9 protein-coding genes and 2 pseudogenes are annotated in these 54,654 nt (G+C 72.5%); 10 read left to right on the top strand and 1 reads right to left on the bottom strand.

All coding sequences use genetic code 11. From position 1 onward, the window contains the following. The 9 genes and pseudogenes from GWI24_RS03740 to GWI24_RS03700 all read left to right on the top strand — a co-directional run. On the top strand, nt 1–16,267 hold a 16,267-nt coding region (locus GWI24_RS03740), incomplete at its 5' end, for a type I polyketide synthase (RefSeq protein WP_210944461.1). 45 nt (nt 16,268–16,312) lie between these two features. Next, nucleotides 16,313–25,930 carry a type I polyketide synthase gene (locus tag GWI24_RS03735; protein ID WP_210944460.1) on the top strand — a complete coding sequence of 3,206 codons (9,618 nt, stop codon included), beginning with the start codon at nt 16,313–16,315 and terminating at the stop codon, nt 25,928–25,930. Nucleotides 25,931–25,987: 57 nt separating this feature from the next. Next, nucleotides 25,988–36,343: a type I polyketide synthase gene (locus GWI24_RS03730; RefSeq protein ID WP_210944459.1), complete on the top strand. Its 10,356-nt coding sequence runs from the start codon at nt 25,988–25,990 to the stop codon at nt 36,341–36,343. Nucleotides 36,344–36,401: 58 nt separating this feature from the next. Then, nucleotides 36,402–42,749 (top strand): annotated as a pseudogene (locus tag GWI24_RS03725) (type I polyketide synthase); the annotation flags it as partial. Between the two features lie 114 nt (nt 42,750–42,863). Then, complete coding sequence (locus GWI24_RS03720) at nt 42,864–49,763, top strand: SDR family NAD(P)-dependent oxidoreductase (protein ID WP_374103271.1); 6,900 nt, start codon at nt 42,864–42,866, stop codon at nt 49,761–49,763. A gap of 130 nt (nt 49,764–49,893) precedes the next feature. Next, entirely contained in the window at nt 49,894–51,330 is a 1,437-nt protein-coding gene (locus GWI24_RS03715; protein WP_210944457.1) for a class I adenylate-forming enzyme family protein, read from the top strand. Then, nucleotides 51,327–52,361: an ACP S-malonyltransferase gene (locus GWI24_RS03710; RefSeq protein ID WP_210944456.1), complete on the top strand. Its 1,035-nt coding sequence runs from the start codon at nt 51,327–51,329 to the stop codon at nt 52,359–52,361. The genes GWI24_RS03715 and GWI24_RS03710 overlap by 4 nt, the downstream gene beginning before the upstream one ends. Nucleotides 52,362–52,415: 54 nt before the next feature. Next, a pseudogene (locus GWI24_RS03705) lies at nt 52,416–52,712 on the top strand (alpha/beta fold hydrolase); the annotation flags it as partial. 4 nt (nt 52,713–52,716) lie between these two features. Then, nucleotides 52,717–53,097, top strand: a complete 381-nt coding sequence (locus tag GWI24_RS03700) for a helix-turn-helix domain-containing protein (RefSeq protein ID WP_164424830.1) — start codon at nt 52,717–52,719, stop codon at nt 53,095–53,097. A gap of 67 nt (nt 53,098–53,164) precedes the next feature. Here GWI24_RS03700 and GWI24_RS03695 read toward each other — a convergent pair whose 3' ends face one another. Continuing rightward, nucleotides 53,165–53,572: a RidA family protein gene (locus GWI24_RS03695; protein ID WP_210944455.1), complete on the bottom strand. Its 408-nt coding sequence runs from the start codon at nt 53,570–53,572 to the stop codon at nt 53,165–53,167. A gap of 296 nt (nt 53,573–53,868) precedes the next feature. Between GWI24_RS03695 and GWI24_RS03690 the strand changes: the two genes are divergently transcribed. Beyond that, nucleotides 53,869–54,654 (top strand): hydrolase (locus GWI24_RS03690; RefSeq protein ID WP_210944454.1); only part of this gene is annotated, 786 nt, incomplete at its 3' end.

Raw genomic sequence — 54,654 nt, 5'->3', positions numbered from 1 at the left:
GCCGGAGGAGCTTCCGCTGACGGCGGTGGTCCACGCGGCGGGCGCCAACGCGGCCGGGCCGCTGGCCGAGACCGGGCTGGCCGACGCCGCCGCCGTGGTCTCCGGCAAGGTGGCGGGCGCCGTCAACCTGGATGAGCTGCTCGGCGACCGTGAGCTGGACGCGTTCGTGGTGTTCTCCTCGATCGCGGGTGTGTGGGGCAGTGGTGGCCAGGCGGCCTACGGTGCGGCCAACGCCTACCTGGACGCGCTGGTGGAGGACCGCCGTGCGCGGGGTCTCGCCGGTACCGCCGTGGCCTGGGGCCCCTGGGCCGAGGGCGGCATGGCGGCAGGAGAGGAGGGCGACCAGCTGGCGCGCCGCGGTCTGCCCACGATGGCGCCGGGCCTGGCGATCGCCGCTCTGCAGGGGGCGGTCGCGGGTGACGAGGGTGTGGTGACGGTCGCCGATGTGGACTGGGAGCGTTTCGCCCCCGCGTTCACCATCGGGCGGCCCAGCCCGCTGCTCGGCGATCTGCCCGAGGTCCAGCGAGCGCTGGCGAACGCCGGAAGCGCCGAAGGCACTTCGGCCGGCTCGGCACTGCGGGAGCGCCTCACGGGGCTCACCGAGGCCGAGATCGACCGGACCCTCCTCGACCTGGTGCGCGCCCACGCCGCCGCGGTCCTCGGCTTCGCGGGCGCGGAGGCGGTGGAGCCCGCGCGTGCGTTCAAGGAGCTGGGTTTCGACTCGCTCACGGCCGTGGAGTTCCGTAACCGGCTGAACGCGGAGACCGGGCTGGTGCTTCCGGCCACGCTGGTCTTCGACTACCCGAGTGCCACGGTGCTGGCCGACCATCTGCGTGCCGAGGTGCTCGGGACGCAAGGAGCGGTGGCCGTGCCGTCGGCGGTGCCGGCCCCGGTCGACGACGACCCGATCGCGATCGTCGGGATGAGCTGCCGCTTCCCCGGCGGTGTGCGCAGCCCCGAGGAGCTGTGGAACCTCGTGGCGGCCGGTACGGACGCCATCACGGACTTCCCCTCCGATCGCGGATGGGACGTCGAGGGGATGTACGACCCCGACCCGGAGCGCCTGGGCACCTTCTACGCCCGCGAGGGTGGGTTCCTCGACGGGGCGAGCGAGTTCGACGCCGCGTTCTTCGGGATCTCGCCGCGTGAGGCGCTCGCCATGGATCCGCAGCAGCGACTGCTGCTGGAGACGTCCTGGGAGGCGTTCGAGCGGGCCGGTATCGACCCGGCGTCCGTGCGCGGCAACCAGATCGGCGTCTACGTCGGCGCCGCGACCTCCGGCTACGGCACCGGGCTGCACGAGATCCCCGAGGGGCTCGAAGGGCAGCTGCTGACCGGCAGCGCCACCTCCGTCGTGTCGGGCCGCATCTCCTACACGCTGGGTTTGGAAGGGCCCGCGCTGACGGTGGACACGGCGTGCTCGTCGTCGCTGGTCGCCCTGCACCAGGCCGCGCAGGCGCTGCGCCAGGGCGAGTGCTCCATGGCGCTCGCCGGTGGCGTCACCGTGATGACCAACCCCGCCGCCTTCGTGGAGTTCAGCCGGCAGCGCGGGCTCGCCCCCGACGGCCGGTGCAAGCCGTTCGCGGACGCGGCGGACGGCACGGGCTGGTCGGAGGGTGTGGGCATGCTGCTCGTCGAGCGGCTGTCCGACGCCCGGCGCAACGGTCACCAGGTGCTGGCGATCGTGCGGGGCTCTGCGGTCAACCAGGACGGTGCGTCCAACGGTCTGACGGCCCCCAACGGCCCATCACAGCAGCGGGTCATCCGCCAGGCCCTCGCCAACGCCCGGCTCTCCGCCGCCGACATCCAGGTGATCGAGGCCCACGGCACCGGAACGACGCTGGGTGACCCGATCGAGGCCCAGGCACTGCTGGCCACCTACGGCCAGGAGCGTCCGGAGAACCTGCCGCTCTGGCTCGGATCGATCAAGTCGAACATCGGCCACACCCAGGCCGCCGCCGGTGTCGCGGGCGTCATCAAGATGGTGATGGCGATGCGGCACGGCGTACTGCCGCAGACCCTGCACGTGGATGAGCCGTCGCGCGAGGTGGACTGGTCGGCGGGCGAGGTGCGGCTGCTGACCGAGGCCGCCGCGTGGCCCGAGACCGGGCAGCCGCGCCGGGCCGGTGTCTCCGCGTTCGGTGTGAGCGGGACCAACGCGCACACCATCATCGAGCAGGCCCCCGTACCGGACGAGGCGGAGCCCGCCCCGGCGGCCCCCGCCGACGACCACGGCATGGCCCCCTGGGTGCTCTCCGCCCGGAGCCCGGAAGCCCTGCGCGACCAGGCCGAGCGGTTGCGCGCCCACCTGTCCGAAGGGGCCGAGTCCGGCGTTCTGGACATCGCCGAATCGCTGGTCGCCACGCGATCGGTGTTCGAGCACCGCGCGGTGCTGCTGGGCACCGACCGCGAGGCGTTGCTGCGCGGCCTGGAGACCGTCGCCGCGGGCGACGACGCCCCAGGCGTCGTCCAGGGGCAGGCGGCCACGGCCGGCAAGACCGCGTTCCTGTTCACCGGTCAGGGCGCCCAGCGTCTCGGCATGGGCCGGGAGTTGTACGACGCCTTCCCGGTGTTCGCCCGCGCCCTGGACGAGGTGTGCGCACGGCTGGACATGGTGCTCGACCGGCCGCTGCGCGAGGTGATGTTCGCGGCCGAGGGCAGTGCGGACGCCGAGCTGCTCGACCAGACGGCCTTCACCCAGCCCGCCCTCTTCGCCGTCGAGGTGGCGCTGTTCCGGCTGCTCGAGCACTGGGGCATCACCCCGGATGTGCTGATCGGCCACTCCATCGGTGAGATCGCCGCCGCCCATGTGGCCGGGGTGTTCTCGCTCGAGGACGCCTGCACGCTGGTGGCCGCGCGTGGCCGGCTGATGCAGGCCCTGCCGGCCGGTGGGGCGATGGTCGCCATCGAGGCGTCCGAGGAGGAGATCGCGGCGTCGCTGGCCGGTCGTGAGGCCGAGCTGAGCATCGCCGCCGTCAACGGCCCGACCGCGGTGGTCATCGCGGGCGACGAGGCCGCGGCGGTGGAGATCGCCGGACAGTGGACGGAGCGGGGCCGCAGGACCCGCCGGCTGCGGGTCAGCCACGCCTTCCACTCGCCGCACATGGACGTGATGCTGGACGGCTTCCGCGGCGTCGTCTCCGGCCTGTCCTTCCAGACGCCGTCCATCGCCTTCATCTCGAATGTCACGGGTGAGCAGGCCGGTGCCGAAGAGGTGTGCTCGCCGGAGTACTGGGTGCGCCATGTGCGGGAGACCGTCCGGTTCCTCAACGGGGTGCGGGCGCTCGAAGCGCAGGGCGTCACCGCGTACATCGAGGTGGGCCCCGACGGCGTGCTGTCCGCGATGGCCCAGGACTGCCTGACCGAACCGGTCGACGACATCGCGGCCGACGACACACCGGCCCCCCTGCTGGTTCCGGTGCTGCGCAAGGACCGCCCCGAGACGCAGGCGCTCGTCGCGGCCCTCGCCGAGACGCACGTCCACGGCGAAACCGTCGACTGGCGGGCCTTCTTCGCCGGACGCGGCGCCCGCCGCGTGGACCTGCCGACCTACGCGTTCCAGCACCAGCGCTACTGGCTGGAGCCCGGCGCCTCCGCGGGAGACGCCGCCGCCTTCGGCCTCGACCCGGCCGACCACCCGCTGCTGGGCGGAGCCGTCCCCCTCGCGGGCGCCGACGGCCTGGTGTTCACCGGAACGCTCTCGCTGCACACCCAGCCCTGGCTGGCGGACCACGTCCTGCGCGGCGAGGCGGTCCTGGCCACCACGGCCCTCGTCGAACTGGCCATCCGCGCCGGTGACGAGGTCGGCCTCGGCCAGGTGGAAGAGCTGGTCATCCAGGCGCCACTGGTCCTCCCCCGAGGGGGCGGCGTCCAGATCCAGCTCGTCCTCGGCGAGGAGGACGAGTCCGGCACCCGCTCGCTGGAGATGTACTCGCGGGCGGCCGAGCCGGAGGGCGAGGACGAGTGGATCTGCCACGCAAGCGGTGTGCTCGCCCCGGAGCCGGACGATGCCGCGACCGCCGAAGGGGCGGCGCGCTTCGACTCCACCGCATGGCCCCCGCCCGGCGCCGAGCGCGTCGATGTGGACGGCCTGTATGAGCTGCTCGCGGGCAACGGCCTCGTCTACGGACCCTCGTTCCGTGGCCTCCGAGCCGTCTGGCAGCGCGATGACGAGGTGTTCGCCGAGGTCAGCCTGGCTGAGGAGTCCGTCGTGGAGGCCCAGCGGTTCGGGCTGCACCCCGCCCTGCTGGACGCGGCGCTGCAACCGCTCGGCCTCGGAGTGCTGGACGGCGTGGGGCGCGGCCGCATCCTGTTCAGCCTGGCCGGGGTGTCGCTGTACGCCGCCGGTGCCTCCGCGCTGCGCGTCCGGCTCGCCCGCACCGGTCCGGAGACCCTCTCCCTGGCCGCGGTCGACGGGGCCGGCGAAGCCGTGCTCTCCGCGGACACGCTGACGCTGCGCCAGGTCGTCACGGAGCAGGTGGAGATCCCGGCGTCGGATGAGGCCGGGACCGCCACCTCAGCAGAGGTGGCCACCGACACCCCGGCCGAGGTGGTCACAGACACCCCAGCCGAGGAAACCCCCGCCAAGCCCGCCCGTCGGCGCAAGACCGCACGGCGCGCCGCCAAGCGGGGTGCCGGATCGGACTCCGGACCGCTCGCCGCGCTGCGGGAGCGGCTGACCGGGCTCTCCGAGCCCGAGCAGGACCGGGTGATGCTCGATGTGATCCGCACCCATGTCGCGGCGGTGCTCGGACATGCCTCCGCCGACGCGGTGCAGGGATCGCAGGCGTTCAAGGACATCGGCTTCAGCTCGCTGACCGCCGTCGAGTTCCGTAACCGGGTGAGCAAGGCCACGGGCCTGCGCCTCCCGGCGACCGCGGTGTTCGACTACCCGACCCCCGCCGAACTGGCCAAGTTCGCCCGTGCCGAGGTGCTCGGCGCGCAGACCGGAGCGCTGCAGCCGGTGCCGGTCGCGGTGGCGGGCAACGACGAGCCGATCGTGATCGTGGGGATGAGCTGCCGCTACCCCGGAGAGGTGGCCACCCCCGAGGACCTGTGGAACCTGGTGGCCGAGGGCCGGGACGGCATCTCCCCCTTCCCGACCGACCGCGGCTGGGACGTGGAGAACCTCTACGACCCGGACCCGGACGAGCCGGGCAAGTGCTACACGCAGGAAGGTGGCTTCCTGCACGGCGCCAGCCAGTTCGACCCGGCGTTCTTCGGGATCTCGCCGCGTGAGGCGCTGTCGATGGACCCGCAGCACCGACTGCTGCTGGAGACCTCATGGGAGGCGCTGGAGCGGGCCGGTATCGACCCGGTCTCCGCGAAGGGCAGTCAGACCGGCGTCTTCGCGGGTGTGACCTACCAGGACTACGGCGGCGTCCTCGCCGGATCCCAGGAGAGCGTCGAGGGCTACATCGGCACCGGTGTCTCGCCCAGCGTGCTCTCCGGCCGCATCTCCTACACCCTGGGCCTCGAGGGCCCGGCCGTGACGGTGGACACCGCGTGCTCGTCGTCGCTGGTCGCCCTGCACCTGGCGTGGCAGGCGCTGCGCCAGGGCGAGTGCTCGCTGGCCCTCGCCGGTGGTGTCACGGTGATGTCCACCCCGATGTCGCTGGTCGAGTTCAGCCGCCAGCGCGCGCTCGCCTCCGACGGCCGCAGCAAGCCGTTCTCGGCCGCCGCGGACGGCGCCAGCTGGGCCGAGGGCGTCGGCATGCTCGTCCTCGAGCGGCTGTCGGACGCCCGCCGCAACGGACACCCGATCCTCGCCGTGGTGCGGGGCAGCGCGGTGAACCAGGACGGTGCGTCCAACGGCCTGACGGCGCCCAACGGCCCCTCGCAGCAGCGGGTCATCCGGCAGGCGCTGGCGAACGCCCGCCTGTCGGCCGCCGAGGTCGACGCGGTGGAGGCGCACGGCACGGGCACCTCGCTGGGGGACCCGATCGAGGCCCAGGCGCTGCTGGCCACCTACGGTCAGGAGCGCCCCGAGGGCCAGCCGCTGTGGCTGGGCGCCATCAAGTCCAACATCGGCCATTCGCAGGCGGCCGCCGGCGTGGGTGGCGTCATCAAGATGGTGATGGCCATGCGGCACGGCGTTCTGCCGAAGACCCTGCACCTCGACGAGCCCTCGCCGCACGTCGACTGGACGGAGGGCGACGTCGAGCTGCTGGCCGAGGCCAGGCCGTGGCCGGAGACCGGGCATCCGCGACGCGCGGGTGTGTCGGCGTTCGGCATGAGCGGCACCAATGTGCACACCATCCTGGAGCAGGCTCCTGAGGTCGAGGCGGCCGAGACCGCCGAGGCCGAGGTGGCCGACGGTCCGGTGGCGTGGATCGTGGCGGGCAAGAGCAACGACGCGGTGCGGGCCCAGGCGGACCGGCTGCGGGAGTTCGTGGCCGAGCGCCCGGAGCTGCGTGCCGCCGATGTGGCCCACTCCCTGGCGACGACCAGGTCCGCGTTCCAGTACCGGGCCGCGGTGACCGGAACCGGCCGAGAGGAACTCCTCGAGCGCCTGGAGGCGGTGGCCGAGGGTGCGAAGGCACCGGGTGTGGTCCGCGCGAGCGCCGTCGAGGAGCCGGGCCGTTCGGTGTTCGTCTTCCCCGGTCAGGGTGCGCAGTGGATGGGCATGGCGGTGGGCTTGCTCGAAAGCTCGCCGGTCTTCGCTGAGGCGATGGCCGAGTGCGAGACGGCCCTGTCGGCTTACGTGGACTGGTCGCTGACCGAGGTGCTGCGTGGCGCCGACGGCGCTCCCGGATTCGACCGGGTGGACGTCGTCCAGCCGGTGCTGTTCGCGGTGATGGTGTCGCTGGCGAAGCTGTGGCGTTCGATGGGTGTCGAGCCCGACGCCGTGATGGGCCACAGCCAGGGCGAGATCGCCGCGGCCTGCGTGGCCGGTGCGCTCTCGCTGCAGGACGCCGCGAAGGTGGTGACCCTGCGGTCGCAGGCCATCGCGGCCGGTCTCGCGGGTCGTGGCGGCATGGTGTCGGTCGGACTGCCGGTCGACCAGGTCAAGGACCGTATCGCCGCCTGGGACGGTGGAATATCCGTCGCGGCGGTCAACGGCCCCGGCTCGGTCGTGGTCTCGGGTGACCCGGGCGCGTTGGACGAGATGGTGGCCCAGCTGGAGGGTGAGGAGATCCGTGTTCGCCGGGTTCCGGTGGACTACGCCTCGCACTCCGCGCACGTGGAGGCGATCCGGGAGGAGCTGCTGGAGGTCCTGGCGGACCTGGAGCCGCGCGTGCCGGAGGTGCCGTTCTACTCGACGGTGTCCGGTGAGCTGGTGGACACCGCCGGTCTGGACGCCGAGTACTGGTACCGCAACCTGCGGCAGACCGTCGAGCTGGAGACCACCACCCGCACCCTCCTCGACAACGGCCACGGCGTGTTCATCGAGGTGAGCCCGCACCCCGTGCTGACCCTTCCCGTCCAGCAGACCGTGGAGGCCGCTGAGGCCCAGGCCGTGGTCATCGGCACACTGCGCCGCGACGAGGGTGACCTGGAGCGGTTCCTGACCTCGATCGCCGAACTGCATGTCAATGGGGCCGACGTCGACTGGCGGAAGGTGTTCGCCGGAAACGGGGCCCGCCAGGTGGACCTGCCGACGTACGCCTTCCAGCGGCAGCGGTACTGGCCGCAGGCGGCCGAGGACGGTGGGCTCGGCAACGGCCCCGTATCCGAGGCCGACGCGGTGGACGCCCGGTTCTGGGAGGCCGTCGAGCGCGAGGACCTGGAGGGACTGGCACGGACGCTGGAGCTCGACGGGGAGGCGCCGCTGAGCGCGGTGCTGCCCGCCCTGTCGTCCTACCGGCGGGGCAGGCGTGACCGCTCGACGGTCGACAACTGGCGCTACCGGATCAACTGGAAGCCCGTCATCGACCAGCCGTCGTCCGGCTCCGAGCAGGAGCGGGGCGCCCCGATCACCGGTACGTGGATGGTCGTCGTCCCGCCGGTAGACGCCGCTCGTGAACTGGCCGAGCGCATCGCGCGGGACGTGGAGCGCCACGGTGCCCGCATGGTGCGGGTCGACCTGGACGAGGCGGAGCCGGAGCGGTCGTCGCTGGTCGAACTCCTGCGGGCCGCTGCCCCCGGCACTCCGTCCGCGGACGGAGACGAGCAGGAAGGGACGCTCGCGATCGACGGAGTGCTCTCCCTGCTCGCGCTGGACGAGGAGGCGCCGGCCGAACACCCGGGCATTCCACGCGGCTTCGCCGGCACCGTGGCCCTGGTCCAGGCGCTGAGCGACATCGACATCGATGTGCCGCTGTGGCTCGCCACCACCGGAGCCGTGTCCGTGGGCCGCTCCGACCGGGTCGGCAGCGTCAAGCAGTCCCTCGTGTGGGGTCTGGGCCGAGTGGTCGGCCTGGAGTACGCACAGCGCTGGGGCGGTCTGGTCGACCTCCCCGAGTCGCCGGACGCGCTCGACGAGCGGGCGCTGAACCGCCTGGTCGGCCTGATCGGGCGCTCGGGCGACGAGGACCAGGTGGCGGTGCGCGCCTCCGGTGTCTTCGCCCGACGGCTCGTCCGGGCCCCCTTGGGCGACGCCCGGCCGGCCCGCACCTGGGAGCCTCGCGGCAGCGTCCTGATCACCGGTGGTACCGGTGCACTCGGTGGCCGTCTCGCCCGCTGGCTCGCCCGTGGCGGCGCCGAGCACCTGGTGCTGACCAGCCGTCGCGGCCTGGAGGCCCCCGGCGCGGCCGAGTTGAGGGACGAGCTGACCGCGCTCGGCGCGCGGGTCACCGTCGCGGCCTGTGACGTCGCCGACCGTGGCGCGCTGCGGGAGCTCCTCGACGGGCTGCCCGCCGAGTACCCGCTGACCGCGGTGGTGCACGCGGCCGGTGTCCTGGACGACGGCCTCATCGACACCCTCACCGTCCCCAGGACGCAGGGGGTCTTCCGGCCCAAGGTGGACGCCGTGGTGAACCTCCACGAGCTCACCCAGGACCTGGACCTGTCCGCGTTCATCCTCTTCTCCTCCTACGCCGGAACGGTCGGTGGTGCCGGTCAGGGCAGCTACGCCGCCGCGAACGCCTTCCTCGACGCCCTGGCGCAGCAGCGCCGGGCGCAGGGGCTGACGGCCACCTCGGTGGCGTGGGGCGCCTGGGGCGGCGGTGGTCTGGTGGACGACGCCACCGCGGCCCAGCTGAAGCGGCGCGGTATGCCGCCGCTGGTGCCCGAACTCGCCGTCGACGCCCTTCAGCAGGCGCTCGACCACGATGAGGTGGACATCACCGTCGCCGATGTGGACTGGGAGCGCTACGCGCCCGGCTTCGCCTCGGCCCGGCCGCGTCCGCTGCTGAATGAACTGCCGGAGGTGCGGGAGGCCCTGGAGGCGGCCGAGGCCGAGCTGGGCGCGGCGCTCACCGGGCTGGCCGTGCGCCTCGAAGGGCTGTCGGCCGTCGAACGCGAGGCGGAGGTGCTCGACCTCGTCAGGTCCCACGCCGCCGAGGTGATCGGATACCCGAGCGCCGACGCGGTGGAGCCCGAGCGGGCCTTCCGGGACATCGGGTTCGACTCGCTGACCGCCGTGGAACTGCGCAACGGCCTCAGCGCGGCGGCGGGTGTGAACCTGCCGGTCACGATGGCCTTCGACTACCCGACGCCCACCGTGCTCGCCCGGTTCATCCTCGGCGAGGTGCTGGGCACCGCGCCCGCGCCGGCCGATGACCTGCCGGTGGTGACGGGCACGGTCGTGGACGACGACCCGATCGCGATCGTGTCGATGAGCTGCCGCTTCCCCGGCGGGGTGCGCACTCCGGAGGACCTGTGGCGACTGGTCTCCGAGGGCAGCGATGTGATCAGCGCCTACCCGACCAACCGCGGCTGGGACCTGGACGACCTCTACAACCCGGACCCGGAGAACACGGGCACCAGCTATGCGAGCGGCGGCGGCTTCGTCTATGACGCCGACGAGTTCGACCCGGCGTTCTTCGGGATCGCCCCGCGCGAGGCGCTGACCATCGACCCGCAGCAGCGGCTGCTGCTGGAGACCTCCTGGGAGGCGTTCGAGCGGGCGGGCATCGACCCCACGTCGCTCAAGGGAAGCCGGACCGGTGTCTTCGCGGGAAGCAACGGCCAGGACTACATCGGCCTGCTGCTGACCGCCCCGGGCGGACCCGACGGCTACCTCGGCACCGGCAACGCGGGCAGCGTCGTCTCGGGTCGTGTCTCCTACACCTTCGGCCTCGAAGGACCGGCCGTCACGGTGGACACGGCATGCTCCTCGTCGCTGGTGGCGCTGCACATGGCCGTGCAGTCGCTGCGCCAGGGCGAATGCTCGCTGGCGCTGGCCGGCGGTGTCACGATCATGTCCACCCCGGGCTCGTTCGTGGACTTCAGCCGCCAGAAGGGGCTGTCGTCGGACGGTCGGTGCAAGGCGTTCGCGGCCTCGGCCGACGGAACGGGCTGGGCCGAGGGCGTCGGTGTGCTGCTGCTCGAGCGGCTGTCCGACGCGCGGCGCAACGGCCACCCGGTGATGGCGATCGTGCGCGGCTCCGCCGTCAACCAGGACGGCGCGTCCAACGGTCTGACGGCGCCCAACGGCCCGTCGCAGCAGCGGGTGATCCGCCAGGCGCTGGCCAGCGCCGACCTCGCCGCCCACCAGGTGCAGGCGGTCGAGGCACACGGCACCGGCACCAGGCTCGGTGACCCGATCGAGGCGCAGGCGCTGCTGGCCACCTACGGCCAGGGGCGGCAGGACGGCCAGCCGCTGTGGCTGGGCTCCATCAAGTCCAACATCGGGCACACACAGGCGGCAGCCGGTGTGGCCGGTGTCATCAAGATGGTGATGGCCATGCGTGAGGGCGTGCTGCCGCGGACGCTCCACGTCAATGAGCCCACGCCGCATGTGGACTGGACGGCGGGCCAGGTCCGGCTGCTGACCGCGCCGACCGCGTGGCCGGAGGACGGCGAGCCGCGCCGGGCGGGTATCTCCTCGTTCGGCATCAGCGGCACCAACGCCCACACCATCATCGAGCAGGCCCCGGAGCCGGAGGCGGTGGAGCGGGTCCGTACGGACGAGACTCCCTCGACCGGTTCGGAAACGCTCCCCTGGACGATCGCCGGCAAGGGTGCCGAGGCGCTGCGCGCCCAGGCCAGGAGCCTGTACGACTACGTGGCGGCCCACCCCGACCTCGATCTGAACGACGTGGGCCACTCGCTGGCGGCCACCCGGTCCGTCTTCGACCACCGCGCCGTACTCATGAGCGGCGACCGGGACGGGCTGCTGAGCGGTCTGGAGGCCATCGCCTCCGGTGCCACGGCCCCCGGAGTCATCCAGGGATCCGTGGGCACGGCCGGCAAGACGGCGTTCCTCTTCTCGGGCCAGGGCGCGCAGCGTCCGGGCATGGGACGGGAGCTGTACGACGGCTTCCCGGTGTTCGCCCGCGCTCTGGACGAGGTGTGCGCGTACCTGGATGTGCTGCTGGACCGGCCGCTGCGGGATGTGATGTTCGCGGCCGAGGGCAGTGCGGACGCCGAGCTGCTGAACCAGACGGCGTTCACCCAGCCCGCCCTGTTCGCCATCGAGGTGGCGCTGTTCCGGCTGCTGGAGCACTGGGGTGTCACCCCGGACGTGCTCATCGGCCACTCCGTGGGCGAGGTGGCCGCGGCCCATGTGGCCGGGGTGCTCTCGCTGGAGGACGCGTGCACGCTCATCGCGGCGCGTGGCCGGTTGATGCAGGCGCTGCCGGAAGGCGGCGCGATGGTCGCGGTGCAGGCATCCGAGGAGGAAATGGCTCTGTCGCTTGCCGGGCGGGAGGCCGAGGTGAGCATCGCGGCGGTCAACGGCCCCACGGCCGTGGTCATCGCGGGCGATGAGGCGGCGGCGCTGGAGATCGCCGAGGACTGGGCCGAGCAAGGCCGCAAGACCCGCCGCCTGCGGGTCAGCCACGCCTTCCACTCGCCCCGCATGGACGCGATGCTGGACGACTTCCGTGACGTCGTCTCCGGCCTGTCCTTCAAGGCACCGTCGATCTCGCTGGTCTCCAACCTCACGGGTGCGTCGGCGGGCGCGGCCGAGATGTGCTCTCCGGAGTACTGGGTGCGGCATGTGCGGGAGGCGGTCCGGTTCGCCGACGGCGTACGGGCCCTGGAGAAGCTCGGGGTGACCTCGTTCCTCGAGGTCGGTCCCGACGGTGTGCTCACCGCGATGGCCCAGGACTGCGTGACGGCCGACGAGGCCGGAGACGCCTTCACCCTCGTCCCCGCGCTGCGCAAGAACCGCCCCGAGGCCCAGGCGCTGACCACGGCGCTGGCCGAACTCCACGTCCACGGCACCACCGTGAACTGGTCGACGGCGTTCGCCGGGCTCGACGTCCGGCGGGTGGAGCTGCCCACCTACGCCTTCCAGCGGCAGCGCTACTGGCCGAAGGCCGGCGGCCCCATGACCGGGGACATCTCCTCCGTCGGGCTCAGCTCTCCCAACCACCCGCTGCTGGGTGCCGGAGTCGAGCTCGCGGGCCGCGACGGATTCCTGTTCACCAGCAGGCTGTCGGTGCAGAGCCAGCCGTGGCTGGCCGACCACGCGATCGCCGGCGCGGCCCTGTTCCCCGGGACCGGATTCCTCGAGCTGGCCATCCGCGCCGCCGACCAGGTCGGCTGCGGCCGGGTCGAGGAGGTCACCCTGGCCACCCCGATGGTCCTGCCCGAACACGAACCGGTCCAGGTGCAGCTCTGGGTGGGTGACACGGACGAGACGGGCCACCGCTCGCTCAGCCTGTACTCCCGCCCGGCCGACGCGTCCTCGGACGAGCCGTGGACACAGCACGCGGCCGGTGCGCTGGCCCCGACCGGCCCCGAGCCGTCGTTCGACCTGGCCGCATGGCCCCCGGCGGACGCGGAAGCCCTGGACATCAGCGACTTCTACGAGCGCTTCGCCGCCTCCGGCTTCGCCTACGGCCCGGTGTTCCAGGGCCTGCGGGCCGCCTGGCGCTCCGGCGACGACGTCTACGTCGAGGTCGGGCTCGGTGAGGAGCACGCGTCGGACGCGGCCGACTTCGGCCTCCACCCGGCGCTGCTGGACGCCGCCGTGCAGGCGGTGACCTTCGTCGCCCTGGAGGACGTCGGCCTCTCCCGGCTCCCGTTCTCCTGGAGCGGGGTGTCGCTCCACGCCGGTGGCGCGTCCACGCTGCGGGTGCGGCTCACCCAGCTGGGACCGGACTCCATCGCCCTCGCGGTGGCCGATGGAACCGGCCGCCCGGTGGCGTCGATCGAATCCCTCGTGCTGCGCCCGGTGTCGGTGGATCACATCGACACGGCCAGGACATCGGCGTTCCGCGACTCGCTGTTCACGCTGGACTGGACCCCCGTACCGGCCATCGCCGCGGCCGAGGCGGCCACGGCGCGCTGGGCCGTGGTGGGCACCGACCACTACGGACTGGCCGCCGGCGCGATCGCCGGAGCCGAGGTGACCGCCTACGCCGATCTCGACGCCCTGAGTGCCGCGATCGACGGTGGCGCCGCCGCCCCGGAGGCCGTACTGGTGTCCTACGCACCGGGCCTCGACGACGAGGCGGCCCAGGGCAAGCCCAAGAGCAAGGCGAAGAGCAAGGCCAAGGGCAAGGCCAAGCGGGGCCTGGAGCCGGCGGGCGCCATCCACGCGGTGACGCACCACACGCTCGGCATGATCCAGGGCTGGCTCGGCGACCGCAGGTTCGCCTCCTCCCGGCTGGTCTTCGTGACCTCGGGCGCCATGGCGCCCGAGGAGCGCGACGAGACCCCGGACCTGATCCACGCACCCCTGTGGGGCATGGTGCGGTCCGCGCAGTCGGAGAACCCGAACTGCTTCGTCCTGGTCGACCTGGACGAGGACGAGGCGTCCAAGGCGATGCTGCCCTCGGTGCTCGCCACCGACGAGCCGCAGGCCGTGGTCCGCGAGGGCACGGTGCTCGGCCAGCGCATGGCCCGGGTCTCCTCGGGCACCGCGCTGCTGCCGCCCGCCGGGGTGCGCGAATGGCGGCTGGACATGCACGCCAAGGGGACTTTGGAGAACCTGGCGCTGCTGCCCTGCCCCGACGCCACGGAGGAACTGGGCGCGACCGAGATCAGGGTGGCGCTGCGCGCCGCGGGCCTGAACTTCCGCGATGTGCTCAACGCCCTGGGGATGTACCCCGGGGAGGCCGGGCCGCTCGGTGGCGAAGGTGCCGGTGTGGTGACCGAGGTCGGCTCCGCGGTCAGGGACCTCGTGCCCGGCGACAAGGTGATGGGCATCTTCAGCGGGTCGTTCGGCCCGGTCGCCATCACCGACTCGCGCGTCGTCGCCCGGGTCCCGCAGGACTGGACGTTCGAGCAGGCCGCCTCCACCCCCATCGTGTTCCTGACCGCCTACTACGCCATGAGGGACCTGGCGGACCTGAAGAAGGGCCAGTCGGTGCTGGTGCACTCGGCGGCCGGCGGTGTGGGCATGGCCACGCTCCAGCTGGCGCGGCACTTCGGCGCCGAGGTGTTCGGCACGGCGAGCGAGGGCAAGTGGGACACCCTGCGGTCGCTGGGCCTGGACGACGACCACATCGCGTCGTCTCGGACCCTGGACTTCGAGAAGCGCTTCCTCGATGTGACCGGCGGGCGCGGCATGGACGTGGTGCTCGACTCGCTGGCGCGGGAGTTCGTGGACGCGGGTCTGCGACTGCTGCCGCGCGGCGGCTGGTTCCTGGAGATGGGCAAGACCGACATCAGGAACCCGGAAGAGGTGGCCGCCGAGTACACCGGCGTCTCCTACCAGGCGTTCGACCTCATCGAGGCGGGCCCCGACCGCATCCACGAGATGTGGAACGACCTGATCTCGCTGTTCGAGCGCGGGGTGCTGCGGCCGCTGCCGGTGCGCACCTGGGATGTCCGCAGGGCGCCCGACGCCTTCCGCTTCATCAGCCAGGCCCGCCACACCGGCAAGGTGGCGCTGACCATGCCGAGGACGCTGGACGGCCCGGGCACGGTGTTGATCACGGGTGGTACGGGTGGTCTGGGTGCGCTCTTGGCCCGTCATCTGGTGGTGGAGCACGGTGTCGAGCGGTTGGTGCTGACGAGTCGTCGTGGTGCGGAGGCGCCGGGTGCGGCGGAGTTGGTGGCGGAGCTGGCGGGGCTGGGTGCCGAGGCGGAGGCGGTGGCGTGTGATGTCGCCGATCGTGCCTCGGTGGAGAGTCTGTTGAAGGGGATCGGTTCGGGGCGTCCGCTGTCGGCCGTGGTGCACGCGGCGGGTGTGCTGGATGACGGTGTGGTGGAGTCGCTGACGCCGGAGCGGGTGGACAAGGTGCTGCGTCCGAAGGTGGACGCCGCGCTGCACCTCCACGAACTCACACGCGATCTCGACCTCTCCGCCTTCATCCTGTTCTCCTCCGTCTCCGGTACCTTCGGCGGCGCAGGACAGGCCAACTACGCGGCGGGCAACGCGTTCATGGACGCCCTGGCCCAGCACCGCAGGGCCGAGGGGCTTCCCGCGGCCTCGCTCGTCTGGGGTCCGTGGACACAGGACGGCGGCATGACCACCGAGCTGGCCGACGCCGACGTCACCCGCATGACCAGGACCGGCATGGTCGCCCTCACCCCCGAGGCCGGGCTCGCGCTGTTCGACGCGACCCGCGATCTCGACGGGGCCGTCCTGGTGCCCATGACGATGGACATGGCGTCGGTGGGCGAGCCGGTACCCGCGCTGCTGCGCGGACTGGTGCGGGCACCCGCCCGCAGGACCGCCGAGTCGGGCGCCGCGAGCACCACGGCCGACCCGGCCACCGCGCTCAAGCAGCACCTGGCCGGGAAGTCCGAGACGGAGCGCGAGCGCATCCTGGTGGACCTGGTGTGCGACCAGGTGGCCGTCGTCCTCGGCTACGCGTCGGGGCAGGCGATCGAACCCGGACACGCCTTCAAGGACCTGGGCTTCGACTCCCTGTCGGCCGTCGAGCTGCGCAACCGGCTCAACGCGATCACCGGAACGCGGCTGCCGGCGACCCTGGTGTTCGACTACCCGACCCCGGCGTCGCTCGGACGATTCCTGCGGGAAGAGGTCACTCCCGCGGACGGGCCCGCGACCGAGCCCGTCTTCGGAGAGCTCGACCGGCTGGAATCCACCCTGTCGGCGCTCGACTCCGACATCGAGACGCACGCCCAGATCATGGCGCGGCTCCAGGGTCTGGTGGCCAAGTGGTCCGCGGGCGGCACCGGGCAGGTGTCCGGCACCGCTACGGCGCCGGACGACGACATGGACGACGACAGCGAGATCGAATCGGCCACCGCCGACGAGATTTTCAAACTCATCGACGACGAATTCGGAATGTCCTGACGTGGTGAGCTGGAACTCACAGAGTGTTTCAAGGGGCTGGGGATAGTGGCGGAAGACGAAAAACTCCTTGACTACCTCAAGAAGGTGACCGCTGACCTGCGTCAGGCTCGTCGGCGACTTCGACAGGTGGAGGAGCGGGACCGGGAGCCCATCGCCATCGTGGCGATGAGCTGCCGGTACCCGGGGGGTGTGAGGACTCCGGAGGAGCTGTGGCGGCTCGTCGCCGAGGGCGGCGACGCCATCACCGAGTTCCCGCCCGACCGGGGCTGGGACGTGGATGGCTTCTTCGACCCGGACTCGGACCGGTCCGGCACCTTCTCCGTCCGTGAGGGCGGATTCCTGGACGCGCCCGGCGACTTCGACCCCGGCTTCTTCTCCATGAGCCCGCGGGAGGCGCTCGCCACCGACCCCCAGCAGCGGCTGCTGCTGGAGACCGCCTGGGAGGCGTTCGAGCGCGCCGGAATCGACCCGGCGTCGGTGCGGGGCAGCCAGGCCGGTGTGTTCGTCGGCGCCTCGCCCTCCGGCTACGGCGCCGGAGTGAGCGAGATGCCCGAAGGCGTGGAGGGGCTGCTGCTCGCGGGCAACGCCACCTCCGTGGTCTCCGGGCGGGTGGCCTACACCCTGGGCCTCGAGGGGCCCGCCGTGACGGTGGACACCGCGTGCTCGTCGTCGCTGGTCGCGCTGCACTGGGCCTGCCAGGCGCTCCGCCAGGAGGAGTGCTCGCTGGCCCTGGCGGGCGGTGTCGCCGTCATGTTCACCCCCAGCATGTTCGTGGAGTTCAGCCGGCAGGGCGGGCTCGCTCCCGACGGCCGGTGCAAGGCGTTCGGCGCGGGCGCCGACGGCACCGGCTGGGCGGAGGGCGTGGGCCTGCTCCTCCTGGAGCGGCTCTCCGACGCCCGGCGCAACGGTCACCCGGTGCTGGCCGTCGTCCGTGGCTCGGCGATCAACCAGGACGGCGCGTCCAACGGTCTGACGGCCCCCAACGGCCCCTCGCAGCGCCGTGTGATCCGCCAGGCGCTCAAGAACGCGGGCCTGACGCCCGCCGAGGTGGACGCGGTGGAGGCGCACGGCACGGGTACGTCGCTGGGCGACCCGATCGAGGCGCAGGCGCTGCTCGCCACCTACGGCAAGGAGCGGCCGGAGGACAAGCCGCTGTGGCTGGGCTCGCTGAAGTCCAACATCGGCCACTCCCAGGCCGCCGCCGGTGTCGGTGGGGTCATCAAGATGGTGATGGCCATGCGGAACGGCGTGCTGCCCAAGACGCTCCACGCGGACGAGCCGTCATCCCAGGTGGACTGGTCGGAGGGCGACATCCGGCTGCTCAACGAGTCGACCCCCTGGCCCGAGACCGAGCAGCCTCGCCGGGCCGGTGTGTCCTCGTTCGGCATCAGCGGCACGAACGCCCACGCGATCCTGGAGCAGGCTCCGGAGCCCGAGGCGGTCGAGGAGGTTGAGGCCGAGGTCACCGACGGTCCGGTGGCCTGGGTGGTGTCCGGCCGCAGCGCGGCCGGCCTGCGGGCACAGGCGGGCACGCTGCGGGACTTCCTGGCCGAGCGTCCGGAGCTGAGCGCCGCCGATGTGGCGTACTCGCTGGTGGCGACCCGGTCGGTGTTCGAGCACCGCGGGGTGGTGACGGGAGCCGATCGCGAGGAACTCCTCGAGCGGCTGGGCGCGTTGGCCGGGGACGAGGTTGCCTCGGGTGTGACGCGTGGCGTGGCGGATGTCCGTGGCCGTTCGGTGTTCGTCTTCCCCGGTCAGGGTGCGCAGTGGATGGGCATGGCGGTGGACTTGCTGGAGTCCTCGCCGGTGTTCGCTGAGGCGATGGCCGAGTGTGAGACGGCCCTGTCGGCGTATGTGGACTGGTCGCTGACGGACGTACTGCGCGGCGTTGAGGGCACTCCGGGCTTCGACCGGGTGGATGTGGTCCAGCCGGTGCTGTTCGCGGTGATGGTGTCGCTGGCGAAGTTGTGGCGTTCGGTGGGTGTCGAGCCGGATGCCGTGATGGGCCACAGCCAGGGCGAGATCGCCGCGGCGTGTGTCGCGGGTGCGCTCTCGCTGCAGGACGCCGCGAAGGTGGTGGCGTTGCGCTCGCAGGCCATCGCGGCCGGTCTCGCGGGCCGTGGTGGCATGGTGTCCGTCGGCCTGCCGGCGGATCAGGCCAAGGAGCGCATCGCCGCCTGGGATGGCGCGATCTCGGTCGCCGCGGTCAACGGTCCCGGTTCCGTGGTGGTCTCCGGCGACCCGAAGGCGCTGGATGAGATGGTGGCCCAGCTTGAGAGCGAGGAGATCCGTGTTCGCCGGGTGCCGGTGGACTACGCCTCGCACTCCGCGCACGTGGAGGCCATCCGCGAGGAGCTGCTGAAGGTCCTGGCGGACATCACGCCCCGTTCGTCGGAGGTGCCGTTCTACTCGACGGTGTCCGGCGAGCTGGTGGACACGGCCGGTCTCGACGCCGAGTACTGGTACCGCAACCTGCGCCAGACCGTCGAGCTGGAAGCCACCACCCGCACCCTCCTCGGCACTGGCCACGCCACATTCATCGAGGTGAGCCCGCACCCGGTGCTCACCCTTCCCGTTCAGCAGACGGTTGAAGCCGCTGAGGCCCAGGCCGTGGTCGTCGGCACGCTGCGGCGCGACGAGGGCGGTCTGGAGCGGTTCCTGACCTCCGCCGCCGAGGTGTTCGCGCGCGGCACCAAGGTCGAGTGGATGACCACACTGGAGGGCCGCGGCGGCCGCCAGGTCGAGCTGCCGACCTACGCCTTCCAGCGCGACCGCTACTGGCTCGATGGCTTCGGCCTGCCGCCCAGCGGAGGCGCGGCCGACGCCATCGGCTCCGTCGACGAGCGGTTCTGGGACGTGGTGGAGCGCCAGGACCTGGAGTCGCTGGCCGGAGCGCTGGCGGTCGACAGCGAGGCGCCGCTGAGCGCGGTGCTGCCCGCCCTGTCGGCGTACCACCGTAACAATCGCGACCAGTCCACGATCGACGGCTGGCGCTACCGGGTGTCGTGGAAGCCGCTCTCCGACGTCGCCGACGGCTCGCTGTCGGGGACGTGGCTGGTGGTGGTTCCGGCGTCCCGTGCCGGGGACGAACTCGTCTCGGACGTTGTCACCGGGCTCGAGCGGCACGGCGCGGGTGTGGTCTCGGTCGCGGTGGACGAGCGGGACCTGGACGCGGACGCGCTGGCGGAGCGGCTGCGCGAGGTGGCCGCCGAGACGCCCGAGCTGGGCGGTGTGCTGTCGCTGCTCGCGCTGGACGAGGACCCCTGCCCGGGCTACCCGGCGCTGGCGGGCGGCTATGCGCTGACCCTGGTGCTGGTGCAGGCCATGGTGCGGGCCGACATTCCCGCCCGGTTGTGGTGCGGTACGCGCGGCGCCGTGTCGGTGGGCCGTTCGGACCGGCTCACCAGCCCGACGCAGGCGATGGTCTGGGCGCTGGGCCGGGTGGCCGGGCTGGAGCTGCCGCCGCTGTGGGGCGGTCTGGTCGATCTGCCCGAGTCGCTGGACGGGCGCGGTGCGGCGCGGCTGGCCGGTGTGCTGTCCGTCGAGGGCGGCGAGGACCAGGTCGCGGTGCGCGGCTCCGGTGTCTTCGTACGCCGTCTGGTGCGGTCCGCCCCGGCCGTCGGTGAGGAGACGTCGTGGCGGGCGCGCGGCACGGTGCTGGTCACCGGTGGCACGGGCGGGCTCGGCGGCCAGGTGGCCCGCTGGCTGGTCCGGAGCGGTGCCGAGCACCTGGTGCTGACCAGCCGCCGCGGTCTCGAGGCCGAAGGCGCCGCCGAGTTGAAGGCGGAGCTGGAGGGCATGGGCGCCGAGGTGACGGTGGCCGCGTGCGACGCGGCGGACCGCGACGCGCTCGCCGCCGTCCTGGATGCCGTGCCGGAGCACCGGCCGCTCACCGGAGTGGTGCACGCGGCGGGTGTCACGATCGCGGCCTCCCTGCTGGAGACCGAGCTCGCGGACGCGGCCCGGGTGGTGTCGGGCAAGGTCGCGGGCGCCGTCAATCTGGACGAGCTGCTCGGCGACCGTGAGCTCGACGCGTTCGTGGTCTTCTCGTCCATCTCCGGTGTGTGGGGCGGCGGCAGCCAGGGCGTCTACGGCTCCGGCAACGCCTTCCTGGACGCGCTGGTGGAGCAGCGCCGTGCGCGGGGTCTCGCGGGCACCGCCGTCTCCTGGGGCCCATGGGCCGAGGGCGGCATGGCGACCCGGGACGACGCGGGGGAGCAGCTGGCCAGGCGCGGACTGCCCGCGATGGCACCCCAGTTGGCGATCGCCGCTCTGGAGCGCGCGGTGGCCGGTGACGACGGTGTGGTGACGGTCGTGGACGTGGACTGGGAGCGGTTCGCCCCCTCGTTCACCGCGGTCCGCCCCAGCCCGTTGCTGAGCGACCTCGACGAGGTCCGGGCGCTGGAGACGAAGGGCGACGGTGGTGAGAGCGCCGACGCCGCCGGGGCGCAGCTGCGCGAGCGGCTGAAGCCCCTCACCGAGGGGGAGCGGGACCGGGCGCTGCTCGATCTGGTGCGCAAACACGCCGCCTCCGTGCTCGGCTACGCCGCCGCGGAGATGGTCGAGCCGAACCGGGCCTTCCGCGATCTGGGCTTCGATTCGCTGACCGCGGTGGATCTGCGCAACCGGCTGGCCGCCGAGACCGGTCTCGGCCTGCCCGCCACGCTGGTCTTCGACTACCCCAGCGCCGGCACGCTCGCGGCGCATCTGCGCACCGAGGTGCTGGGCACCTCGTCCCCGGCGCTCGCCACCGGGTCCGGGGCCGTGGCCGGGTCCGGCGCGGACGACGATCCCATCGCGATCGTCTCCATGAGCTGCCGCTTCCCCGGTGGGGTGCGGAGCCCGGAGGACCTGTGGCAGCTGGTCGATGGCGGCGGTGACGCCATCTCGTCCTTCCCGTCGGACCGCGGCTGGGACCTGTCGGGCATGTACGACCCGGACCCGGACCGGCCGGGCACGTTCTACGCCCGTGAAGGCGGATTCCTCTACGACGCGGGCGAGTTCGACCCCGGTTTCTTCGGGATCTCGCCCCGTGAGGCGCTGGCCACCGACCCCCAGCAGCGGCTGCTGCTGGAGACCTCGTGGGAGGCGTTCGAGCGGGCGGGTATCAACCCCGCGTCGGTGCGGGGCAGCCAGATCGGTGTGTTCGTGGGCTTCTCGGGCTCCGGATACGGCACCAACCTGGAGACGGTCCCCGAGGACGTCGAGGGTCATCTGCTGACCGGCAACGCGGGCAGTGTCGTCTCCGGCCGTCTCGCCTACACCTACGGCCTGGAGGGCCCCGCCGTCACGGTGGACACGGCCTGCTCGTCGTCGCTGGTGGCCCTGCATCTGGCCTGCCAGTCGCTGCGTCAGGGCGAATGCTCCATGGCGCTGGTCGGCGGTGTGGCGGTGATGGCCACTCCGATGGCGTTCGTCGAGTTCAGCCGGCAGGGCGGGCTCGCGCCCGACGGCCGCTGCAAGCCGTTCTCGGCCGCGGCGGACGGTACGGGCTGGAGCGAAGGCGCCGATGTGCTGCTGGTGGAGCGGCTGTCGGACGCCCGGCGCAACGGCCACCAGGTGCTGGGCATCGTGCGCGGCTCCGCGGTCAACCAGGACGGTGCGTCCAACGGTCTGACGGCCCCCAACGGCCCCTCGCAGCAGCGGGTGATCCGCCAGGCGCTGGCCAGCGCCGGGGTGTCGGCCGCCGAGGTGGACGCGGTGGAGGCGCACGGCACGGGCACCTCGCTGGGTGACCCGATCGAGGCGCAGGCGCTGCTGGCCACCTACGGCAAGGAGCGGCCGGAGGGCCGCCCGCTGTGGCTGGGCGCGCTGAAGTCGAACATCGGGCATACCCAGGCCGCGTCCGGACTCGCCGGCGTCATCAAGATGGTCATGGCGATGCGGCACGGCGTGCTGCCGAAGATGCTGCACGTGGACGAGCCGTCGCCGCAGGTGGACTGGTCGGCGGGCGAGGTGCGGCTGCTGACCGAGGCCACCGCGTGGCCGGAGACGGGGCAGCCGCGCCGGGCGGGTGTCTCCGCGTTCGGCGTCAGCGGCACCAACGCGCACACCATCATCGAGCAGGCCCCGTCGGACGATCAGGACACACGACCGGCCGAGGTGATGGCTCCCGACGACCGTGGCGCGGCTCCCTGGACGCTCTCCGCCCGGAGCGCGGACGGGCTGCGCGCCCAGGCGCGGCGGCTGCGGGCCCAGCTGAGCGCACAGCCGGAGCTGAGCCTGAAGGACGTGGGCTACTCCCTGGTCGCCACCCGGTCGGTGTTCGAACACCGCGCCGTGCTGACGGGCGTGGACCGTGCGGAGCTGCTGCGCGGGCTCGAGGCCGTCGCCACCGGTGAGGAAGCCCCCGGGGTCGTGCGCTCGGTCGCCACTCCGACCGGAGTCACCGCCTTCCTGTTCTCCGGTCAGGGCGCCCAGCGCCTCGGCATGGGGCGGGAGTTGTACGACGCCTTCCCGGTGTTCGCCCAGGCGCTGGACGAGGTGTGCGCACATCTGGACGTAACTCTGGACCGTCCGCTGAAGGATGTGATGTTCGCGGCGGAGGGCAGCGCCGATGCCGAGTTGCTGGACCAGACGGCGTTCACCCAGCCCGCGCTGTTCGCGGTCGAGGTGGCGCTGTTCCGGCTGCTGTCCGCGTGGGGTGTGGCACCGGATGTGGTGATCGGCCACTCCATCGGTGAGATCGCCGCCGCGCATGTGGCCGGAGTGTTCTCGCTGGAGGACGCCTGCACGCTGGTGGCCGCCCGCGGCCGTCTGATGCAGGCGCTGCCCGAGGGCGGCGCGATGGTCGCCATCGAGGCGTCGGAGGAGGAGATCGCTCCGTCGCTCACCGGTCGTGCGGCCGAGGTGAGCATCGCCGCCGTCAACAGCCACACCTCCGTGGTCATCGCCGGTGACGAGGCCGCGGCGCTGGAGATCGCCGGGCAGTGGGCGGAACAGGGGCGCAAGACCCGCCGGCTGCGGGTCAGCCACGCCTTCCACTCGCCCCGCATGGACGCGATGCTGGACGACTTCCGCAAGGTTGTCGAAGGGCTCTCGTTCGCCCCGCCGGCCATCGCCCTGGTGTCCAACGTGACGGGCAAGTCGGCGGGCGCCGATGAGGTGTGCTCGCCGGAGTACTGGGTGCGCCACGTCCGCGAGGCGGTGCGCTTCGCGGACGGGATGCGCTCCCTGGAGAACGCGGGAGTGACCAGGTTCTTCGAGGTGGGCCCCGACGGTGTCCTCTCGGCGATGGCGCGCGAGTGCCTGACGGTGGGGGAGACTTCGGCCCCCGTCGTGGTGCCCGCGCTGCGCAAGGACCGCCCGGAGGCCCAGGCGCTGACGACGGCCCTGGCCGAACTCCACGTCCACGGCGTCACCGTGGCCTGGGAGGCCCTGTTCGCGGGCCAGGACGTCCGGCGGGTCGAGCTGCCGACGTACGCGTTCCAGCGGCAGCGCTACTGGCTGGACGCCCCCGAGAGCGACGCCTCCGCCGCCCCCGCCTCCGCGGACGAAGGTGACGCCCGGTTCTGGGACGCGGTCGAGCGTGAGGACCTGGAGGCGCTGACCACCGCGCTGCACGTGGACGGAAACGCCTCGCTGACCGAGGTGCTCCCCGCCCTGTCGTCCTACCGCAAGGGCCACCGTGAGCGGTCCACGGTGGACGGCTGGCGCTACCAGATCGCCTGGACCCCGGTGTCAGAGCTCTCGGAGCGGGCACTGACCGGGACCTGGATGGTCATGGTTCCGCGGTCGTACGCCGACGACGAGCTGGTCACCTCCGCGGTGGCCATGCTGGAGCGGCAGGGCGCGGAGGTGGCGCGGATCGAGCTCGACGGCGCGGCGGACATCGACCGCGAGGCGGTCGCCGAGCGGCTGCGCACGGCGGCCGAGGGCGCGCCGGACGGGGCCGTCAGCGGGGTGCTCTCCCTGCTGGCCCTGGACGAGGACCCCTGCGCCGGGCACACGGTGGTGCCGCGCGGGCTCGCGCTCAACCTCGTCGCCCTGCAGGCGCTCGTGGACGCCGGTGTCGAGGCCCCGCTGTGGGTGGCGACACGAGGCGCCGTCTCGGTGACCGGATCCGACACCCTGCGCAGCGCCGCCCAGGCGCAGATGTGGGGCCTCGGCCGGGTCGCCGGTCTGGAGCACCCCCGACTCTGGGGCGGTCTGGTCGACCTTCCGGAGACGTTCGACGAGCGGGCCGCGGCCCGGCTGTCCGGTGTGCTGAGCGGCGGCGCGGGCGAGTTCGAGGACCAGGTGGCGGTGCGCACGTCCGGCGTGTTCACCCGGCGCCTGGTGCGGGCCACCGCGCCGCGGACCACGGCCCGGCCGTGGAGCGCGCGGGGCTCGGTGCTGGTGACCGGCGGCACCGGGGGAGTGGGCAGCCAGGTGGCCCGGTGGCTGGCAAGCGCCGGCGCCGAGCACCTGGTGCTGACCAGCCGACGTGGCCTGGAGGCCGACGGTGCGGCCGAACTGCGCGACGAGCTCACCGCGTTGGGCGCGGACGTGACCATCGCGGCATGTGACACCGCCGACCGCGAGGCCCTGGCCGCCGTCCTGGCCGCCATCCCGGAGCGGTATCCGCTGAGCGCCGTCGTGCACGCGGCGGGTGTCCTGGACGACGGTGTCCTGGACGCGATGTCGGTGGAGCGGGTCGCGGGCGTGCTGCGTCCCAAGGTGGACGGCGCCCGCAACCTGCACGAGCTGACCGAGGGCCTCGACCTCTCCGCGTTCGTGCTGTTCTCCTCGCTCGCCGGAGCCATCGGCGGCGCCGGGCAGGGCAGTTACGCGGCGGCCAACGCCTACCTCGACGCCCTGGCGCAGCAGCGCCGGGCCCAGGGCCTGGCGGCCACCTCGGTGGCCTGGGGCCCGTGGGCCGAGGGCGGCATGGCGGTGGACGGGGCGCTGGAGGACCGGCTGCGGCGCGGCGGCATGGCCGCGATGACCCCGGAGCTGGCGGTCAAGGCCCTCCAGCAGGCCCTCGACCTCCAGGAGACCCACCTGGCCATCGCCGACCTCGACTGGGAGCGATTCGTCCCCTCCTACACCGCCGTACGGGCCAGCCGGCTGCTGGACGAGGTGCCCGAGGCGCGGCGGATCCTGGAGGCCGCGACCAGTGGCGGCACCGCCACGCAGTTCGAGACCGGTGGCTCGGAGCTGCGCGAGCGGCTCGCCGGAATGTCCGAGACGGAGCAGGAACGAGCGCTGCTCGACCTGGTCACCACGCAGGTGGCAATGGTGCTGGGCTTCCCGTCGGTGGAGTCGGTCGAGTCCCAGCGGGCCTTCCGCGAACTCGGCTTCGACTCGCTGACCGCCGTCGAACTGCGCAACCGGCTCGACGCGGCGACGGGCCTGCGCCTGCCCGCGACGATCGTCTTCGACCACCCGACGCCCGTGGCGCTCGCCCGCCGACTGCGTACCGACGTCGTGCAGGACGGGGTCTCGGCGGCCGCACCGATCCTCGGCGAGCTGGACCGGATCGAAGCGGCGATGGCCACGATCTCCGCCGACGACGTGGACCGGCCGAGGATCACCACGCGCCTGCAGACGCTCCTTCTGAAGTGGGGAGAGGCGGAACAGGAATCGCCCACCTCGGGCAAGAAGGCGGTTTCGGACAAGATTCAGTCGGCGACGTCGGACGAGATCTTCGACTTCATCGACAAGGAGCTCGGGATCTCCTGAGCTGGCGCGGTCGGTTCCCGAGGGTCGTTCCTTACTACTTCCATGGGTGACATAACAATGAACGAAGAGAAGCTTCTCGACTATCTCAAGCGGGTGACCGCGGATCTCCAGCAGACTCGCCAGCGCCTGCTCGAGGCCGAGTCAGCGGACCAGGAACCGATCGCGATCGTCGCCATGAGCTGCCGGTTCCCCGGAGGGGTGAACTCTCCCGAAGACCTGTGGCGCCTGGTGGCGGACGGCACCGACGCGATCTCGGAATTCCCCATGGACCGGGGCTGGGACATCGACGCCCTCTACGACGAGGACCCGGACCGTCCCGGCACCAGCTATACGACCGAGGGCGGTTTCCTGGAGAACGCCGACCAGTTCGACCCGGCGTTCTTCGGGATCTCGCCGCGTGAGGCGCTGTCGATGGACCCGCAGCAGCGACTGCTGCTGGAGACCTCGTGGGAGGCGATCGAGCGCGCGGGCATCGACCCGATGTCCCTGCGCGGCAGCAGGACCGGCGTGTTCGTCGGCACCAACGGCCAGGACTACTCCATGCTCATGCTCGGCGCGGCCGAGAGCCTGGAGGATGTCGAGGGCCACTCGGGCACCGGCAACGCGGCGAGCATCGTCTCCGGCCGGATCTCCTACACCATGGGTCTCGAGGGCCCCGCGCTCTCCGTGGACACGGCGTGCTCGTCGTCCCTCGTGGCCCTGCACCTCGCCGTTCAGGCGCTGCGCCAGCGCGAGTGCACGCTCGCGCTGGCCGGTGGCGTCACGGTGATGTCCACCCCGTCGGCGTTCGTCCAGTTCAGCAGGCAGCGCGGGCTGGCCGCGGACGGCCGGTGCAAGCCGTTCGGCGCCGCGGCCGACGGCACCGGCTGGGGCGAGGGCGTCGGCATGCTGCTCGTGGAGCGGCTGTCCGACGCCGAGCGCAACGGCCACAAGGTGCTGGCCATCGTCCGGGGTTCGGCGATCAACCAGGACGGCGCGTCCAACGGTCTGACGGCGCCCAACGGCATCTCGCAGCAGCGGGTCATCCGCCAGGCGCTGACCAGCGCCCGGCTGTCGGCCGCCGAGGTGGACGCGGTCGAGGCGCACGGGACGGGCACCACATTGGGTGACCCGATCGAGGCCCAGGCGCTGATGGCCACGTACGGGCAGGACCGGCCCACCGACCAGCCGCTGTGGCTGGGCGGCATCAAGTCGAACATCGGGCACACGCAGGCCGCCGCCGGTGTCGCCGGGGTCATCAAGATGGTGATGGCCATGCGCGAGGGCGTGCTGCCGAAGACGCTCCACGCGGAGGAGCCGTCGCCGCACATCGACTGGACCGGCGGCGCCGTCTCCCTGCTGCACGAGACGGCCCCGTGGCCGGACCGGGACCACCCGCGCCGCGCCGCCGTGTCCTCGTTCGGCATGAGCGGCACCAACGCCCACACCATCCTGGAGCAGGCCCCGGAGTCCGAGGTGGCCGAGGCCACTGAGGCCGAGGTCGCCGACGGTCCGGTGGCGTGGGTGGTCTCGGGCCGTGGCGCCGAGGGGCTGCGGGCGCAGGCCGGGCAGCTCCACACATTCCTCACGGAGCGCCCGGAGTTGAACGCGGCGGACGTGGCGCTCTCGCTGGCCACGACCAGGTCCGCCTTCGAGCACCGGGCCGTGGTGACCGGGGCCGGCCGTGAGGAGCTCCTCCAGCGGCTGGAGGCGGTCGCCGAGGACACCTCCACGTCGAACGGAGTGGTGCGCGGGAGGACCGGCGACGCCGGCCGCTCGGTGTTCGTGTTCCCTGGTCAGGGTGCGCAGTGGATGGGCATGGCGGTGGACTTGCTGGAGTCCTCGCCGGTGTTCGCTGAGGCGATGGCCGAGTGCGAGACGGCCCTGTCGGCGTATGTGGACTGGTCGTTGACGGATGTCCTGCGTGGCGCGGAGGGCGCTCCCGGTTTCGACCGGGTGGATGTGGTCCAGCCGGTGCTGTTCGCGGTGATGGTGTCGCTGGCGAAGCTGTGGCGTTCGGTGGGTGTCGAGCCGGATGCCGTGATGGGTCACAGCCAGGGCGAGATCGCCGCGGCGTGTGTGGCCGGTGCGCTCTCGCTCCAGGACGCGGCCAAGGTGGTGGCCCTGCGCTCGCAGGCCATCGCGGTGGGCCTTGCCGGTCGTGGTGGCATGGTCTCGGTCGGCCTGCCGGTCGAGCAGGTCAAGGAGCGTATCGCCGCCTGGGATGGCGCGATCTCGGTCGCCGCGGTCAACGGTCCCGGCTCCGTGGTGGTGTCCGGTGACCCGGGCGCGCTGGACGAGATGGTGGCCCAGCTCGAGGGTGAGGAGATCCGGGTCCGCCGGGTGCCGGTGGACTACGCCTCGCACTCCGCGCACGTGGAGGCCATCCGCGAGGAACTGCTGAAGGTCCTCGCCGGTATCGAGCCGCGCGCGTCGCAGGTGCCGTTCTACTCGACGGTGTCCGGCGAGCTGGTGGACACGACCGGTCTGGACGCCGAGTACTGGTACCGCAACCTGCGGCAGACCGTCGAGCTGGAGGCCACCACTCGGAGGCTGCTGGACGACGGCCACTCCGTGTTCATCGAGACGAGCCCGCACCCGGTCCTCACCCTTCCCGTACAGCAGACGGTTGAAGCCGCTGAGGCCCAGGCCGTGGTCGTCGGCACGCTGCGGCGCGACGAGGGCGGCCTGGACCGGGTCCTGACCTCCGCCGCCGAGGTGTTCGTCCGCGGCGTCACGGTGGACTGGACCGCCCTGCTCGAGGGCCGTGGCGCCCGCCGGGTGGAGCTGCCGACCTACGCCTTCCGGCGTCAGCGCTACTGGCTGGACGTGTCGGCCGCCGAGACGTCCGCCACCGCCGACGGCCCGGCCGCGGACGCGGTGGACGCGCGCTTCTGGGAGGCCGTGGAGCGCGAGGACCTGGAGGCGCTGGTCCGCACGCTGGAGGTGGAGGACGAGGAGCAGCAGTCGTCGCTGACGGCGTTGCTTCCCGCGCTGTCGTCCTGGCGCCGTCAGCGCCGTGAGCAGAACACCGTGGACAGCTGGCGCTACAAGGTGGTCTGGAAGCCCCTGGCGTCCGCCACCGAGGCGGCCCTCTCGGGCACCTGGCTCGTCGTCCTCCCCGCGTCGCACGCCGACGACGCCCTCGTCTCCGCCACGGTGAACGGGCTGGAGACGAGCGGCGCCGGCATCGTCCGGGTGGTGCTCGACGAATCGGGCAACGACCGCTGGACAGTGGCGGAGCGGCTCCGCGCGGCGCTCGACGAGGCCGGGGTGGAGCCCTCGGGCGTGGCGGGCGTGTTCTCGCTGCTGGGGCTGGACGAGTCCGGCCACGCGACGTTCGAGGTGGTGCCCGCCGGACTGGCGGCCATGGTGGCGCTCGTCCAGGGGCTGGGCGACGCCGGTGTGGTGGCCCCGCTGTGGTGCGGCACCCGGGGCGCGGTGTCGGTCGGGCGCTCCGACCGGCTGGTGAGCCCGGTGCAGGCGATGGTGTGGGGCCTGGGCCGCATTGTCGGCGTGGAGTACCCCCAGCGCTGGGGCGGTGCGGTCGATCTGCCCGAGAGCATGGACGGCCGCGCGGTGGCCCGTCTGATCGGAGTGCTGGCGGGTACGGAGGGCGAGGACCAGGTCGCGGTGCGCGGCTCCGGTGTGTTCGCCAAGCGCATGATGCGTGCCGCCGCGGCCGAGGACGCCGAGGGCCTTGGCTCCTGGCAGAGCCGGGGTTCGGTCCTGGTGACGGGTGGCACGGGTGCGCTCGGTGGCCATGTGGCCCGGTGGCTGGCGCGTACGGGTGCCGAGCATCTGGTGCTGACGAGCCGTCGTGGCATGGAGGCCGAAGGCGCCGCCGAGTTGAAGACGGAGCTGGAGGGACTCGGCGCCCGGGTGACGGTCGCGGCGTGTGACGCGGCCGACCGCGAGGCGCTGGCCGCGGTGCTGGAGGCCATCCCGCGGGAGTTCCCGCTGACCGCCGTGGTGCACACGGCCGGTGTGCTGGACGACGGTGTGGTGGACGCGCTGACGGTGCGCCGTGCGGCCGGGGTGCTGCGCCCGAAGGTGGATGCCACGCGGAATCTGCACGAGCTGACCGCCGGGATGGACCTGTCGGCGTTCGTGCTGTTCTCCTCCGGGGCGGCCACGTTGGGTGGCCCGGGTCAGGGCAGCTACGCGGCGGGTAACGCCTACCTCGACGCGCTGGCGCTGCAGCGGCGCGCGGACGGCCTTCCGGCCACCTCCATCGCCTGGGGCGCCTGGGCCGGAGGCGGCCTCGGCTCCGGCGAGGTCGGCGAGCGGATGGACCGTTCCGGCGTGGTCGGTATGGTGCCCGAGCTGGCCATCTCCGGAATGCAGCAGGCCCTGGAACTGGACGAGACCTTCCTGGTCATCGCCGAGATCGACTGGGACCGCTTCCAGCCGGAGTTCGTCGGCTCACGTCCGAACGCGCTGTTCCGCGAGGTGCCCGAGCTGAACCGCCCGGCCGCCGCCAGTGGCGCGGACGCGGGCGACGGCGACGACGCGATTTCCGCGCTGCGCCGGGAGATGGCCGAGCTGCCCGCCGCCGAGCAGCCCAAGCTGCTCCTGGAGCTGGTGCGCAACCAGGCCGCCGACGTCCTCGGCTACGACAACGCCGACGCGGTGGAGGCCGACCGTGCCTTCCGCGACCTCGGCTTCGACTCGCTGACCGCCGTCGAACTGCGCAACCGCCTCGGTGTGGTCACCGGCCTCCGACTGCCGGTCACCTGTGTCTTCGACTACCCGACCGCCACGGTGCTGGCCCGGTACCTGCACACCGAGATGTTCGGCGACCAGCCGGTCACGTCGGGCGCCACCGCCGCCGCACCCCAGCGGCCGGAGGGGCTCGACAGGCCCCTGACCACCGATGAGCCCATCGCCATCATCGGCATGAGCTGCCGGTTCCCCGGCGGGGTGCGCAGCCCCGAGGAGCTGTGGGACCTGCTGATGGCCGAGGGGGACGTGATCTCCGCGTTCCCCGAGGACCGCGGCTGGGACATCGACGGTCTCTACGACCCCGACCCCGAGAAGTCCGGCACCAGCTACGTCCAGGCGGGCGGCTTCCTCGACGAGGTCGGCCACTTCGACCCGGGCTTCTTCGGGATCTCGCCGCGTGAGGCGATGGCGATCGACCCGCAGCAGCGGCTGCTGCTGGAGACCTCCTGGGAGGCGTTCGAGCGCGCCGGGATCGACCCGGTGGCGCTGCGCGGAAGCCAGACCGGCGTCTTCGTCGGCTCCAACTACCACGACTACGGCTCGCGCATCCTGAGCGACGCCGAGGGAGTGGAGGGTTACCTCGGACTCGGCAGCGCCCCCAGCGTCTCGTCCGGCCGTATCTCCTACACCTTCGGCTTCGAGGGCCCGGCCGTCACGGTGGACACCGCGTGCTCGTCGTCGCTGGTCGCCCTCCACCTGGCCTGTCAGTCGCTGCGGCAGGGCGAGTCCTCGGTGGCGCTGGCCGGCGGTGTGACCATCATGGCCACGCCGGGCACGTTCATCGAGTTCAGCGCCCAGCGGGTGCTGTCGTTCGACGGCCGGTGCAAGGCGTTCTCGGCGGCCGCCGACGGCACCGGCTGGTCCGAGGGCGTCGGCATGCTGCTCGTGGAGCGGCTGTCGGACGCGCAGCGCAACGGCCACAAGGTGCTGGCCGTCATCCGGGGTTCGGCCATCAACCAGGACGGCGCCTCCAACGGTCTGACGGCGCCCAACGGCCCGTCGCAGCAGCGGCTGATCGAGCAGACGCTGGCCAGCGCCCGGCTGGTCTCCGCCGATGTGGACGTGGTCGAGGCCCATGGCACCGGCACTCCGCTCGGTGACCCGATCGAGGCGCAGGCACTGCTGGCCACCTACGGCCAGGGCCGCCCCGAGGGCCAGCCGCTGCTGCTGGGCGCCATCAAGTCCAACATCGGTCATACGCAGGCCGCCGCCGGTGTCGCCGGGGTCATCAAGATGGTGATGGCCATGCGCGAAGGCACCCTTCCCAAGACACTGCACGTGGACGAGGCGTCGCCGCATGTGGACTGGTCGGCGGGCGACCTGGAGCTGCTGACCGAGGCCGTGCCCTGGCCGGAGCGGGACCACCCGCGCAGGGCGGCGGTGTCCGCCTTCGGTGTGAGCGGTACCAACGCGCACACCATCATCGAGCAGGCGCCGGTCTCCGACGAGCCGGAGGCGCCACGGGCCGAGGAGGCCCCGGACACCACCGCGGCCCCGGTGCCGTGGCTCCTGTCCGGCCGGACCGACGCCGCCCTCCGGGGTCAGGCCGAGCGGCTGCGGGACCAACTGGCCACCGCCACCGAAGAGTTCATGCCCACCGTGGACGTCGGTTATTCCCTCGCGATGACCCGGTCGCTCTTCGACCACCGGGCCGCGCTCGTCGGCGAGGACCGCGCGGACCTGCTGCGTGGCCTCGAGGCCATCGCGAAGGGCGAGACCGCGCCCGGCGTCGTACGCGGCGTGGCGGGAGCGGCCGGCAAGACGGCGTTCCTGTTCTCGGGCCAGGGCGCGCAGCGCCTGGGCATGGGCCGTGAGCTGTACGGCGCCTTCCCGGTGTTCGCCGACGCGTGGGACGAGGTGTGCGCCCATCTGGACGGTCTGCTGGACCGTCCGCTGCGGGATGTGGTGTTCGCGGCGGAGGGGAGCGCGGACGCCGAGCTGCTGGACCAGACGGCGTTCACCCAGCCCGCGCTGTTCGCGGTCGAGCTGGCGCTGTACCGGCTGCTGGAGCACTGGGGCGTCAGCCCGGATGTGGTGATCGGCCACTCCATCGGTGAGATCGCCGCCGCCCATGTGGCCGGGGTGTTCTCGCTGGAGGACGCGTGCGCCCTGGTGGCCGCCCGTGGCCGGCTGATGCAGGCGCTGCCCGAGGGCGGCGCCCTGGTGGCGGTGCAGGCGTCCGAGGACGAGATCGCGCCGTCGCTGGCCGGTCATGAGGCCGAGGTGAGCATCGCCGCCGTCAACGGCCCGGCCTCCGTGGTCATCGCCGGTGACGAGGCACCGGCGCTGGAGATCGCCGCCGAGTGGGAGCGGCAGGGCCGTAAGACCCGCCGGCTGCGGGTCAGCCACGCCTTCCACTCGCCCCGCATGGACGCGATGCTCGGCGACTTCCGCAAGGTCGTCGAGGAGCTGACGTTCACCCCGCCGGCCATCGCCCTGGTCTCCAATGTGACGGGTCAGCCGGCCGGTGCGGACGAGGTGTGCTCCGCGGAGTACTGGGTCCGCCATGTGCGGGAGGCGGTGCGGTTCGCGGACGGTGTGCGGGCGCTCGAAGCGCAGGGCGTGTCCCGGTTCGTCGAGGTCGGCCCCGATGGCGTGCTCACCGCGATGGCGCGGGAGTGTCTGACGGCGGAGGAGCCTTCGGCACCCGTCGTGGTGCCGGTGCTGCGCAAGGACCGTCCCGAGACCCGGGCGCTGACCACGGCGCTGGCCGAACTCCACGTGAACGGCGTCGCGGTGGACTGGGAGCGGCTCTTCGCCGGACGTGACGCCCGGCAGGTCGAGCTGCCCACCTACGCCTTCCAGCGGGAGCGCTACTGGCTGGAGGCCCTGACGTCGTTCGCCAGCGATGTCACCGCCGTGGGGCTCATCCCGCCGACGCACCCGCTGCTGGGCGCCGCCGTCGAGCTGCCCGACGCGGACGGCTTCCTCTTCACCAGCCGCCTCTCGCCGCAGACGCACCCGTGGCTCGTCGACCACACGATCCAGGACACGATCCTGCTGCCCGGCACCGCCTTCCTCGAACTGGCGCTGTACGCCGCCGACCAGGTGGGCTGCGACCGGGTCGAGGAGCTGACCCTCATGGCGCCGCTGGCGCTGCCCGAACGCGGCGCGGTCCACCTCCAGTTGGCGGTCAGCGGGCCGGACGAGAACGGCGCGCGCTCGCTGAATGTGTACTCCCGGCTGGAAGCGCCCGGCATGGAGCAGCCGTGGATCCAGCACGCGTCCGGCCTGCTCGCCCAGGGCGGCGCACCGGACGAGACCGGCCAGGCCGACCTCGCCGTATGGCCCCCGGAGGGCGCGGAGCGGATCGACACCGAGGACGTCTACGACCGGATGGCCGCGGGCGGCTTCGCCTACGGTCCGGTCTTCCAGGGGCTGCGGTCGGTGTGGATCCGTGGCGACGAGGTCTTCGCCGAGGTGCGGCTGCCCGAGGAGAACGCCTCGGAGGCCGGGCAGTTCGGGCTGCACCCGGCCCTGCTGGACGCGGCGGTCCAGGCCGTCATGTTCGTACCCCAGGAGGAGGCGGGCCTCGCCCGGCTTCCGTTCTCCTGGACCGGCGTGTCGCTACGGGCTACGGGCGCCTCGGAACTGAGGGTGCGCCTGAGCTCGCTCGGGCCCGACTCCATCGGCCTCACGGTGGCCGACACCAGTGGCCGCTCCGTGGCCACCGTCGACTCCCTGGTGCTGCGGCTGGTCGCCGAAGGGCAGATCCAGTCGGTCGGCTCCCCGGCGGGCGGGCACGACTCGCTCTTCCGGCTGGACTGGACCCCCGTCCCCGTCGGTGCGCCGGCCCCCGCCTCCGAGGGCACCTGGGCCGTGCTGGGCACCGACGACCTGGAGGTGCGCTCCGGCTTCGAGGCAGCGGGCGCGGACGTGGTGGCGTACGCGGATCTGGCCGCGCTGCGCGAGGCGATCGACTCCGGGGCCACGGCGCCGGACGTCGTCATGGTGGCGGGCGCCGCGGAGGCGGCCGGCATCGACGACGGCGCGGACCTGGCGGGACGGGTGCGTGGTACCACGTACCGGGCGCTGGAGCTGGTGCGGACGTGGGTCACCGACGAGCGGTTCGACGACTCCTACCTGGTGTTCGTGACCCGCGGCGCGATGGGTGCCCGCTCCTCCGACGAGGTGCGCACCCCGGCCGAGGCCGCCGTATGGGGCCTGCTGCGCTCCGCGCAGACCGAGCACCCCGGGAAGTTCCTGCTGGTGGACCTGGACCCGGAGGAGCAGGGCGAGGTGTCCTCGGTGCTCCGGACGGCCCTGACCGTCGAGGAGCCGCAGGTGGCCGTGCGTGACGGACGGGTGCTCGCGGCGCGTCTCGCCCGGGTGGTCCCGGCCGAGGACCGGCCCGAGCCGGAGACCACTCCGTTCGACGGCCGTGGCACGGTGTTGATCACGGGTGGTACGGGTGGTCTGGGTGCGCTCTTGGCCCGTCATCTGGTGGTGGAGCACGGTGTCGAGCGGTTGGTGCTGACGAGTCGTCGTGGTGCGGAGGCGCCGGGTGCGGCGGAGTTGGTGGCGGAGCTGGCGGGGCTGGGTGCCGAGGCGGAGGCGGTGGCGTGTGATGTCGCCGATCGTGCCTCGGTGGAGAGTCTGTTGAAGGGGATCGGTTCGGAGCGTCCGCTGTCGGCCGTGGTGCACGCCGCCGGTGTGCTGGATGACGGTGTGGTGGAGTCGCTGACGCCGGAGCGGGTGGACAAGGTGCTGCGTCCGAAGGTGGATGCCGCGCTGCACCTCCACGAGCTGACCCGTGGCCTCGACCTCTCCGCGTTCGTGGTGTTCTCCTCGGCCTCCTCCAACTTCGGTGGCGGCGGCCAGGCCAACTACGCGGCGGCCAACGCCTTCCTGGACGCCCTGGCGCACCAGCGCCGCGCGCTCGGCCTCCCCGCGGTCTCCCTGGCCTGGGGCATGTGGGAGCAGCGCAGCGAGATGACCGGGGACCTCGGCGAGGCGGACCTCCAGCGCATCGCCCGTGCCGGGCTGAACGCGCTCACCTCCGAAGAGGGCCTCGCGCTGTTCGACGACGCGCTCGGGACCGACGAGACCGTGCTCGTGCCGACCCATGTGGACCTCGCCGCCCTGCGCGTCCAGGCCCGCACCGGCGACGTGCCCGCTCTGCTGCGCGGCCTGGTGCGGGTGCCCCGGCGCCGGGTCGCGGCGGCGGAGACCACGCAGACCGGCACCGGGTCGCTGCGGGACCGCCTGGCCGGTCTCTCCGCGGCCGACCAGTACCGGGCCCTGCTGGACCTGGTGCGGGTGCAGGTGGCGACCGTCCTCGGGCATGGCTCGCCGGAGGCGGTGGAGCCCGACATGGCCTTCAAGGACATGGGCTTCGACTCCCTGACCACGGTGGAACTGCGCAACCGGCTCAACGCGGAGACCGGGCTGCGGCTGTCGGCCGTGCTGGTCTTCGACCACCCGACCCCCACGGCGCTGGTGGACCACCTGCGGGAGGAACTCCTGCCGGACGGCGGCGCGGGCGAGCCCGTGGTCTTCGCCGAGCTCGACAAGCTGGAGCCCCTGCTCTCCAACGTGATGGACGACGGCGAGACCCGCACCAAGGTGGCCGACCGGCTGAGGGAGCTCCTGGAGAAGCTGGGCGAGGCCGCCGACGGCGATGCCACCGCCGAGGTGGCCGAGCGCATCGGATCGTCCTCCAACGACGAGCTGTTCGCCTTCATCGACAACGAACTGGGTCTCTCGTGAACCGTTCTCAAGAGCCCGCCAAACCCCACTGGAAAGAAAGTGACGGAGAACGGTGAGTGAGACAAAGCTCCGCGACTATCTGAACAAGGTCACGACCGATCTGCACCGCACCCGTCTGCGCCTGAAGGAAGTGGAGGCGAAGAACCGGGAGCCGATCGCGATCGTCGCGATGAGCTGCCGCTTCCCCGGCGGGGTCAGCTCTCCGGAGGAGCTGTGGCGCATGGTCGCCGACGGCGCCGACGGGCTCTCACCGTTCCCGAAGGACCGCGGCTGGCACGAGGAGGTGTACAACCCGGACCCCGAGAGCCAGGGCACGAGCTATGTGAACGAGGGCGGGTTCCTGCACGACGCCGCCCTGTTCGACCCGGTGTTCTTCGGGATCTCCCCGCGTGAGGCGCTGGCGATGGACCCCCAGCAGCGGCTGCTGCTGGAGGCGTCCTGGGAGGTCCTGGAGCGGGCCGGTATCGACCCGCTGTCCGTCAAGGGCACCACCGGCGGCGTGTTCATGGGCGCCGCCTACCAGGGCTACGGTTCGGCCGGCCCCCTGGAGGCCGAGGAGGTCGAAGGCCATCTGATGACGGGGCAGACTCCCGCCGTCACCTCCGGCCGGATCTCCTACGTCCTCGGCCTCGAGGGCCCCGCGGTGACGGTGGACACGGCGTGTTCGTCGTCCCTGGTGACGCTGCACCTGGCCGCGCAGGCGCTGCGCCAGGGCGAGTGCGACTTCGCCCTGGCCGGTGGCATCACCGTGATGGCCGTCCCCGGGACGTTCACCGAGTTCAGCCGCCAGCGAGGGCTGGCGTCCGACGGCCGCTGCAAGCCCTTCGCGGCGGCCGCGGACGGCACCAACTGGTCCGAGGGCGTCGGCGTGCTGCTCGTGGAGCGGCTGTCCGACGCCCGCCGTCACGGCCACCCCGTGCTGGCCGTGGTGCGCGGCTCCGCGGTGAATCAGGACGGCGCCAGCAACGGCCTGACGGCCCCCAACGGCCCCTCGCAGCGCAGGGTCATCCGCCAGGCGCTCGACAACGCCGGACTCACCCCCGACGAGATCGACGTGGTCGAGGCGCACGGCACGGGCACCTCTCTGGGCGACCCGATCGAGGCCCAGGCGCTGATCGCCTCCTACGGCCAGGACCGGCCGCAGGACCGGCCGCTGTGGCTCGGATCCATCAAGTCCAACATCGGCCACGCGCAGGCGGCGGCGGGTGTCGCGGGCATCATCAAGATGGTGATGGCCATGCGGCACGGCGTCCTGCCCAAGACGCTGCACGTGGACGAGCCGACCCCGCACGTGGACTGGTCGGCGGGGGCGGTGGAGCTGCTGACCGAGGCCCGGCCCTGGCCGGAGACGGGCCGTCCGCGCCGGGTGGGGATCTCCTCCTTCGCCATCAGCGGCACCAACGCGCACACCATCATCGAGCAGGCCCCCGAGGCCGAGGAGCCGGAGCAGGCCGAGCCCGGGGCCGAGGCGCCCGAACCGGTCGTCTCCGCCGTCGTGCCGTGGCTGGTGTCCGGCAAGGGCGAGGCCGCGCTGCGGGCCCAGGCCGAGCGGCTGCACGCCCGTCTGACGGAGCACGGCCCGGACCTGGACGGGGATCCCGCGCCGGCGTCGGCGGCGGACGTCGGCTACTCCCTGGCGGTGTCCCGGTCGGCGTTCGAGCACCGCGCGGCGGTGATCGGCGAGGATCGCGAGAGCCTGCTGCGCGGCCTTCGGGCCCTGGCCCAGGGCGAGATCGCGCCGGGCGTGGTCAGGGGACAGGCGGCGAAGGGGCGCAGGACCGCCTTCCTCTTCACCGGTCAGGGTGCGCAGCGCCCGGGCATGGGGCGGGAACTGTACGACGCCTTCCCGGTGTTCGCCCGCGCCCTGGACGAGGTGTGCACGCATCTGGACACGCTGCTGGACCGTCCGCTGAAGGACGTGATGTTCGCGGCCGAGGGCGGTGCGGACGCCGAGTTGCTCGACCGCACGGCGTTCACCCAGCCCGCGCTGTTCGCCATCGAGGTGGCGCTGTTCCGGCTGCTGGAGCACTGGGGCGTCACCCCGGATGTGCTCATCGGCCACTCGGTGGGCGAGATCGCCGCCGCGCATGTGGCGGGCGTGTTCTCGCTGGAGGACGCCTGCATGCTGATCGCGGCCCGCGGCCGGCTGATGCAGGCGCTGCCCGAGGGCGGCGCGATGGTCGCGGTCCAGGCGTCGGAGGAGGAGATCTCCGGTTCGCTGGCGGGCCGTGCGGCCGAGGTGAGCATCGCCGCCGTCAACGGCCCCACCTCCGTGGTCATCGCGGGCGACGAGGCCGCGGCGCTGGAGATCGCCGGGCAGTGGGCGGAACAGGGCCGTAAGACCCGCCGGCTGCGGGTCAGCCACGCCTTCCACTCGCCGCGCATGGACGCGATGCTGGACGACTTCCGCAAGGTCGTCGAAGGGCTCTCGTTCGGCCCGCCGGCCGTCCCCTTCGTCTCCAACGTCACCGGGGCACTGGCCTCGGAGGCCGAGGTCCGCACCCCCGACTACTGGGTGCGGCATGTGCGCGCGGCCGTGCGCTTCGCGGACGGGGTGCGCAGCCTCGAGGCGCAGGATGTGAACACCTTCGTGGAGGTCGGCCCGGACGCCGTGCTGTCGGCCATGGCCCAGGACTGTCTGACCGAGCGGTCCGAGCGCGCCACGGGCGGCCCGGTGATGGTGCCGGTGCTGCGCAAGGACCGGCCGGAGACCCAGGCGCTGACGGCCGCCGTCACCGAACTCCACATCCACGGCGTCACAGTGGACTGGGACCGGGTCTTCTCCGGGCGCGGCGCGCGGCGGGTGGACCTCCCCACCTACGCCTTCCAGCGTCAGCGCTACTGGCTCGACTCCACCGCGGCCATCGGCGACGTCGGCTCGGTGGGCCTCGGACCGGTGTGGCACCCCCTGCTGGGCGCCGTGGTCTCGCTGGCGGGCGGCGGCGGAGTGCTGCTGAGCGGGCGGCTGTCGCTCGCCACCCACGCCTGGCTCGCCGACCACGCGGTGCACGGAGTGGCGCTGGTCCCCGGGACGGCGTTCGTGGAGATGGCCGTCCAGGCGGGCGACCAGGTGGGCTGCGGCCGGGTCGAGGAGCTGGTCCTCGAGACGCCCCTGGTGGTGCCCGAGCGCGGCGGCGTCCAAATCCAGGTCGAGGTGGGCGAGGTCGACGCCCTCGGCCATCGTGAGGTGAGCGTCTACTCGCGGAACGAGTCGGCCGACGACCGGGCCGACCTCGGACAGCCGTGGGTGCGGCACGCCCACGGTGTGCTGACCCCGCCCGGCCCGGCGGCCTCGTTCGACTTCGCCAAGTGGCCGCCGGGCGGCTCCAAGCCGGTTGACGTCTCCGGCGGGTACGAGCACGCCGCCGAGCACGGGCTGCGCTACGGCCCCGCGTTCCAGGGGCTGCGGCGCGCCTGGCGGCGCGGCGACGCGGTGTTCGCCGATGTGGAGCTGTCCGAGGACCAACTCGGCACCGCGAAGTACTTCGGTCTGCACCCCGCCCTGTTCGACGCCGCCCTCCACGCCATCGGCGTGGGCAACGCGGCACGCGGCGGCGAGGACGCGCCGAGCGCGGGCACGCTGCTGCCGTTCTCCTGGCGGGGCTTCTCCCTGGACGCCGTCGGCGCGGGCGCGCTGCGCGTACGGGTGATCCCGGACGGGCGGCAGGCGGTGTCGCTGGCGATCGCCGACACCTCGGGCCGCCCGGTGGCCTCCGTCGACTCCCTCGTCCTGCGGCCCATGCAAGCCGACGCGCTCCGCAACGCGGGCCGGGTGGCCGGTGACGCGCTGTTCCGCATGGAGTGGACGGCGGACGCGGCCAAGCCCGCCGAGGGCGTGGCCGCGGGCTGGTCGGCGGTGCTGGGCGACGACCGCCTCGGCGTGGGCGCCGCCCTGGAGGCGTCGGGCGGTACCGCCGATGTGTACCCGGACCCGGTGGCGCTCGGCGACGCCGTGGCGGCGGGCACGCTCATGCCCGGCATGGTGGTGCTGCCGGTCGCCCCGGGCGGCCCGGACGTGGTGGAAGAGGTGCACACACGGGTCGCCGAGGCGCTGGAGGCCGTCCAGTCGTGGGTGGCGGACGAGCGGTTCGCGGGCACCCGGCTGGTGCTCGTGACACAGGGCGCCGTGGACACCGGTGACGGTGTGACGGACCTGGCGGGCGCGGCCGTGTGGGGACTGGTGCGCTCGGCGCAGTCGGAGAACCCGGGCCGGGTGGTGCTGGTCGACACCGACGATGTGGAGCGGTCGGCGGCGCTTCTCGCCGAGGTGGCGGCCTCCGGCGAGGAGCAGGTGGTGGTGCGCTCCGGTGAGGTCCGCGTGCCGCGCCTGGGCCGGGCGCTGCCCTCGGGCGACGCCTCGGAGTCGGAGGTGTTCGGCTCCGGCGCGGTGCTGCTCACCGGCGGCACGGGTGTGCTGGGCGGCCTGGTGGCCCGGCATCTGGTCACCCGGCACGGCGTCAGGAAGCTGGTGCTGCTCTCCCGCCGTGGCGCGGAGGCGGACGGCGCCGCCGAGACACGGGCCGAGCTGGTGGCCGCCGGTGCCGAGGTGCTGATCGAGGCGTGTGACGCAGCCGACCGCGAGGCGCTCGCCGCGGTGCTGTCGGGGCTGCCCGAGGGGTTCGCGCCGAGTGCCGTGGTGCATGCTGCCGGGGTGCTCGACGACGGGCTGTTCGCCTCGTTGACGCCCGAGCGGGTGAGCGCCGTGCTGCGCGCGAAGGTGGACGCGGCGTGGAACCTGCACGAGCTGACCGCGGGGATGGACCTGTCGGCGTTCGTCCTGTTCTCGTCGGCCGCCGGTGTGCTCGGCGCCGCCGGGCAGAGCAACTACGCGGCGGCGAACGTGTTCCTGGACGGCCTCGCCTCATGGCGCCGCGCCCAGGGGCTGCCGGGTGTCTCGCTGGCGTGGGGCCTGTGGGCGCAGGCCAGCGGCATGACCCGGCACCTGGAACAGGGCGACCTGCGCCGGGTGTCGCGCTCCGGTCTGGTGCCGCTCTCCTCCGAGGAGGGCCTGGAGCTGTTCGACGCGGGTGTCACCTCCGGTCAGGCCGTGGTGATCCCCACCCGGCTGGACCTGGGCGCCCTGCGCGCCCAGGGCGCCGCACTGCCCGCGGTGTTCCGTGCCGTCGTCCCGGATTCCCCCGTCCGGCGGGCGGCCGGTGCGGCGAAGTCCGAGGCGGGCGACCAGTCCACCCAGCTGCGGCAGCGGCTGGCCGGGCTGTCGGAGGCCGAGACCGAGGAGGCGCTGCTCGAACTGGTGCGTACCCTCGCCGCCGCGGTGCTCGGGTTCGGGTCCCCCAATGACGTGGACACCAGCCACGAGTTCATGGAGATGGGCTTCAACTCCCTGACGGCGGTGGAGTTCCGCAACCAGCTCGCCGCGGTCACCGGTCTCCGGCTCAACACCACGGTGGTCTTCGACTTCCCGAGCCCCACCGAGCTGGTGGCCCATCTGCGGCCCCGGATCGCGGCCGGGATCGCGTCCGCCCCCGCCGGCCGTCAGACCCAGGAGGCGTCGGCCCCGGCCGCTCCGGCCGCCGCCCAGGCCGCCGCTCCGGCACCCGCCGAGGCGTCTCCGGCGGCGCAGGCGGACGCGCCCGACACCCTCGGCTCCCTGTTCCGGGAGGCGGCGGCGCAGGGCAAGACCAAGGTCGGCATGGATCTGCTGGTGAACGCCGCGCGGCTGCGTCCGACCTTCGAGGACCCGGCCGACTTCGAGGGGAACATCAGGCCCGTACGGCTCTCCCGGGGCGCCGAACACCTCAAGCTGATGTGCTTCTCCTCGTACATGGCGCTGGGCGGCGTCCACCAGTACGCGCAGCTCGCCGCCCCCTTCCGGGGCAGCCGGGACGTCGCGGCCCTTCCCGCCGTGGGGTTCGTCCAGGGCGAGAGCCTTCCGGCCACCCCGGAGGCGCTGTTCCGCTTCCAGGCGCGGATCGTCGCCGAGTACGCCGACGGCGCCCCGGTCGTCCTTCTCGGCTCGTCGGCCGGAGGAATGATCGCCCACTCGGTGGCCGCCGCTCTGGAGAGCCAGGGCACACCGCCCGCCGGAGTCGTCCTGCTGGACACCTACCTGCCGTACAGCGCGAGCATCGGCCAGTTCGAGGACGCGATGCTGGACGAGATGTACGAGCGGGAGGCCCTCGTCTCCATGGAGGGTGTCCGGATGTCCGCCATGGGGTGGTATCTGCATCTGTTCGAGGGGTGGAAGCCGCCGGAGAGCGCGGTTCCCAGCCTTCTCGTCCGGGCGGCCGAACCGATGGGTGAAGTGGCCGCGGACGCGTCGAGCTGGCAGGCGGACTGGCCGGCCGACTCCACGATCGACGTCCCCGGAACCCACTTCACGATGATGGAGAAGCAGGCGGGCACCACCGCACAGGCCATCGAGGACTGGGTGGCCAACCTCTAGCGCACCACGCGCCCGCCCGCATCGATGGCCCGCGGGCGGGCGCCCCACGCCGAAGCCGAGGTCGGCGCGGCACACACAGCTTTGACGCAGGGTCTTCCACAAGGCAGGAGTTAGGTGAGCACCATGTTGAACGGGTCCAGCGACTCGGGAGAGTCCAACGTGCAGGCTGGGCCGGATCGTGACGACAGCCCCGAACTGCCGTCACTCGGTCCGGATTTCAGGGAACTGCCGGACCTCGAACAGCGCAGGGTCCTGTTCGACCTGGTACGCGCACACGTCGCCGCGGCGCTGCGGTCCGAGTCACCGCGCACACTCGACGCCGAGAGCTCCTTCCTCGACCTGGGGCTGGACTCGCTCGCGGCGGTCAATCTGCACCGCGGACTGGTGGCGGCCACCGGGCTCACGCTCGAGGTGTCGCTCGCCTACGACTACCCGACGCCCAGCGAGCTGGTGGACCACCTCCACCGGCAGATCTTCCCCGTCGCCACGGACGACACCGCCCCCGCGCGTGCCGTCGTGGGCTCCGACGACCCCATCGCGATCGTCGGGATGAGCTGCCGCTTCCCCGGCGGCGTCAACAGCCCCGAGGACCTGTGGAAGGTCGTCTCCGAGGGCGTGGACGCCATCACCCCGTTCCCCACCGACCGGGGCTGGGACCTGGAGGCGCTCTACAGCCCGGACCCGGACCAGCCCGGCACCAGCTACGCGACCGAGGGCGGATTCATCCACGACGCCCCCGAGTTCGACGCGGAGTTCTTCGGCATATCGCCGCGCGAGGCCCTCGCCATGGACCCGCAGCAGCGGCTGCTGCTGGAGACCAGCTGGGAGGTCTTCGAGCGGGCCGGCATCGATGTGACCAAGCTGCGGGGGAGCAGGACCGCCGTCTTCACCGGCGCGGAGCACCACGACTACGGTCCCCATCTGCAGAGCACCAAGAGCGGCCTCGAGGGCTATGCGCTGACCGGTATCGCGGGCAGCGTCGCCTCCGGGCGCATCGCCTACACCTTCGGCTTCGAGGGCCCGGCGTGGACCGTGGACACCGCGTGCTCCTCGTCGCTGGTCTCCCTGCACCAGGCGGCGCACTCGCTGCGCCAGGGGGAGTGCGATCTGGCGCTCGCCACCGGTGTCGCCACGATGCCGACCCCGGGTGACTTCATCCTCTTCAGCCGCCAGCGCGGACTCTCCTCCAACGGGCGCTGCAAGGCGTTCGGCGCCGAGGCCGACGGTACGTCATGGGCCGAGGGCGTCGGCGTCCTCCTGGTGGAGCGGCTTTCGGACGCCCGGCGCAACGGCCACGAGGTGCTGGCGATCGTGCGTGGCTCCGCCGTCAACCAGGACGGCGCCAGCAACGGTCTGACGGCCCCCAACGGGCGTTCCCAGCAGCGTGTCATCCGGCAGGCACTGGCCAACGCCGAACTGACCGCTGACCAGATCGACGTGATCGAGGCGCACGGCACCGGAACCTCGCTCGGCGACCCCATCGAGGCGCAGGCGCTGATCGCCACCTACGGCGAGAGCCGCCCGGAGGGGCAGCCGGTGTGGCTGGGCTCCCTCAAGTCGAACATCGGCCACACCCAGGCGGCGGCCGGTGCGGGTGCCGTCATCAAGATGGTGATGGCCATGCGCCACGGCATCCTGCCCAAGACGCTGCACGTGGAGGTGCCGACCCCGCACGTGGACTGGTCGTCGGGCGGCGTGGCGCTGCTCGCCGAGCAGCGCGCCTGGCCGGAGACCGGACAGCCACGCCGTGCCGGTGTCTCCTCGTTCGGCATGAGCGGCACCAACGCGCACGCCATCATCGAGCAGGCCCCGCCGCAGGAGCCCGCCCCCGCCACGGACGACGACGCCGACGCGGACACGGCCTCCCAGCCCGTGTCGTGGCTGGTGTCCGCCAGGAGCGAGGAGGCGCTGCGGGCGCAGGCCGCGCGGCTGCGCGAGCACGTGGTGCGCCACCCCGACGCGCGCCCGGTCGACGTCGGATGGTCGTCCGCCATGACGCGTGCCGCACTCGAGCACCGTGGCGTGGTGGTGGCCTCCGACCGTGAGGGGCTGCTGCGCGGCCTCGCGGCGCTCGCCGAGGACACCGACGCACCGGGTCTGGTGCTGGGCAGGTCCATGGCGCAGCGCGTGGCGTTCCTGTTCACCGGCCAGGGCGCCCAGCGGCTGGGCATGGGCCGCGAGCTCTACGAGACCTACCCGGTCTTCGCCGACGTCTTCGACGAGGCGTGTGACTACCTCGAGGTGCGCCTCGGCACCTCCGTGCTCGACGTGGTCTTCGGCCCCGAGGACGACGACGCGGCCGCCACCGGTGACGAGCTCAACCAGACGATGTTCACCCAGGCCGGGCTGTTCGCCTTCGAAGTGGCCCTGTTCCGCCTGCTGGAGTCCTGGGGCGTGCGCCCCGACTTCCTGATGGGGCACTCGGTGGGCGAGATCGCCGCGGCCCACGTCGCCGGGGTGCTGTCCCTGGAGGACGCGTGCGCCCTGGTGGCGGCCCGCGGACGGCTGATGCAGGAACTGCCCGAGGGTGGCGCCATGGTGGCCGTCCAGGCGTCGGAGCAGGAGGTGGCCGAGAGCCTGGAGGGCCGCGAGGACAAGGTCTCGCTGGCGGCGCTCAACGGCCCCACCTCGGTGGTGCTCTCCGGCGACGAGGACGCGGTGCTCGAACTCGCCGCCCACTGGGAGGCCCAGGGCCGCAAGACCAAGCGGCTGCGGGTGAGCCACGCGTTCCACTCCCCCCGGATGGACGCCATGCTGGAGGAGTTCGGCCAGATCGCCGCCTGCCTGGCGTACTCGGCCCCGGCCATCCCGGTCATCTCCAACGTCAGCGGCGAGGTCGCGGGCGCCGAACTGGCCACCCCCGAGTACTGGGTCCGCCATGTGCGCGAGGCGGTCCGCTTCGACGACGGCATGCGGCAGCTCGCCGACCAGGGCGTGACGACCTGCGTGGAGCTCGGCCCCGACGCCGTGCTGACCGCGATGGGCCAGGACTGCCTGGACGCCGTGGGCGCCGACGCGGCCTTCGTGCCCCTGGCCCGCTCCGGGCGCGCCGAGGCCCAGACGCTGGCGGAGGCGGTCGCCACCCTGTACGCGAACGGCGTCGGCGTGGACTGGGACGCGGTGTACTCCGGGCGCGGCGCACGCCGGGTCGCCCTGCCGACCTACGCCTTCCAGCACAAGCGGTACTGGCTCGAGTCGGGCGGCGCCGTGTCCGGCGACGCCCGGAGCGTGGGCCTCGGCAGGGTGGACCACCCGCTGCTCGGCGGCCTCACCGAACTGGCCGAGGGCGACCGTACGGTGCTGACCGGGCGCCTGTCGCTGCAGACTCACCCGTGGCTCGCCGACCACGCGGTGGCCGGCGGAGTGCTCTTCCCCGGCACCGGATTCGTGGAGCTGGGCCTGCTCGCGGGCACCGAGACCGGGGCGGGGCGGCTCGGCGAACTCACCCTCGAGACCCCGCTTCTCCTGCCGGAGCAGGGCGGCGTCCGGGTCCAGCTCGTGGTCGGCCCCACCGACGAGTCCGGTGTACGGCCCCTCGGCGTGTACTCGCGCTCCGACAGCGACGAACCGGGGGAGGAGTGGGTGCGGCACGCCCAGGGCGTCCTCGAGGCCGACAGTGGCGCCGCGGTCACCGACAGCCTGCTGCAGTGGCCCGTCCCGGGTGCCGAGCCGGTGCCGATGGAGGGCTTCTACGAGGGCCTGGCCCAGGTCGGTTACGGATACGGGCCGGTCTTCCAGGGGCTGGAGTCGGTCTGGCGGCTGGACGGCGACGTCTACGCCGAGGTGGCGCTGCCGGACTCGGCCGCCCAGGAGGCCGGACGGTTCGGTCTGCACCCCGCCCTGCTCGACGCCGCCCTGCACGCCATGGAGATGGGCGACTTCGGCGGCGAGAGCGGGCGCGTGACGCTGCCGTTCTCCTTCACCGGCGTCACCCTGCACGCGGTGGGCGCCGGACGGGTGCGGGTGCGGCTGCGCCCGCAGGGCAAGGACACGGTCGCGCTGCTGGTGACCGACGCCACGGGCGCTCCCGTCGCCTCGGTGGAGTCGCTGGTGGTGCGCGAGGTGGCGGCCGAGCGGTTCGCGTCGGGGCCGCGCGGCAACGGTGGCGACGGAACACTGTTCCGGGCCAACTGGGACGTGTTCGGCGCCGCGCGCGGTGGCAACCACACCGTGGACGGCGCGTCCACGGCGGTGATCGGCGCCGACCGGGCGCGGGTGGCTGAGCTGCTCACCGCCTCCGCCGTCGAGCACACCGAATACGCCGGGGTGGACGCGCTCGTCGCCGCCGTCGACGAGGGTGGAGCGGTGCCCGACGTGGTCTGGGCCTGGTGCGGCGCCGGACCGGACGTCGAGAATCTCGCCGACGCCGCCCGCAAGGCGACCCACCGGGCGCTGGCCCTGGTGCAGTCCTGGCTCGCGGAGGACCGGTTCGACGGGGCCCGGCTGGTGGTCGTCACCAGCGACGCGGTCGCGACGGGGCCGGGCGAGGGCGTCGCCGGACTGTCCAACGCCGCCGTCTGGGGACTGCTGCGCTCGGCCGCCACGGAGAACCCGGGCCGGATCCAGCTGGTGGACATCGACCGCCATGCCGAATCGGCCACCGCGGCCGCCGGTGTGGTGACGGCCGCGATCGCGGCGGGCGAGCGCGAGGTGGCGCTCCGCGCGGGCCAGGCGCTGATCCCACGGCTCGCCAGGAACGCGGCCGGGCGGGTCCTCGAGGCCCCCGCCGGCACCGCGGCGTGGAAGCTCGGCACCACCGGCGGCGGCACCCTGGACAACCTCTCGCTGCTGCCCGACCCGGCGGCGGAGGCGCCGCTGGCCCCCGGGTACGTGCGGATCGCGGTGCGTGCCGCCGGTCTGAACTTCCGTGACGCGCTGATCGCCATCGGCATGTACCCCGACGACCACGCCACCATGGGCGGCGAGGGCGCCGGTGTGGTCCTGGAGGTCGGCCCGGGCGTGACCGACCTGGCCCCCGGTGACCGGGTCATGGGCATGATCAACGCCTCGTTCGGGCCCATCGCGGTCGCCGACCGGCGGCAGATCGTCCGCATGCCGCGCGGCTGGACGTTCGCGCAGGGCGCGTCGGTGCCGGTGGTCTTCCTGACCGCCTACATCGGCCTGGTGGAACTCGGCAAGCTGCAGGCGGGCGAGTCCATCCTGGTGCACACCGCCACCGGCGGCGTGGGCATGGCGGCCGTGCAGCTCGCACGCCACCTCGGCGCCGAGGTGTACGCCACGGCCAGCCCCGGCAAGTGGGACACCCTGCGGGCGATGGGATTCGACGAGAAGCACATCTCCTCCTCCCGTGACCTGGACTTCGAGCGGCGCTTCATGGAGGCGACCGGCGGCCGGGGCATGGACATGGTGCTGGACTCGCTCGCCCGCGAGTTCGTCGACGCCTCCCTGCGGCTGATGCCCAGGGGCGGGCGGTTCCTGGAGATGGGCAAGATCGACGTGCGCGACCCCGAGGTCGTCGCCCAGGACCACCCCGGGGTGAAGTACACCGCGTACGACCTGGTCGTGGCCGACTACGACTGGGTCCAGCGGATGCTCGTCGAACTGGTCGAGCTCTTCGACAGCGGTGCGCTGCACCCCCTCCCGGTGACGGCATGGGACGTGCGCCGGGCCCCGGACGCGGTGCGGTACATCAGCCAGGCCCGGCACATCGGCAAGAACGTGTTCACCATGCCCCACGCCCTGAACCCCGAGGGTTCGGTGCTGGTGACCGGTGGCACCGGCGGCCTGGGCCGCGAGGTGGCACGCCACCTGGTGGCCGAGCGCGGAGTGCGCAACCTGGTCCTGGTCTCCCGGCGCGGGCCGGACGCGGAGGGCGCCGCCGACCTCAAGGCCGAACTGACCGAGGCGGGCGCGTCGGTGACGCTGGCGGCCTGCGACGTGGCCGACCGCGCCTCGCTGGAGCGGGTGCTGTCCGGCATACCCGCCGACCACCCGCTGACCGCGGTCGTGCACGCGGCGGGCGTACTCGACGACGGTGTCATCGACACCCTGTCGCCGAAGCGGATCGACGCGGTCTTCGAGCCGAAGGTCGACGCGGCGTGGAACCTGCACGAGCTGACGCGGGACATGGACCTGGCGGAGTTCGTGATGTTCTCCTCCGTCGCCGGTGTGTTCGGCAGCCCGGGACAGGGCAACTACGCCGCCGCCAACTCGTTCCTGGACGCGCTCGCCGCACACCGGCGCGGCCTCGGCCTCCCGGCGGTATCGCTGGCCTGGGGACCGTGGGAGCAGGCCGGCGGCATGACCGGCACCCTCAGCCAGGCGGACATGGTGCGCATGGCACGCGAGGGCATGGCGGCCCTGTCCATGGCGGGCGGTCTGCGTCTGCTGGACGCCGGCGGCACGAGCGAGGACGCCCTGCTCGTTCCGATGCGGCTGGAGACCTCGGCGCTCAGCGGCCAGACCGACATCCCCACCCTGCTGCGCGGTGTGGTCCGGGTGCGGAGCAAGGCGGCGGCCGACGGGAAGGCGGCCGCTCCCGAATCGGCCAAGGTGCGGCTTGCCGGTCTGTCCGGAGCCGAGCTCGACCGGGCGCTGCTCGACCTGGTGCGCGGCAGCGCGGCGATGGTGCTCGGGCACAGCGGCGCCCAGTCCATCGAGCCCGACCGCTCCTTCCAGAACCTCGGCTTCGACTCACTGGCGGGCGTGGAGTTCCGTAACCGGCTGAACTCGGCCACCGGGCTCCGCCTCCCCTCCACGCTGATCTTCGACAACCCCACGCCCGCGGCGCTCGCCGAGTATCTGCGCGGCCGGGTCGCGACGGACGGCCCGGCCGAGCCGGACGTCGATCCGGAAGAGGCCAGGATCCGTGCCCTTCTGACGTCGATTCCGCTGGAGCGGCTGCGCCGCGCCGGTCTGCTCGACACGCTCACCGAGCTGGCGAGCGGCAAGGACCAGGCCGAGAAGGACACCGAGGAGAAGGAGACGGACTCCATCGACGCGATGGACGACGACGACCTGATCGACATGATGCTCGGGGATCTCGATACCTGACGGCCTGCGAGTCCCCCCGGAGACCTCCGGGGGGACTCGCGGTCCCGGGCCACATCTCGCAGAGCGTCGGCGTCGCGGGTGGCTCTCACCCCAAGAGACTTCAAGAAGAAGAAAGGCTCAGTGAAACCCGATGACCGCAAAGGTCTTTGCGACGGAAGCGGTGCATTCGCTTCCCGAGTTCGAACAGAGGGCCCTGGCCATCGCCGAAGCGCTCCGCGAGCGCGGAGTCAGCGACGGCACCCGGGTCATGCTGAAGGCGGGCAACTCCGCCGGCTATGTCGGGGCCCTCCTCGCCCTGATGCACACCGGCGCGTCGATCGTCATGGTCGACCACCAGGAGCGGGCGGAGTCCACCCAGCGCATCTGCGACCGGGCCGGGGTCAAGATCTGCGTGGTCGACGACGACACCCCGATGCCCGAGAGCGGCCCGGCCCGGGTCACCATCTACGAGCTGCTCGTGGCGTCCATGGAGCAGACCGCCGCCGAGCAGCGGCTGTCCCTCGACACCTGGTGCGAGCTGCCCGACGGCCTGATCATGTGGTCCTCCGGGTCCACCGGGGAGCCCAAGGGCGTCGTCAAGACCGGGGCGAAGTTCCTGAAGAACCTGGAGCGCAACGCCCAGCAGGTGGGCCACCGCCCCGATGACGTCCTGCTGCCGCTGCTGCCCTTCTCCCACCAGTACGGGCTGTCCATGGTGCTCATCGCCTGGCTGGTCAAGTGCTCGCTGGTCATCGCGCCCTACCGGCGGCTGGACCGGGCGATGACCATGGCGGGCACCTGTGGGGCCACGGTAGTCGACGCCACCCCGGCCAGCTACCGCAGCATGCTCAACATGATCGGCCGCAAGCCCGCCCTGGCGGACGAGCTCTCCGGTGTCCGCATGTTCTGCAGCGGGGCGGCCCCGCTGGACCCCGGCCTGGTCGCCGACTACGTCAAGCGGTTCGGACTGCCCCTGCTGGACAGCTACGGCAGCACCGAGGCCGGGAACGTGGCCTTCGCGACCGAGGACAACGTGGTGGCCTGCGGACGGGCCGTCGAGGGCCTGAAGCTGCGGATAGTCGACGACGAGGGCGCCGTGCTCACCTCCGGCGAGGTCGGGGAGATCCAGGTCCACTCGCCCGACCTGATGGAGGGCTACCTGGCGGAGGACGGCACGGTCGCCCCCGTAGACCCGGCCAAGACCGACTGGTACCCCACCGGCGACTTCGGCTATCTGGACGGCGGGGACAACCTCTTCGTCCTCGGCAGGAAGGCGGCGGTGCACCGCAACGGCCACACGCTCTACCCCGAGATCATCGAGCACAAGCTGGCCGCGGGCGGCTGCCTCGTCAAGGTCGTCCCCGTTCCCGACGAACAGCGCGGCTGCCAGCTCTTCTTCTTCGTCGAGGACGAGCAGCAGCGGGAGCCGCGGCACTGGCGGGAGCCGATCACCTCCCTGCTGCCCGACTTCGAGCACCCCAACCGCATTCACGTCCTGGAGCGATTCCCCCTGAACCGGAACGGCAAGCCCGACAAACGACAGCTCGAGCAGCTGGCTCTCGACCTGGCTCCGGGAGCGAAGGCATGACGGAGCAGCAGACCACCGAGCCACAGGCCACGGAGCCGGGGACATCCGATCCGGGGACATCCGATCCGGAGAGCAGCCGTACGGCGATGGTCTTCCCCGGAATGGGGCCCTTCCGCTTCACCGACGTGGGCGAGTTCCTGCTGACCAACCCCCATGCCCGGCGGCGGCTCGCGATCGCCGACGAGGTGGTGGGGTACTCCGTGTTCGACCGGTACCGCCAGTCGGACGCCGACGAGGAGGCGCAGTACGCCGAGCACACCCAGATCGCCTTCCTGACCGTCTGTCTCTCCCTCGCCGACTGGGCGGAGGAGACGCTGGGAGAGCGGCCCGAGCTGTGCGCCGGACCGAGCTTCGGCCAGCGGGCCGCGGTGACCTACGCGGGGGCCCTGCCGTTCGAGGAGACCGTGCGGCTCACCGCCGAACTGGCGCGCTGCGAGGAGGAGTACTTCCGGCAGGAGCACCGTGAGGCGGTCACCCACTGCGTGATCCACACCCCCGAGGAGCGGCTTCAGGAGGCGCTGGCCGAACTGGACGCCGAGGGGGAGTGGCACGACGTCTCCGGCTACATCGACCAGGGCTTCTACCTCGTGTCCCTGCGTGAGCCCGTGCTCGACCGGTTCAAGAAGCGGATCGGCGAGCTCGGCGGATACAACATGTACACGATGTGGCCGCCCGTGCACGCCCCGGCGTTCGGCGCCCTGCGCCGCAAGGCGGAGGAGGAGGTCCTCGGCACCTTCGAGGTGGCCGATCCCAAGCTGCCGGTCGTCGCCGACCAGAACGGCGCGCTGCTGACCGGCGCGGATGGTGTGCGCACCATGCTGCTCGACACCTTCAACCGCCCGATCCGCTGGCCGGACATGGTGGACACGATGCGGGAGCACGGCATCACCAAGGTCTGCATCGCGGGCCCGGACAATCTCTTCGGCCGGGTGAACCGCACCGTGGACAACTTCGAGGTCGTGGCCATCGACGCCCGCAAGGCGATGCGCCCGCGTGTCCGGCAGAGGAGTGCCCGCCGGGCGAGGCGGTGAGGGAGGCGCTGCCGCCCGGGCAGCGCCCCCTGTGTAATTGACTGATCGATCTCCTATCGGGCGATGCTCGTCGACGCCGAACAGAACCGGGAGGCGGCGCGGACGAAGCTGGACATCCCGGTGCCGGCGCTCGGCGGCGACGCGTTCATCGGCGACCGGAACGAGGTCCAGATGCGGCTCCTCGCCCATGACGTCACCGGCCATGTCTCCGAGGCCGGACACGACCTTGCCGAGGAGGTGCCGGACGAGGTGGCCGATGTACTGCTGACGTTCCTGAACGACCGGCTCACCTGCCCCGAGTCGGCTGCTCATGTGCTCTCTTGTGGTGACTCGGGAACTGTAGGAGAGTGACCTTATGGGGACCAAGCAGTACACGGGCTCGCCCGAGGACGCCGACCTGATGCGCGCGGACTCGTTGGCGAGGGAGATCTTCGCGGATGTCGCCAACAAATGGGCGTTCCTGATCATCGAGTTCCTCGGTGAACGAACCCTGCGCTTCAGCGAGTTGCGGAATGAGGTCGAGGGCATCAGCCACAAGATGCTCACCCAGAACCTGCGCATGCTGGAGCGCAACGGCCTGGTCGAGCGGAAGGTGCACCCCACCGTGCCGCCACGGGTCGAGTACACCCTCACCGAAGCGGGCCGGGCCCTGCGCGCGACGGTCGATGGAATGTGTGGCTGGACGCATACGTACCTCGGTCATATCGAGGAATCCCGCCGCCGCTTCGACGCCTGAACGAGCGGAGCACCCGCCCGAGCCGCGCGGTGGCCCCACGAGAGGTGGGGCCACCGCGCGGCCCCGCTCAGTCGAGGACCGCGGTGGCTTCGATCTCGACCAGATGCTCGGGTACGTCCAGCGCGGCGACGCCCAGCAGCGTGCCCGGCGGGACCGGGGTGACCCCCAGCTTCGCGGCCGCCCGCGCGGCTCCCTCCAGGAACTGGGGCATCTTGTCGGGGGTCCAGTCGACGACGTAGACGGTCAGCTTCGCCACGTCGTCGAAGGAGCCACCGACCTCGGCCAGAGCGGTGGCGATGTTGAGGTAGCACCGCTCGACCTGAGCGGCGAGATCACCTTCGCCGACCGTGACCCCATCGGCGTCCCAGGCCACCTGCCCGGCGATGTGGATCAGCCTCGACCCGGTCGCGATCGACACCTGTCGGTACGCGTCGATCTTCGGCAATCCGCTGGGGTTTACCAGGGTGATGGCCATGCTGCCTGCCTTCTCGTCATGGGAGCCCACGGGCTCGCTCGCTGCCACGGAATCCAAGAGCCCGCGCTCTCTCGTGGTTACTCGGAAACCGTAAGAGAGTGAACTCTGACATGGAAGAACGCACTTTTCGGTGACCGAGGAACCTTTTGGTGACCGAAGGGGTGAAGCGGCTCGCGTACCGGTTGCACGGACGTCCGGCCTTCCGGGCTTGTCATGTACGGGCTACAGTGGGATGCGTGGGAGCGCTCCCAAACTCCAGGCGCTCCCGATCCTCCCGACCAGCCGAAGGATCTCCCATGACCTCCACACCACACCGCGCCCTGGCCGTCGCCGCGGTGGCCGTGGCGGTGGCGCTGGCCGCCCCGGCCGCGCCACGGGCCTCGGCACAACCGGCGGCCTGTGCCGCCAACGGCTTCTGCGAGGACTTCGAGTCGCAGACCGGGACCGCCCCCGCGGGCCGATGGACCACGGCCGTCGCCAACTGCTCGGGCACCGGCAACGCCACCGTGGACACCACGATGGCTCACGGCGGCACCAAGTCGGTGCGGATCACCGGCAAGGCGGGGTACTGCAACCACGCCTTCGCCGGCACCTCGCTGTCCGGCCTGCCATCCGGCGGCGACCTCTACGCCCGCTTCTGGGTCCGCCACACCACCGCACTCCCCGCCCAGCACGTCACGTTCGCCGCGCTGCGCGACGCCGACGACAACGGCAAGGATCTGCGCATGGGCGGCCAGAACAAGGCGCTCCAGTGGAACCGCGAGTCGGACGACGCCACCCTCCCCGCCCAGAGCCCGGCGGGCGTCGCGCTCAGCACCCCTCTGCCCGTCAACACCTGGACGTGTCTGGAGTTCCGCCTCGACCGCACCGCGGGCCGCCTGGACACCTGGGTGAACGGCGGGCTCGTCACCGGCCTCGTGGTCGACGGCACCCCGACCCAGGACGTCGACCAGCAGTGGCTGAACCGGGGCGGGTGGCGGCCCGCCCCGGCCGATCTGCGGCTGGGCTGGGAGAGCTACGGCGAGGGCGACGACACCCTCTGGTACGACGACGTGGCCGTCGGCACCTCGCGTATCGGCTGC

This window comes from Streptomyces sp. MK37H (assembly GCF_018035285.1).
Taxonomy (GTDB): domain Bacteria; phylum Actinomycetota; class Actinomycetes; order Streptomycetales; family Streptomycetaceae; genus Streptomyces; species Streptomyces endocoffeicus.
Note: the sequence above shows the minus strand (reverse complement) of the source record. Positions and strands in the feature narration are given on the sequence as shown.

Coding starts and splice junctions, on each gene's coding strand:
- GWI24_RS03730 (WP_210944459.1), top strand. CDS start 25,988: ATGAACGAAGAGAAGCTTCTCGACTATCTCAAGCGGGTGACCGCGGAT.
- GWI24_RS03715 (WP_210944457.1), top strand. CDS start 49,894: ATGACCGCAAAGGTCTTTGCGACGGAAGCGGTGCATTCGCTTCCCGAG.
- GWI24_RS03710 (WP_210944456.1), top strand. CDS start 51,327: ATGACGGAGCAGCAGACCACCGAGCCACAGGCCACGGAGCCGGGGACA.
- GWI24_RS03700 (WP_164424830.1), top strand. CDS start 52,717: ATGGGGACCAAGCAGTACACGGGCTCGCCCGAGGACGCCGACCTGATG.
- GWI24_RS03695 (WP_210944455.1), bottom strand. CDS start 53,572: ATGGCCATCACCCTGGTAAACCCCAGCGGATTGCCGAAGATCGACGCG.